The organism is Streptomyces sp. NPDC058650 (assembly GCF_042717315.1).
GTDB lineage: Bacteria > Actinomycetota > Actinomycetes > Streptomycetales > Streptomycetaceae > Streptomyces.
This window is the reverse complement of sequence record NZ_JBHXRL010000010.1, coordinates 223,718-281,064: the sequence shown is the minus strand read 5'-3', so window position 1 is coordinate 281,064 and position 57,347 is coordinate 223,718. Positions and strand designations below refer to the sequence as shown.

The window sequence follows — 57,347 nt, the reverse complement described above, 5'->3', positions numbered from 1 at the left end:
ACCAGGTTCGTTCCGGTGATGTAGGAGGCGTCGGCGGAGGCGAGGAAGGCGACGGCTGACGCCACCTCCTCGGGTCGGCCGAGCCGGGCGAGCGCGGTCGCGTCGGCGGAGATCCGCCGTCCCTCCTCGTCGACGTCGTTCCACACATCGGTGAGGATCGGGCCGGGCAGGACGGAGTTGAAGCGCACGTCCGGGCCGTACTCGACGGCGAACTGCCGTACCAGCGCGCACATTCCGCCCTTCGCGGCGGCGTAGGCGGGATAGCCCGGCAGGCCGAAGTCGGCGTGGACGCTGGACGTGGCGATGAGGCTGCCGCCCTCGGCGCGGAGGTCGTCGAGGAAAGTGCGGGTGGCGAGGTAGAGGGCCCGCAGGTTGACCGCCATCTCCCGGTCCCAGACGGCGACGGGGAGTTCGTGGGCGGCGGCCGTGGTGTGGGTGAAGGCGTTGCTGTGGAGGATGCCCACCGGCCCGAAATGGGCATGGGCCTCCTCGCGCAGTGCCGTCCAGTCCTCCTCGGAGGAGACGTCGCAGCGTACGTAGGCGGCTCGGCCGCCGTCGGCGCGGATCGCCGCGGCGACGGCCTCGCCGGCCTTGTCGGCGATGTCGGAGACGAGGACCGCGGCGCCCTCGGCGGCGAGTCGGGCGGCGCTCGCGGCGCCGATGCCCGAGGCCGCGCCGGTGACGACGGCGGTCCGTCCGGAAAAACGGTTCATGGAGGTCCTTGTGGTGCCGGCTCGAAGGTGGGGTGGTGCGGGAGGTGGGGAAGGTGCGGGAGGTGGGCTCAGCGGCTGATGTCCTGCGCGGCGAGCAGGCCGAGCTCGGCGCGGCGCGGGAGGCCCTCCCAGTCGCCGGGGACGGAGACGGCGAAGGCGCCGCAGAGCGCGGCGAGTCGGAGGCGTTCCGGGGCCGGGGCGCCGTCGAGGACGGCGGCGAGGTAGCCGGAGACGAAGGCGTCGCCCGCTCCGACGGGGTCGACCGCGGTGACGGGTACGGCCTGTCGGACGTGGAGCTCGTCGTCGGCGACCGCGAGCGCCCCGGCGGCGCCGAGCTTGAGGACGGCCTGCGCGGGGCCGAGCCGGGTGAGGGCGCGGGCCATCCGCTCCGGCTCGTCCTCGGGTACCTCGGGCACGAAGAGGGAGGCCTCCTCGGGTCCGGCGAAGACGATGTCGGCGTACGGGAGGAGGCGGGCGAGGACGTCGGCGGCCTCGGCACGGCTCCAGAGGCGCTCGCGGTGGTTGACGTCGAAGGAGACGGTGACGCCGGCGGCGCGGGCGAGCGCGACGGCGTGCTCGACGGCGGCACGGGCGGTGGGGCTCAACGCCGGTGTGATGCCGGTGACATGGAGGATCCGGGCGCCCGCGATCCGCGCCTCGTCCAGGTCCTCGGGGGCGAGCCGGGAACCGGCGAGTCCGGCGCGGTAGTAGGTGACGCGGAGCCGGTCGGCGGTGCGCCGTTCGCGGAGCATCAGGCCGGTGGGCGCCACCGGGTCCGTACGGGCGCCGGAGACGTCGACGCCCTCGGCGCGGAGTCCGGCGAGGACCATCGCGCCCGCCGCGTCCGCCCCGACGCGGCCGGTCCAGGCGGTGCTGTGGCCGAGGCGGCTGACGCCGATGGCGACGGTCGCCTCGGCGCCCGCCCAGCCGAGGCGCAGGGGCGCCCCCGTGGCGAGCGGCCCGGGTGAGGTGGCGGCGGCGACCGCCATGACCTCGCCGAGGGTGACGAGTTCGGGCCCCGGTCGCGTCATCGGCGTATCCCGTCGAGGAAGGCCGCCGCGCGCTCGGCGAGGGCCGCCAGGGAGCCGCCCTCGCAGGCGTCCCCGACGAGGGGGCCGCCGACACCGAGGGCGGCGGCGCCTGCGGCGAGGTAGGCGGGGGCGTCGGCGGCGCCGATGCCCCCGGTCGGGACGAGGGGGATGTCGGGCAGCGGGGCGCGTACGGCGCGGAGGTACTCCGGTCCCCCGGTCGCGGCGGGGAAGAGCTTCACCATGGTGGCTCCGGCCCGCCAGGCGGTGAGGATCTCGGTGGGGGTGTACGCGCCGGGGAGCACCGGGACGTCCAGGCGGACGGCTTCGGCGATGACCTCGGTGGAGGTGGTCGGGGTGATGAGGTAGGTGGCTCCGGCCTCGACGGCGGCATGGGCCTCGGCGGGCGTGGTCACCGTGCCCGCGCCGAGGGCGAGCCCGGGCGGGGCGTCGGCGGCGAACTCGCGCAGCGCGTCGAGGACTCCGGGCGTGGTGAGGGTGAACTCGGCGGCCCGGACCCCGGACGCCCGGAGCGTGTCGGTGACCTCGGCGAAGCGGGTGGCGGAGGTGGAGCGGAGGATCGCGATGACGGGGGCGGCGGCCAGCGCGACGCGCAGCGCTTCGTGGGCGGCGCTGGGGGCGGGCGGGGCGGCTGTCTCGTGTGGGGTGGGCATGGCGAGGTGCTTCCTTGTGGGTCGGATCGCGTTCGGGCCGGGGCGGCGGACGGGTCGGCGGGCGGCGTAGGGGTCGGCGGTGCCGTCCGGCGTCGGCGGACGTCGTACGGAGTCGGCCGTGCGGGGCCTGCCGGCGAAGGTCGTACGGAGTCGGCCGTACGGGGCCTGCCGACGAAGGTCGTACGAAGTCGGCCGTACGGGGCCTGCCGACGAAGGTCGTACGAAGTCGGCCGTACGGGGCCTGCCGACGAAGGTCGTACGAAGTCGGCCGTGCGGGGCCTGTTTGCGGAGGTCGTACGGAGTCGGCGTGCGGGGTCGGCGGGCGGCGGCGGAGGTCGTCGGCGTACAGGGGTGGCGTGCGCCGTCAGTGGTCGGCGTACGGGGTGGTGGGCAGGCCGGTGGCGCCGGGGCGGCAGACGAAGAGGCGGCCGGCGTCGGGCTCGGCGCGCAGCCGCTCCTCGTCGAGGCCCGCGGTGGCCGTGGTGATGACGAGGACGTCGCGTGCGGGTCCGACGAAGGCGCAGCTCGTCACGTGCGAGGCGGGCACCTCCACGCGCGCGTGGAGGGTGCCGTCGGCCGTGAAGGCGAGGACTTCGCCGCCTCCCCACACCGCCACCCAGACGCGTCCGGCGCTGTCGACGGTGAGTCCGTCGGGGACGCCCCGGTCGAGGACGGCGAAGGGGCGCCGGTCGCTCAGGGCGCCGCTCTCCGGGTCGTAGGCGAAGACGTCGACGCGGCCGGTGGGGCTGTCGGCGTAGTAGAGGCGGCTGCCGTCGGGGCTCCATCCGAGGCCGTTGGAGATGGTGACGGAGTCGAGCAGGGTGACGAGTCCGTCGCCGTCGAGGCGGTAGAGGGCGCCCGCGCCGGGGCTCTCGTCGTACGCCATGGTTCCGGCGAGGAGCCGGCCCGCGGGGTCGACGGCGGCGTCGTTCATGCGGCGCGGCAGGCCGTCGTCGGGGAGGACGGGCGCGGCGAGTTCGACGGCCTCGGAGACCGGGCGGTCCTCGTCCAGGCGGAGGACGGCGGTGCCCGCGGCGGCGAGGAGGGCTCCGGAGGCGCAGAGGGCGACGGCGCCGACGGGGCGGTCGAAGCGGAGGGTGGCGACGGGCGCGAGGTCCGGCCCTTCCTCTCCGTCGGTCAGGCCGGCCCGGTGGACCAGCCCTTCCGGGATGTCCACCCAGAGGACCTCTTGGCGCCGTTCGTCCCAGAGGGGACCTTCCGTCAGGCGTCCGGGCAGGGGGGAGCAGGGCACGGCCCTGAGGTGCAGCATCTGTCCTCCTCGGTTGGCTCCTCAAAAACTAGGGCTTCGTCTAACGGTTGTAAATAGCCCGGTCCCTGCTTCTTCCAACCCTTCGAATAACATCCTCGGGACAGCGCGGCCGATCGGAGGACAGCACAGATGATCAAGCGGACGTCGCAGGACATCCGACGTCTCAACCGCTTCGAGGTCCTGCGGCGCGTCTACGCGGGGCCGGGCGCGATGAGCCGTCAGGACATCGCGACCGCGACCGGGCTCTCGTTCGCCACCGTCGCCAACCTCACCGCCGAACTCCTGGAGGCCGGGGTGCTCGTCGAGGCGGGCCACGAGGACTCCAGCGGCGGCCGCCCGCGGGCACGCCTCGCCGTGAACTCCGAGCGGGGCGCGCTGATCGGCGTCGACATCGCCGAGACGTCGGTGCACGCCGAGCTCTTCGACCTGGCCCTGGAGGTCCGGCACTCCGTGGAGCGCCCGCTCCCGCCGGGTGACGTCCGCCCCTCCGACGTCGTCGACGTCCTCGCCGGCTGCGTGGAGGAGCTGCTGAGCGCCTCCGGGGTGCCTCGCGAGCGGGTGCTCGGGGCCGGGGTCAGCGTGCCGGGCATGGTGGAGCGCGAGGGCGGCGTCTCGTCGTTCTCGCCGTACTGGTCGTGGCACGAGGTGCCCCTGCGCGCCCTGCTCGACGAGCGCCTCGGACTGCCCCTGTGGCTCGACAACCCGCTACGGGCCAGCACGGTCGCCGAGCTGTGGTTCGGCGCCGGGCGCGAGGTCGACGACCTGGTGGTGCTGACGCTGCGGGCCGGTGTCGGCGCCGGGATCGCGATCGACGGGCAGCTGTACCGGGGCTTTACCAACAGCGCGGGCGAGTGGGGCCACACCTGCCTCGCCCTCGACGGCCGCCTGTGCACCTGCGGCAACCGGGGCTGCGTGGAGGCGTACGTGAGCACCCGGGGGATCGCGCGGACCTGGCGCGAGCTCGCGCCGGGCGACGAGCGGGCGACGGGCGCGGACGACGCCGCCACGGTCGCGGCCCTGGCGCGCGCGGCGGCGGAGCAGGACCCGACGGCCGCCGCCGTCATCGAGAGGACCGGGCGCTACCTGGGCGCGGCGGTGGCCAACCTCGTGAATCTGTTCAACCCCCGGGTGCTCGTCCTCGGCAATCAGGTCGTCGACCTGCTCGGCGAGCGCCTCCTGACCGCCACGTACGAGGCGGTGACGCGGCACGCCCTGCCGCTGCCGCACCGGGCCGCGACCTTGCGGCGCAGCGCGGTCGCGCACAACGCGGTCACGCGGGGGGCCGCCACCTTCGCTCTGGAGGGGTTCCTCAACGACCGTGAGGTCTTCGGGCCGGTCAGCCGGATGCGTCAGCCCCGGGAGCGCCGGGACGGCCGCCGGGTCGGATCCGCCGATGCGGAGGGCTGACGTTCACCGGCCCTCAGCGGCGCGCACCCCGGTGTCCGAGCCGTGCCGAGAGCTCGTCGGCGCCCTTCGCGGCGAGGGCGGTGAGTTCGTTCTCCCGCTCCTCGCTCCAGCGGTGGACCGGCACCGAGACGGACAGCGCCGCGACGACCCGGCCGGACCGGTCCCGCACGGGCGCGGCGACACAGCTGACGTCCGGGTTGGACTCCTGGAGTTCGACGGCGACGCCGAGGATCCGGATCTCGGCGAGCGCGGCCCGCAGCACCTCCGGGTCGCTGAGGCTGTTCGGCGTCATGGCCTCCAACGGCCCTTCGTCGAGCCGCTCTTCGAGGCGCGCTTCGAGCTCGTCCGCGGGGAGGGAGGCCAGGAGCATCTTGCCGACGGCGGTGCAGTGGGCGGGAAGGCGGCGGCCGGTCGCGGAGACCATCCGCACCGCGTGCGTCGAGTCGACCTTGGCGATGTAGATGACGTCCATGTCCTCCAGGAGGGCGACGTGGACGGTCTCGCCGCAGGTGTCGGCCACCTCGCGGGCGACCTGGTGGCCTTCGGCCGCGAGGTCGAGCTGTTCCGCGTACCGGCTGCCGAGCTGGTACGTGCGGACGCCGAGCCGGTAGCGGCCCGGCTGCTCCGGTACCGGGACGAGGTAGTTGCGGGCGGCCAGGGTGGCGACCAGCTCGTGCGTCGTCGTGCGTGGCAGCTGGAGCCTGCGGGTGATCTCGGGCGCGGACAGCGTCCCGTCGCCCTGGAGGAAGAGCTCCAGTATGTCGAATGCCCTGGTCACCGCCGGAACGAGTCGTCCCACGAGGCCCACCCCACCCTCTGTTCGTTCGAGATCCCCATGGGCATTCCCATCGGCGTTCCCGTCGGCATTCCCGTCGGCGTCACCGTGGACACGCTCCCGTTGACACGTCGACGGGCCGCTGCCTACGGTCTCGCCGATCCACCGAACATTATTCGATATCTCGAACATCACGCCAGCGCCCCGGGAGCAACCACCGTGCGCATCACGGGAATCACCACACATGTCGTCGGAACGCCCTGGCGCGATCTGACCTACGTCCTGGTCCACACCGACGAGGGCCTGACCGGTGTCGGCGAGACCCGGATGCTCGGGCACACCGACGCCCTGATCGGCTACCTCCGCGAGGCGGAGGCGAACCACATCGCCGGCTCCGACCCGTTCGCGGTCGAGGATCTCGTACGCCGCATGAAATACGGCGACTTCGGACGGGCCGGCGAGATCGTGATGTCCGGCATCGCCGTCGTGGAGATGGCCTGCTGGGACATCAAGGGCAAGGCGCTCGGCGTGCCCGTGTGGCAGCTCCTCGGCGGGCAGGTGACCGACCGCGTTCCGGCGTACGCGAACGGCTGGTACACCACCGAGCGCACTCCGGAGGCCTATCACGCGGCGGCCCGTACGGTCGTGGCCCGCGGCTACCGGGCGCTCAAGATCGACCCGTTCGGCAACGGCCGGTTCGAGCTGGACGCCGAGCGGTCGCGGGACGCGGTCGCGCTGATCGAGGCCGTACGGGACGCGATCGGTCCGGACACCGAGCTGATGGTGGAGATGCACGGCCGCTTCTCCCCCGCGACGGCGATCCGGCTCGCCCGCGAACTGGCCCCGTTCCGGCCCGCGTGGCTGGAGGAGCCGGTGCCGCCGGAGAACCTCAAGGCCCTGCGCAAGGTGGCCGACAAGGTCGACCTGCCGATCGCGACCGGGGAACGGATCCACGACCGGATCGAGTTCCGGGAGCTGTTCGAGTCACAGGCCGCCGACATCATCCAGCCGGACGTCGGGCACATCGGCGGCATCCTGGAGGCCAGGAAGCTCGCCGCCACCGCCGAGACCCACTACGTGCTCGTCGCCCCGCACAACGTGGGAGGGTCGGTCCTCACCGCCGCCTCCCTCCAACTCGCGGCCTGCACGCCGAACTTCAAGGTCCTGGAGCACTTCAACGACTTCGCGGACGCCGAGATCACGAAGGTGGTGCGCGGGGCCCCGGAGGTCGATCCCGAGACGGGCTGCTTCGCCGTCTCGCACGCGCCGGGCCTCGGTGTCGAGCTGGACGTGGACGCGGCGGCCGAATTCCCGCAGCGGCGCGCCCGGTTCGACCTGTGGGCCGAGGGCTGGGAGAAGAGGCGGCCTCGATGAGCGAAGGACCCGCCCATGGCTCCGTACGCCGGAGCCGTTCCATCGTCGTCGACGCTCCCGGTGAACACCGGCTCGTCGAGCGGGAGGTGCCCGGGCCGGGACCGGGCGAGGTCCGGGTACGGATCGCCGCCGCCGGGATCTGCCTGAGCGACCGCGAGCTGTACGACGGTCACCGCGCCCCGGGATACGTCCGCTACCCGGTGGTCCCCGGGCACGAGTGGTCCGGCACCGTGGAGGCCGTCGGCGTCGGCGTCGACCCCGCGCTCGTGGGCCGGGCGTGCGTCGCCGAGGGCTTCCGGTCCTGCGGCACGTGCGAGCGGTGCCGGTACGGGGAGACCAGCCTCTGCACGGCCGGGTACGCGGAGACCGGCTTCACGGAGCCGGGTGCCTTCGCCGACCACCTGGTGATCCCCGCACGGCTGTTGCACCCGCTCCCCCACGGCGTGGACCTGCGGGCCGCGGCGCTCCTCGAACCCGCCGCCGTCGTCGCGGCGGCGATACGGGCGGGGCGGCCGCGCCCGGGCGAGCGGATCGCCGTCGTCGGCGCCGGAACGCTCGGCCTGCTCGCCGTCCAGTGGCTCGCCGCCTCCTCTCCCGACGAGCTCGCCGTCGTCGACCCCCGTACGGAGCGGGCCTCGCGCGCCCTCTCCTTCGGCGCCGGCCGGACCCTCTCCCCGGCGGAGGCGGACGATGTGTCCGGGCGCTACGACCTGGTCGTGGAGACCGCCGGGGCCCCCACGACGGCCGCCGCCGCCTGCCTCCTCGCGCGACGGGGCGGCCGGGTGGTGCTGACCGGCATGTTCGCGGCGGGCGCCACCGGCATCGACCCGGTCCATCTCTCGGTGAACCAGCTGGAACTCCGCTCCGTCTTCGGCGCCTCCTCCGCCGCCTGGGCGGACGCGGTGCGCGCCTTCTCGGCCGGAGTGCTCGACCCGGCACCGCTCGTCACCCACGCGTTCCCGCTGGAGCGGTTCGGCGAGGCGCTCGCCCTGGTGGGCGGCGGCGCCCCCGGGACCGGCAAGGTCCTCCTGCGCCCCTGAGCGCACCTCCCTCGTACGCACCTCGTCCGACCTCCCGAACAGAGGATCCCGATGACCACGCGACCGGCACCCCGACGTCCCGGCGGCGAAGCGCTCCGCCGCATCGGCCACCCCGTACCGGCGGACGACCTCGCCGACGCGTCCCCGCACGCCTTTCCCGACGGCGGCCTCTGGCGCACCGAACTCCCCTCCGTCGAGGGCCCCGAGGCGCTCGCCGTCGTGCTCGCCGAGAGCGCGCGGCTCGACGTCCCCGTGCACCGGGTCAGCCAGGGCAGCGGCGTCTGGATGCTCACCGACACCGAGATCTCGGAGATGGTCGACGCCTGCGCCGAACGCTCCGTCGAGCTGTGCCTGTTCACCGGGCCGCGCGGCACCTGGGACACCGGGGCGGCCACGCGGACCGACTCCGGCGGGGCCGGGCTCCGCGCCCGGGGGCACGACGCGCTCGCCGGATGCGTCGAAGACGCCCTGCGCGCCGCCGCCTTGGGCGTGCGGTGTCTGCTCGTCGCCGACGAGGGCGTCCTGTGGACCCTGCACCGGCTGCGTACCGAAGGGGTGTTGCCGAGCGACACCACCTTCAAGGTGTCCGCGCTGATCGGCCCGGTCAACCCGGCGGCCTTCGCCGTCCACGAGCGGCTCGGTGCCGACTCGCTCAACGTGCCCTCCGACCTGACCCTCGCGCACCTCAGCGAGATCCGGCGGGTCAGCCGGGCGCCGATGGACCTGTACGTCGAGGCCCCGGACGACCTCGGTGGATACGTCCGGATGTACGAGGCGGCCGAGTTGATCCGGCGGGGCGCGCCGCTGTACCTGAAGTTCGGGCTGAGCCGGGCCGCCGGGATCTACCCCTACGGCGCACACCTGCGGGACCAGGCCCTCGCCACCGCCCGTGAGCGGGTCCGGCGTGGACGACTCGTCCTCGACCTGCTCGCCCGCCTGGGGGCGGACGGCGGGATGTCCCCGCTGGGCTCCCGGCACCCCGGCGAGCTCCGTCGCTTCCCGGTCACCGACGAGGCCCACCTTCGCCCGCCCGCCATCGAAGCGCTTCGATCTTCCTGATCCTCCACTCTGGACACGTCAGCACGGTCACGTTACGGTCTCGCTGGGTCGCCGAAGCGATCACGGCGGTCTCCGTCGAAGCGTTTCACCACTGTCACGGCCCGCGGGGAGAACGGATGGTCACCCTTGGCGAGGTCGCCCGGCACGCCAGTGTGTCGGCGAGCACGGTCAGCTACGTGCTCAGCGGCAAGCGTCCCATCTCCGACCCGACCCGGCGGCGGGTGCGGGCCAGCATCGAGCAGCTCGGCTACCAACCCCACGCGGACGCGCGGGCGTTGGCGAGCAGCCGGTCGCGGATCATCGCGCTGATGGTGCCGCTGCGGACCGACATGTACGTGCCGGTGATGCTGGAGATCGCGGTCGCCGTCGCCACCACCGCCCGGGCGCACGGCTACGACGTGCTGCTGCTCACCGGCGAGGAGGGCCCCTCGGCGCTGCGCCGGGTCACCGGCAGCGGTCTGGCCGAGGCGGTGATCCTCATGGACGTCCAGCTCGACGACGAGCGGCTGCCGGTGCTGCGGGCGGCGGGCCCGCCCGCCGTCCTGGTCGGGCTGCCGGCCGATCCGGCGGGACTGAGCTGCGTCGACCTGGACTTCACGGCGGCGGGGGCGTTGTGCGTGGAGCATCTGGCGGGCCTCGGGCACCGGGAGATCGCCGTGATCGGGGAGGCCCCCGGCGTCTACGCCCGGCACACCGGCTTCGCCGAGCGGACCCTGCGCGGTCTGCGCGACCGGGCCGCCGAGCTCGGCGTCGGGCTCCTGCACCGGCCCTGCGAGGGCGGTCACGACGCGGTCGCGGGGGTCCTGGCCCGGATCGTCGACGAGCGGCCCGGGGTCAGCGCCTTCGTCGTGCAGAACGAGACGGCCGTCGAACCGCTGCTCGCGCTGCTGCGGCGTACGGGCCGGGCCGTGCCCGAGGACGTGTCGGTGGTCGCCGTCTGCCCCGATCCGGTCGCCGCCCAGGCCTCGGTGGCGCTCACCTCCGTGGCGATCCCCGCGCAGGAGCTGGGCCGCCGTGCCGTGGAGCGGCTGATCGCGGGCCTCTCCTCCCGACCCGACGGCTCCGGAACGGAAGACGAACGGACGGTGGGCGGCACCGCCCCGACGGCGGGCGTCGAGCTCCTCACCCCGGTCCTGACGGCGCGGGACAGCTCCGGCCCCCCGCCGGCGCGCGGGGTCGGGAGCTGACGACCCGCTCCTCGCCCGCGCGCAGGACGAGTCGGGTCGCGCCCGCCGGGCTCCGGAGCTCGACCTTCGCGTCCCGGTCCGGCCGGACGACCGCGCGGTACTCCCCCGGCGCCCACGTCAGGTCGACGCGCGCGCCGAACCGGGTCCGCACGCCGGTGAGCCGGCCGCGCGGGCAGCGGGCCAGCGGCGCGGGCAGGAGCACGAGCCGGTCGGGCGTCGACTGCACGAGGGCCTCGATCAGGAGCGCGGGCAGGCTGTGCGCGGCATCGGCGTTGTAGACGTCGCGGGCCGGATAGTGCGCGCTCATGAGGGAGTCGTGGAAGTAGTCCCCGGTGAGCACGCGGGCGAGGGCGTCCTCGGTGCGGGCGGCGTCCCCGAGCCGGGCGGCGACCAGGCCGTGGTGGAGGTGGCCGTGGGCGGAGTCGTTCTCGCTGCCCCGGAGTGCGAGGGCGCGCCGGGCGGCCCCGGCGAGGTCCGGGGTGTCGTACGGGTTGATCTCGTCCAGCGGCCAGACCGGGTAGAGGTGGCTGAGGTGCCGGTGGTCGTAGCGGTCGCCGAGCCCGGGGCGGGCCCATTCGGCGAGCGCGCCGTCGTCGTTGACCCGGTACGGCGGCAGCCGGTCGGCGAGCGCCCGGAGCCGGGCGGCGTCCTGGTCCGGGGCGCGGTCGGCGGCGGCGCGCAGGGCGTGCCGGGCGGCGGCGATGTCCATGGTGGCGTCGACCGCGCCCCAGCTTCCGCCGTGGGGGCGGTTCTCCGGGGAGTAGGAGGGGACGATCACGATCCGGCCGTCGGGTCCGGTGCGGGTGAGGAAGTCCTCGTAGAACGCGGCGAGTTCGCGGAGGATCCCGGTGACGCGCGGGTCGCGCCGTCCGCTCGCCTCCTCGTGGGCGAGGAGCGGGACGAGCAGCCAGTCGGCTCCGGCGGTCCACAGGTGGAGGGGGTAGTCGCGGCTGAAGTGGTACGTGTGCCCGGAGGCGCCGTCCGTGTGGGTGGGGGCGACGATGCCGCCGGCGCCGAAGATCTCCCGGGCGTTGTCCCGCCAGTGCGCCAACTGTCCGCGGATGAGCCGGGTATGAGCCTCGGTCACCTCGGGGAGGTCGGCGGCGACGGCCGAGGCGGTCTGGAGGTTGAGGTTGGCGTTCGTGGTGAACGCCCCTGACCAGGCGGTGTTCCAGTCGCCGGTCCACAGTCCGGTGAGCCGGGGAGGCAGGAGGCCCGAGGAGGAGAGCAGGTGGTAGCGGCCGGCGGCGAAGAGGCGTTCCAGGAGGGCGGCGCTGTCGGGCCGGCCGAGCAGGGCGGATCCGGGGAGGGCCCGCTCGGTCGGGTCCGCGCCGAGGTCGAGGGCGACGCGCCCGTAGGCGGGGCCGTGCAGCGCGGTGTGCCGGGCGAGGAGCCGGGCGTGGAGGGCGGCGAGGTCCGGGAGGGAACCATCGGTGTCGACCAGGGCGCGCAGCCCTTCGGTCTCCCCGTCCATGGCCGTGCTGACGTCGGCCTCGTGCCGCCGTACGCGGGTGAGGAGCAGCAGCTGCCGGGCGCCCTCGATGCGTATGCCGGAGGCGGTGATCGTGGTCCGCCCGGCGTCGCTGAGCAGGAGGGTGAGGCCCGTGTAGCCGAGCGGGCTGTCCGGGTAGCGGGCCCGCAGGGTGAGGACGCTCTCGCGGCCGGCGATGGCGATGCCGCGCCCGGTCCCGAGTTCCGCGGGGACGCCCGGCAGCCGGTGGTCGAGGTCGACCTCGACCACCGGGCCGGGCTCGGAGACGTACTGGACGAGGACGTCGTCGGCGCGGGAGACGAAGACCTCGCTGCGCCGCTCCCCGCACTCGGCGGCGACCACCCCGGTGGTGAAGTCGACGGACCGGTGCGTCGCCGCGCCGGTACTGCCGGGTGCGCGCCGGACCCGGGTCTGGAACGCGGGGTGGAAGGGCCGGACCCAGCGCAGCGGGCGGCCGTCCGTGAAGCGTTCGGCGGCGGTCGTGTCGCCGGCGAGCAGGGCGTCCTGAAGGGCCGGAAGCGCGTCGGCGAGCCGGGGCGGCGCGGTGTCGGCGGGGTCGTTGTTCGGCCGTACGAGGGTGTGGTGGGTGACGACCACCCGGTCGTCCTCGGGGTCGCCGAAGACCAGGGCACCGTGCCGGCCGTTCCCCGTGAGGAAGGCGTCCTCCCAGCGGGCGGCGGGTGCGGGCTCCCAGGTGCCGTGGGTCACGGCCTGCCCTCCCCGGGCGTGGGGCGGTGATCCTCCGGTACGACGACGCCGAACCGGGCCGGCTTCACCGTCCCCTCCGTCACGGTGCCGGTGAGGAGGTCGCGGTGGCGGCCGGGCAGCCGCGCCGTGTTGCGGAGGATCGCGTGCAGTCCGTCGAGTTCGCCGCCCCGGTGGGCGCCGTCCTCGTCGCGGGGCAGCGTCTCGGGGTGGCGGTGCCCCAGCCACGGCGGGGGCGAGCAGCGGGTCGGGTCGTCGAGGCTGGGAGGCATCGGGCGGTCTCTCCGTATGAGGGTGGGGCGGGGGGCGGGTCGGCCCTTGCCTGCGCGGGCGGGGTCGGCCTTCGCCTGCGCAGGCGGGGCGCCTTCGCCTGCGCGGGGAGGTGTCAGCCCTTGACTGCGCCGGTCAGCATGCCCTTCCTGAAGTGCTTCTGGACGAAGGGCGAGAGGACTGCGACCGGCAGCAGGGCGAGGACCATGACGGCCATCTGGACGGCGAGTCCGGAGAGGTCGCCGGCCCTGACCGCCTGGCCGAGGCCGACCGGGATCTCCTGTTTCTGCACGAGCTGGATGAGGACGTTCTGCAGCGGCATCATGTTCTGGTCGCTGAGGTAGATGGAGGCGTTGAACCAGGCGCTCCAGTAGCCGACCGCGTAGAAGAGGGTGATGACGGCGATCACCGCCCGGGAGAGCGGCATGACGATCTGCCAGAGGATCCGCAGGTCTCCGGCGCCGTCGATCCGCGCGCTGTCGACGAGTTCGGGCGAGATGCCCATGAAGAAGCCACGCAGGACGAGGATGTTGAAGACGCTGACGGCGCTCGGCAGGATCAGCGCGAGGTAGGTGTCGGTGAGTCCGAGGGTCTGGACGAGCAGGTACGTGGGGATGAGTCCGGCGCCGAAGAACATGGTGGCCATGAGGGCGAGCAGGATGAAGCGGTGGCCGAGCGAGCCGGGCCGGGAGAGCCCGTACGCGCAGAGGACCGACACGGTCATGGAGAACAGGGTGCCGGCCAGGGTGACGAGGACGCTGACGACCGCCGCCCGGGTGACCTGGCCGCCGCCCAGGAGCTCCTGGTAGGCGATGAAGGTGAGGTCCCTCGGGACGACCACCAGACCGCCGACCTCCGTGATCGTCTTCTTCGACGAGAGGCTGGTGACCACGACGATCCACAGCGGTACGAGGACCGCGAGGCAGGCGCCGGCGAGGAGCAGGCCCTTGGCCGCGAGGCCCGCCCGGCCGGGCGGCTCCTCCCAGACGGGCCGGGCGGGCGCCGCCCACCACGAGGTGCGGCGCCGGGACGTCTTCGGTTGGCCCGCGGTCATTTCCGGTACACCCCCTGCTCGCCCATGAGGTGGGCGACCTTGTTCGCGGAGAGCACCAGCACCAGGCCGACGACTCCCTTGATCAGTCCGGCGGCGGCCGCGTAGCTGAAGTCCTGGCTGCGCAGGCCCGTCCACCACACGAAGGTGTCGAGGACCTCGGCCGCCCCGGGTCCGACGGCGTCGCGCTGGAGCAGCAGCTGCTCGAAACCGACGGTGAGCGCGTCGCCGACGCGCAGCACGAGCAGCAGCGCGATCACGGGCCGGAGCGCGGGCAGGGTGACGTGCCACATGCGGCGCCACCGCCCGGCCCCGTCCATGGCGGCGGCCTCGTACAGGTCCTGGTTGACTGCGGCGAGCGCGGCGAGGAAGACGATGACCCCCCAGCCGGCGTCCTTCCAGATGCCCTCGGCGGTGACGAGGAACTTGAAGACCCCCGGGTCGGTCATGAGGTCGAAGCCCTCGTGGCCGTACTGCCGGAGGGTCTGGGCGATGATGCCGGCGCCGCCGAGGATCTGCTGGAAGACCGTGATGACGAGGACCCAGGAGAAGAAGTGCGGCAGGTACAGGACGGCCTGGACGACCGCCCGGACCCGGGGCCGCAGCACGCTGTTGACGAGCAGGGCGAGCGCGATGGGCACCGGGAAGAAGAGCACCAGCTGGAGCAGGAAGAGGACGAAGGTGTTCTCGACGGCGTGCCAGAACGACGGGTCGGAGAAGACCCGTTCGAACTGGGCGAGGCCGACCCAGGGGCTTTCGAGCATGGCGGTGACGCCGTTGGTGGAGACGTACGGGTCGTAGTCCTGGAAGGCGACGACGTTCCCCAGGATCGGGACGTAGTGGAAGACCAGGACGAGCACGAGCGCCGGAACGGTCATGAGGAGGAGGGTCCGGTCGCGCCGGAACCGCCGTGCGAACGGGACGTGCCCGTCGGCGCGGGGACGGCCCCGGCGCCGGCCGCCTCGGGCACGCGGGGTGGGGCCGTCGGGAGCCCGCGCGGCCGGGTCCGCGGTCTTCGTGTCGAGCGTGCTCACCGTCAGCTCGCCGCGGATCCGGTGGTGTCGAGGAGCTTCCTGTACCAGTCGCGCAGCTGGTCCCCGCCCTTGGTCTTCCACTCGGAGACGGCCTGCTGCATGTCGGAGACCTTCTTGCGGCCCCGGACGATGTCCTTCTCCAGCTGCTCGAAGTCGTTCATGAGACCGGTCCACTGGGACGGCTCGGTGATCGTCATCCCGTAGAACGAGGACTTGGAGGTCACGGCGCCCATGCGCTGCTGCCACTCGACCATGGCCCGGGTGACGTCGGGAGTGTCGGGGTGTGCCACGTAGGGGGCGGGGCTGGCGACGAACAGCCAGGAGCTGCTGACCTCCTGGTTGCCCTTGTCGGTCTTGACCGGCAGGCCGTCCTTGATGGTGTGGTGGACGCCCTCGACCCCGTAGTCGGTGAGCATCCGCTCCTTGGTGCCGTAGGGCGCGGCGGTGAAGTCGGCGATGGCGAGGGCGTCCTCGACGACCGCCTTGGAGCTGCCCTTCCTCACGAAGGCCCAGATGTTGGCGGGGTTGGTCGCCCACAGCTTCGGTGCGCCGCCCGCGTGGCCGGGGATGTCCATCGCGGCCATGGCGAACGTCGGGTTCTGCGCGGCCTGTTCGGAGGACTTGGCGTACCAGTGGGAGAGGTCGTTGTTGTAGACGAGGCACTGGCCCGCGGTGAAGCGGAGGCTGGTGTCGCCCTGGTTCTGGGTCTTCTCGTCGGGGTGGACGACTCCGGCGTCGTAGAGCTTGCGGGTCCACTCCAGGGCTTCGAGGTACTCGGGGGTCTCGATGCGGTTGATCAGCTTGCCGTCGACGAGGTGCCAGCCGAGCGCCTTGTCGCTGCCGGGGAGCACGCCGAACATGTTGTAGGCGGTCCAGGTCATGTCCCCGCAGGCCCAGACCTTGGCCTTGGCGCTGGTGATCTCCTTGGCGAGGGCGAGGAACTCGTCGGCGCTCTTGGGGAGTTGCCAGCCCTTCGCGTCGAAGAGGTCCTTGCGGTAGAAGGGCGCGATGTTCGTGACGTACGAGGCGGGCATGGGCAGGCCGCGCAGCTTGCCGCCGAAGAGCGAGCGCTGCCAGGCGTCGGTGGGGATGGCCGCCAGGTTCGGGTAGGCCTTGACCTTGTCGCCGGAGAGGTACGGGCCGAGGTCCTCGAACTTGGCGTTGATCGCGCTGGGGATCTTGCCGCCGAGGTTCCAGCCGGGGACGACGACCACGTCGGGTATCTCGCTGGAGGCGAGGACGGCGCCGAGCTTCTGGTCGTAGACGTTGCCGTCCTGGTTCTGCCAGGCGGCCTGGACGCCGATGGCCTCGTTCATGGCCTTGTAGTACGGGTTGTCGGAGGCGGGCGGCGGCCCCCAGAACGGGGCCATGACGGTCAGGGCGCTGCCCTTGCCCTTCTTGGTGGTGACCGACGCCTTGAGCTCGGCGCTCGCGATGGCCCGGGTGAAGCCGGCGGCGGAGCCGTTCTTCGGCGCGATGTCGGGGGTGACGACGGTGCCGGCCACGAAGGCGGGGAGGAGCTTGGCCGCGTCCTTGCCGGTGGTGGTGCCGTCCTTCTTCCCGGTGCCGGAGTCACCGCCACCGCAGGCCGCGAGCAGCGGGACGCCGCCGGCCACCGCCGCGGCGGCGACGGCGGTGGAGGCGAGGAAGCCCCGCCGGCTCTGCCCGGTGTCGCTCCGGCTCGGGGTGGATCTCCGGGAGCCCGTGGAGACGGCGTTCGGCGTCATTGCGTCAACCCTTCGTGGCACGCGCCAGGACATACGGCGACCGAGGGGTCGCCGACCGGCTGCGGGGGTGGAGGTGGAGGTGGAACGGGCGGGGCGGAACCCCGGGGCGCCGTCGACCATCGAGTCGAAGCGCTTCGATATTGCTGCGAGGTTAAGTGAACGTCACAGGCGCGGCAAGAGCCGTTCCCGAGATTCTCGGGCTTCTCTTCGGTACACCCGTATACCAAGGAGCCCTCCAAACACGGGAAGTGGGTCGCCGTGACTCCTTGACACCCACTCCTCACGCGCGGAGCATCGAAGCGCTTCGAAATCTGCCGCAACAGCCTCCCGCTCCTCCTCTGCCAAGGGACTCGCACGTGACCGCACACCGGCCGCCCTTCCGTGACCCGGCCCTTCCCGTCGCCCGGCGCGTCGACGACCTCCTCGACCGGCTCACCGCCGACGAACGCCTGGCCCTGCTCCACCAGTTCACGCCCGGCGTCGACCGCCTGGGCCTCGCCGCGTTCCGTACCGGGCAGGAGGCCTTGCACGGCGTCGCCTGGATGGGTCCCGCGACCGTGTTCCCGCAGGCCGTCGGGCTCGGCGCGAGCTGGCACCCGGAGCTGGTGCGCCGGGTCGGCGAGGCGGTGTCCCGCGAGGCGCGCGCGATGCGCGCCAAGGACGGGCGGGTCGGCCTCAACATCTGGGCGCCGACGGTCAATCTGCTGCGGAACCCGCTGTGGGGCCGCGGCGAGGAGGGGTACGCGGAGGACCCCGCCCTGACCTCCGCGATCGCGACCGCGTTCACCCGCGGGCTGCGCGGCGACCATCCGCTGTACTGGCGTACCGCCCCCGTCCTCAAGCACTGGCTCGCCCACAACAACGAGGCGGCGCGCGACACCTCCTCCGCTTCCGTACGCCCCCGCGTCCTGCACGAGTACGACCTGCGGGCGTTCCGCGGCGCCGTCGAGGCGGGCGCGGTGGCCGGGGTGATGCCCGCGTACAACCTGGTCAACGGTCGCCCGAACCACCTCTCCCCCTACCTGGAGGAGGAGTTGCGGAGCTGGACGGACCAGGAGCTGCTCGTCTGCTCCGACGCGGGTGCCCCGTCCAACCTGGCCGACTCCCAGGCGTACTTCGCCACGCACGAGGAGGCGGTGGCGGCCGCGCTGCGCGCCGGGGTCGACTCCTTCACCGACCACGGGACGGACGCCTCGCCGATCCTGGGGCGGCTGCGCGGGGCCCTGGAGCGCGGTCTGATCGACCGGTCGGACGTGGACCGTGCGGTGCGGCGGCAGTTGACCGTGCGGTGTCTCCTCGGCGAGTTCGACCCGGAGCTCGATCCGTACGCGGACGAGAGCCGGTTCGACACCCCCGAACACCGGGAACTGGCCCGTGAGACGGCCGAGGCGGCGGTCGTTCTCCTCAAAAACGAGCCGTCGGGCGGCGAGGGACGCCCGTTCCTGCCGATCGCGGCGACGGAAGGCGTGCGGATCGCCGTCGTCGGGCTCCTCGCCGACGCCTGCAAGCTGGACTGGTACAGCGGTTCGCTGCTCCACCGCTCCACCCCGCTCGCCGGGCTGCGGGAGCGGTTCGGGCCGGAGCGGGTGACCTTCGCCGAGGGGGTGGACCGGATCCGGCTGCGGACCGCGTCGGGCACGTGGCTGCGGGTGCCGGAAGGCGATGCGGAGGTCGGGGCAAGGGACATGGAGGTCTCGCTCGACCCGGCCCTGCTCGCCGGCCGCACCGACCTGCCGCCGCTGACCGCCGACGCGGAGGGCTCCGAGCTGGCCCTGATCGACTGGGGCGACGGGGTGCTGACGCTGCGCGCGCCCGACGGCCGGTACCTCTCGGTCGCCGAGGACGGGTTCGTCCGCGCCTCGGCTGACGAGCCCGGCGGCTGGGTCGTCCAGGAGACCTTCCGGCTCGAAGCCCATGGGGACGGGCACCTCCTTGTGCACCTCGGGACGGGTGGCTACGTCTCTGTCGCCGCCGACGGCGTGAAGGTTGCCGCCGCCCGCGAATCCGACCGCGAATCCGGCCGGGCGTCCGCCGAGGTGTTCTCGATCGAGACGGTCGAGCGGGGCGAGGAGACGGTCGCCAGGGCCGCCGCCGACGCGGACGTGGTGATCGTCGTCGCGGGGAACGACCCGCACGTCAACGGCCGGGAGACCGAGGACCGCACGACGCTCGCGCTGCCCGCGCAGCAGGACCGGCTGTGGCGGGCCGCGCACGCCGCGAACCCCCGGACCGCGCTCGTCCTCGTCTCCTCCTACCCGTACGCGGTGCCGGAGGCGGCCGGGACGCTCCCGGCCCTGCTCTGGACGGCGCACGGGGGCCAGGCCGCGGGCACGGCACTCGCCCGGATCCTGGCCGGTGACGTCTCCCCGGCGGGCCGGCTCCCCCAGACCTGGTACGCGGCGGACGCCGACCTGCCCGGGATGCTCGACTACGACGTGATCGGCGGCCGCCAGACGTACCTGTACTTCGACGGCACCCCGCTCTACCCCTTCGGGCACGGCCTCTCCTACACGACCTTCGAGTACGAGGAGCTGACGGCGGCGGTCGACGGCGAGGAGGTACGGATCTCCTGCACCGTCACCAACACCGGCGCCGTCGCCTCGGACGAGGTCGTCCAGGTGTACGGGCGGGCCGTGGCGCCCTCCGTGCCGCGGCCGCACCGCGAACTCCTCGCCCACGAACGGGTCCACCTCACGCCCGGCGCGTCCACCGCGCTCTCCTTCACCGTGCCGGTGGCGGCGCTCGGCTTCTGGGACGTGGCCCACGGCCGATGGGCCGTGGACCCGGGGCCGTACGAGTTCCTCGCGGCCACGTCCAGCGCCGACGTGCGCCGTACGGTCCGCGTCGAGGTGCCGGGCACGGCACCCGGGCCGCGTCCGGTCCTGGAGACGGGTCTGGAGGCCGTCGACTACGACGAGCAGACCGCGACCGTGATCGTCGACCGCTCCCGGGTCTCCGGCGACGCGGTGACCCCGGCCGATCCGGACGTGCCCGGCACGCTCCTCTACCGGGCCTGCGACTTCGGCGACGGCGTCACGGAACTGGCCGTGACGGCCGCAGGGTCGGGCGAGGTGACGTTCTTCGCCGGTACGGGGACGGCCGAGCTGGCCCGCGTGACGGTGGAGCCCACGGACGGCCCGTACGACCACACCACCGTGGGGGCGCCCTGTCACGTCCGCGACGTGACGGACTTCCGCGTCGAACTGCGCGGGCCGCTGCGCCTCGCGCACGTCGCCTTCTCCGGCTGAGGGACCGGGAAGCGCGACGCAAGGGGTGTCCCGCCGGTCTCCTCCGGGCCCGGCGGGACGCCCCCCTCTGCCTGCGGGAGGCGGGTAGGCTCCCGTGACCGTCTACCCGGGGGCCCACCATGACCAGCACGTCATCCGTACGCCGCGTCGCCCTGCTGGCGGCGGCGCTCGCCGCGCTCGCCGTCTCCTGCGGCACGACGCCGGAGCCCGACCGCCCGGCGGCGGGCCCTGGCACGGTGGCGACGGCATCGGCCACCACCGGTGCGCCGGAGGCGACCGCTGCCGACCCCACGACCGCGCCCTCGGAGCCCGACGGCACCCCCACCGCGTCAGGCGCGCCGGCGCCGTCCTCCGGCGAGAAGGTCCGTGACGCCTTCGCCACCCTCCAGGCCACGCTCAACGACTCCTGCGCGGCGGACTGCGCCTACTTCCTCGGCCGCGTCCACAAGGAACTCCAGGAGCTGGACGGGGCGATGAAGGCCGACCCCAAGGGGCCCGGACACTTCCCCGAGCCGATCCGGAAGATCGCCGAGCTCAACAAGACGCTGGCCGGGGACAGTTCCTCCGAGAACCTGAAGAAGCACGAGAAGCTGCTCATCGGCACCCGCGACTTCATCAACACGTGGATGCAGGGTCACCCGGACGACTACCGCTGACCACGGCGAACGACAGCGCGGCGACGCCGAGCCCCACGCTCAGGCGCCGAGCTGCCGCACCTTGACCGAGTCGACGAGGACCGCGAAGCCGCCGTCGCGCTGGTGACCACCGAGGCCGCGGGCGAGGAAGGCGGAGGCTGACAACGGCCGCCGACGCCACCCCGCCGATCACCGCTCCACCCCAGGCTGCGTCAGTCGTCCTCCGGCAGGTGGTAGTAGACCGTTCCCGATCGCCAGGAGCCGTGCTCGGTCATCTCCTCATGGAGCACCACGTCCTGGATCTCGACGGGCCCGAGAGCCTCGATGGTGTCGGCGAGGCGCCGCAGGAGCGCCGGGACGCTGTCGCAGCCCGGACCCGACGGGTTGGCCTGGAGGAAGTGGCGGACGGTCCAGTGCTCAGGGGTATCGATCACGGGACGAGCGTAGGCCCTCCCCCGCACTGCGGAGGAGGGCCCTTCCGCGTCACCCGGTAGCCGCCGCCGGGGCGCCCCGGCGGTCCGGGACGGTCACCGTACTCGTCGTGCCGAGGCCGGCGCCCCGGGCCTCCGTCACGGCCGGACGCTCGTCAGGAGAGGACCCGGGGGGCAGCCGCGAGCACCGTCCGGCAGGCGAGGGCGGCGCCGGTGTCGAGCGCGGGTCCCGTAGAAAGCGTTTGCGCGAAGCATTGACGAAACACGAACGCCCCCATAGCTTCATGCCCGTTGCACTTCGTACGTCATATATGAGACGCGATACACGAGATCTGAGAGTGCTCCATGGCCTTCGCCCCCAGCCCCATCCCGTCCCGCACCCAGTACGTCCTGGAGGCGATCAAGCACGACATCCTCACCGGAGGGCTCAGACCCGGCCAGGCGCTCGTGGAGACCGAACTCGCCGCGCGCTTCGGGGTGTCGAAGACCCCGGTGCGCGAGGCGCTCAAGACCCTCGCGGGCAGCGGGCTCGTGGTGATGAGCCAGTACAAGGGCGTCACGGTCCGGATGGTCGACGCGGACATGGCCCGCTCGGTCTACGACGTGCGCCTGCTCCTGGAGCCCGAGGCGGTCCGCCGCGCGGTGGCCTCCGCCGCCCCGCTCGACGATGCGCACGAGGCGCTGCGGCGGGCCGCCGGGGCCGAGGACCCGGCCGAACGGTCCCTGGCGAACCGGGACTTCCACCGCGCGCTCTACCTGCCCTGCGGCAATCCGCTGCTCGGCCGGATGCTCGACGAGGTCCGCGACCAGGCCGCCCTGGTCTCCACGGTCGCCTGGGCCGCCGTCCCCTCCTGGGAGCGCGAGGCCGCGGAGCACGAGGAGATCCTGCGGCTCGCCGCCGCGGGCGATGTCGAGGGTGCCGGCCTGGCCGTACACGACCACATCGCCTCGTTCGTCGAGCGCGCCTTCCCCCACTCCCCCCTGAACAGCGAGTGAGCATGGATTTCGAGACCCTGAGGGCCGCCCTCGCCGATGTGGTGGCCATCCCCGTCACCCCGTTCGCCGAGGACGGCTCGGTCGACACCGTCGCGCACCGGACGCTGCTGCGCCGGCTGCTCGACGGCGGCGTCCGCACCCTCACGCCGAACGGCAACACCGGCGAGTTCTACGCCCTCACCCCCGAGGAGCGCCGCTCCCTCACCGAGGCGACCGTCGAGGAGGCCGGGGACCGCGCCGTGATCCTGGTCGGCGTCGGCCACGACGTGCCGACGGCCGTCGAGGCCGCCCGGCACGCCCGCGCCACCGGGGCCCACATGCTGATGGTGCACCAGCCCGTGCACCCGTACGTCTCCGAGAGCGGCTGGGTCGACTACCACCGGGCCATCGCCGAGGCCGTGCCGGAGCTCGGCGTCGTCCCGTACCTCCGCAACCCGCTCCTGAGCGGTGCCCGGCTCGCCGAACTCGGCGCCGCCTGCCCCAACGTGATCGGGGTGAAGTACGCCGTCCCGGACGCCTCCCGATTCGCCGGCTTCGCCCGGGACGCGGGCCTCGACCGCTTCGTGTGGGTGGCGGGGCTCGCCGAACCGTACGCCCCCTCCTACTTCGCGAGCGGCGCGAGCGGCTTCACCTCCGGCCTCGTCAACGTCTCCCCCGCGCTCTCCCTGGAGATGCTGCACGCGCTGCGGGCCGGCGACTACCCGACGGCGATGAAGGTGTGGGAGCGGATCCGCCGCTTCGAGGAGCTGCGCGCGGCGAACGGCAGCGCCGACAACGTGACGGTGGTCAAGGAGGCCCTCGCCTCGCTCGGCCTGTGCCGCCGCGACATCCGCCCGCCGAGCCGGGAGCTCCCGGAGAGCGAGCGGGCCGAGGTCGCCGCGATAGCCGCCGGGTGGCCGATGTGACGAGGAAGCCCGAGGACCTGCGCAGTCACCAGTGGTACGGCACGGACGGGCTGCGCTCGTTCAGCCACCGCGCCCGCACCCGCCAGCTCGGCTATCTGCCCGAGGAGCACCTCGGCAAGCCGGTGATCGCGATCCTCAACACCTGGTCCGACATCAACCCCTGCCACGTCCACCTCCGCGACCGCGCACAGGCGGTGAAGCGGGGGGTGTGGCAGGCGGGCGGCTTCCCCCTGGAGTTCCCGGTCTCCACCCTCTCGGAGACCTTCCAGAAGCCGACGCCGATGCTCTACCGCAATCTCCTCGCCCTGGAGACCGAGGAGTTGCTCCGCTCGTACCCGGTGGACGGGGCGGTCCTCATGGGCGGCTGCGACAAGACGACCCCGGCGCTGCTCATGGGCGCCGCCTCCGTCGACCTGCCGACCGTCTTCGTCCCGGCCGGTCCGATGCTGCCCGGCCACTGGCGCGGCGAGACCCTCGGCTCCGGTACGGACATGTGGAAGTACTGGGACGAGAAGCGGGCCGGGCGGATCGGCGACTGCGAGATGGCCGAGCTGGAGAGCGGTCTGGCCCGCTCGCCCGGCCACTGCATGACCATGGGGACGGCCTCCACGCTCACCGCCGCCGCGGAGACCCTGGGCGTGACCGTGCCGGGCGCCTCCTCGGTGCCGGCGGTGGACTCGGGCCACGACCGGATGGCCGCGGCCTCGGGGCTGCGGATCGTGGAGCTCGTACGGGAGGACCTGCGGCTGTCACGGCTGCTGACCCGGGAGGCGTACGAGGACGCCGTCGCCGCCGTCCTGGCGCTCGGCGGCTCGACCAACGCGGTGATCCACCTGATCGCGATGGCCGGGCGCTCCGGGGTGACGCTCACGCTCGACGACTTCGACCGGATCGCGCGGACCGTCCCGGTCCTCGCGAACCTCCGGCCGGGCGGCCGGTACCTCATGGAGGACTTCCACTTCGCGGGCGGGATGCCCGGCTTCCTCTCGCGGCTCACGGACGTGCTGCACCTGGACCGGCCGACGGTCTCGCACGCCACGCTGCGCGAGCAGCTCGCCGGCGCCCTCGTCCACGACGACGACGTGATCCGGGACCGGTCCAGGCCGCTGGCGGCCGAGGGCGGGGTCGCGGTGCTGCGGGGCAACCTCTGTCCGGACGGCGCGGTCATCAAGCACATCGCGGCCGAGCCGCGGCTGATGAAGCACACCGGTCCCGCGGTCGTCTTCGACGACTACCGGACCATGCAGCGGACCATCGACGATCCGGCGCTGGGCATCACCGCCGACCACGTCCTCGTGCTGCGCGGCGCGGGTCCCAAGGGCGGGCCCGGCATGCCGGAGTACGGGATGCTGCCGATCCCCGCGTACCTCCTGGAGCAGGGGGTGAAGGACATGGTCCGGATCTCCGACGCCCGGATGAGCGGGACGAGTTACGGGGCCTGTGTGCTGCACGTGGCACCCGAGTCCCATGTCGGCGGACCCCTTGCCCTCGTCCGTACGGGCGATACGATCACCCTCGACGTCGCGGCACGCTCCCTCCACCTGCACGCCACGGACGAGGAGCTGGACCGCCGCAGGGCCGCGTGGACGCCTCCTCCGGCCCGGTACGAGCGCGGCTACGGCGCGCTCTACATGGAGCAGATCTCCCAGGCCGACACCGGCTGCGACTTCGCGTTCCTGGCCAGGCCGGGAACCACCCCCGATCCGTACGCGGGCTGACCCCGCCACCCGGAGCACCGCCCCGAGCGCACCTCCGGGGTCCCACCCGAAACTCCTCCTCGCCCCACCTGTCCGAAATCTCGAACGTCGTTCGCGAAGCGCTTCACCGAGAACGGAGCCGCCGTCATGGCCTCAGCTGTGACCTCACCGCCCCAGGCCGAAACGGCACGGAGGCGCCGCCGCACGGGAGCGGCCCCCCGCCGACTGCCGTATCTCCTGATCGCCCCGGCCGGACTGCTGATGCTGGGCTTCATCGCCTACCCGGTGCTCAGCGTCTTCTACTACAGCCTCCAGCACTACAACCCCACCAAGCCCTGGCGGAACGGCTTCGCCGGCCTGGAGAACTTCACCCGGATCTTCACCGACGACCCGCACTTCTGGGGGACGCTGTCCTTCAGCCTGAAGTGGGTCGTGGTCGAGGTGACCCTCCAGCTCCTCTTCGGCCTCGCCCTCGCCCTGATCGTGAACCAGACGTTCGTGGGCCGCGCCCTGGGCCGGGCCCTCGTCTTCTCGCCGTGGGCCGTCTCGGGCGTGCTCACCTCCGCGATCTGGGTGCTGCTCTACAACTCCCAGACCGGCATCACGCGTTACCTCGCGGACCTGGGCCTCGGCGAGTACGGCACGTCGCTGCTCTCCGACACCGCGACCGTCTTCCCCGCGGCGATCGTCGCCGACCTCTGGCGCGGGGTGCCCTTCTTCGCCATCCTCATCCTGGCCGACCTCCAGTCCGTACCGAAGGACCTGTACGAGGCGGCCGAGGTCGACGGGGCGGGCCGGATCCGCCAGTTCCTGCACATCACGCTGCCCCACATCCGGGACGCGATCGTGCTGTCCACGCTGCTGCGCGCGGTGTGGGAGTTCAACAACGTCGACCTGCTCTACACGCTGACCGGCGGCGGCCCCGCGGGCGAGACGACCACCCTCCCGCTGTACATCGCCCACACCAGCGTCGAAGCCCACAACTTCGGATACGCCTCCGCCCTCACCACGGTGGCGTTCGTGATCCTTCTCTTCTGCTCGATGGTCTATCTGCGCCTGAGCAAGTTCGGAGGCGACGGCAAGTGACAGCCGAGTCCACCCTGACCGCCGCCCCCGCCCCCGGGGCCGCGCAGGCACCCCCGCCCCCCGACCGGACCCCGCCGGCCGCCGGCCGCAAGCGCCGCCCGGCCTGGGACGAGGTCCCCCGCTGGCAGATCTACCTGCCCCTCGGGATCTACCTCGTCTTCACCCTGGTCCCCTTCTACTGGATCCTGCTGTTCGCGGTGCGGCCGGCCGGTTCCACCTCGCTCCTGCCGTGGCCGATGACCACCGCGCACTTCGAGAAGGTGTGGACGGAGCGCAGCTTCGGCGTCTTCTTCCAGAACAGCCTGCTCATCGGCGTCGCGGTGCTCGTCATGACCACCGTCGTCGCGCTGGCCGGGGGTTACGCGCTCGCCCGCTTCGACTTCCGGATCAAGAAGGGCTTCATGCTGGCCCTGCTCTGCTCGCAGTTCGTGCCGGGCGCCCTGCTGCTCGTCCCGCTCTTCCAGATCTTCGCCGAGCTGCGGATGATCAACTCCCTCGGCTCGGTGATCATCGCCGAGACCGTCTTCCAGCTCCCGCTGTCGATGATCCTCATCAGCGGCTTCATCAGGAACGTGCCGTACTCCCTGGAGGAGGCCGCCTGGGTCGACGGCTGCAACCGCTTCAGCGCCTTCCGGATCGTCGTGCTCCCCCTGCTGCGGCCCGGCCTGGTCGCCGTCGGCTCCTTCGCCTTCGTCCACGCCTGGAACCACTTCCTCTTCGCCCTGATGTTCCTGAGCAGCCAGGACAAGCAGACGATCCCGGTCGGTCTCAACACCCTCATGGGCGCCGACAGCGTCGACCTCGGCGCGCTCGCGGCGGGCGGGGTCATCGCCGCCGTCCCCGTCGTCATCGTCTTCGCCTTCATCCAGAAGTGGCTGGTCACCGGCTTCAGCGCCGGGGCGGTGAAGGGATGAACGGCCACCACACGACCAAGGAAGACATGAACACCGCACCTGCCCGCACACCCCTGCCGGTCGTCCTCGCCGGCGCCCGCGGCCACGGCCGCAGCCACCTCCTCAACATCCGGCGCCTCGAAGAGCGCGGGCTCGTCCGCCTCGCCGGGGTCTGCGAGCTGCGCCCGCTGGACGCGGCCGAGCTCGACGGCATCGGGGACCCGGAGCAGTCCGCCGACTTCGAGGCGCTGCTCGCCTCCACCGGAGCCCGGATCGCCGTGCTCAGCACGCCGATCCAGACCCACACCGACATGACGCTCGCCGCCGCCCGGCACGGCGCGCACATCCTCCTGGAGAAGCCGCCCGCCCCGTCGTTCGCGGAGTTCCGCAGGATGGCCGACGGGGTCGCGGCGGCCGGGGTGGCCTGTCAGATCGGCTTCCAGTCGCTCGGCTCGCACGCGGTGCCCGCGATCCGCCGGATGGTCGGGGAGGGCGCGATCGGCGAACTCCTCGGCGTCGGCGCCGCCGGTGCCTGGGTCCGCGACGAGGCCTACTTCCGGCGTGCGCCGTGGGCGGGCCACCGGCGCCTCGGCGGCGTCGACGTCGTCGACGGGGCGCTCACCAACCCCCTGGCGCACGCGGTCGCCACGGCGCTCGCGCTCTCCGGCTCCACCCGGGCCGAGGACGTCGAGCACATCGAGGCGGAACTGCTCCACGCCCACGCCATCGAGTCCGACGACACCTCCTGCGTACGGGTCCTGACGGCGGCCGGCACCCCGGTGACGGTCGCGGCGACGCTCTGCGCCGAGAAGTCCTCGGAGCCGTACGTCGTCGTCCACGGCAGCCAGGGCCGCGTCACCTTCTGGTACCGGCAGGACCGGGTCCTCGTACAGCGGGCGGGGCACGGACCGGTCGAGACCGAGTACGGGCGGACCGACCTCCTGGAGAACCTCGTCGCCCATGTGACGGACGGCGAGCCGCTGTGGGTGCCCCCGGCGGAGACCGGCGCCTTCATGCGGGTCGTCGAGGCGGTCCGTACGGCTCCGGATCCGCGCGGGATACCCGCCGCGCACTGGCACACCGAGCCCGGCGAGAGCGCGCCGCGCCGGGTCGTCGACGGGATCGACGCCCTGGTCGACGCGAGCGCCGCCGAGCTGCGGCTCTTCTCCGAACTCGGCGCCGTCTGGGCGCCGTCCACCCGGGCGGAGGCCCGATGACCACCGAGCCGCCGACCCTCCTGCGCTGCGCGGGCCGCACCGTCGCCCGCTACACCACCCGGCCCCCGCTGGCCCTCGACCACGCGCCCCGGCCGTATCTGCACCCCGTGACGACCCTCGCCGGGCGGGTGGTGACCGAGACCGTGCCCCAGGACCATCCGCACCACCTGGGGGCGGGCGTCGCCGTCGCCGACGTCGCGGGCCACAATTTCTGGGGCGGGCGCACCTTCGTCCGCGACCGCGGTTCGGTCGAGCTCGACAACCACGGCGTGCAGCGGCACGACGGGTTCAAGCTGTGCGACCCGGACGGCTTCGTCGAGGAGCTGACCTGGTGGGCGGCGGGTGAGCGGCTCCTTCGCGAGCACCGGACCGTGGCGGCCACCGCCCTCACGGACTCCGCCTGGGCGCTCGACCTCACCTTCTCCCTCGCCAACGTGTCGGGGCGGGACCTGTCGATCGGCAGCCCCGCGACGAACGGCCGGCCGGGCGCGGCGTACGGCGGGTTCTTCTGGCGCGCGCCCAAGGAGGCGGCCGCGCCCGAGGTCTTCGGGGCGGGCTCCGACGCCGACGGCGAGGATTCGGTGCACGGCGCCCGCTCCGACTGGGTGGCGCTCGCGGGCGACGGCTGGACCCTGATCTTCGCCGGGGCGACGGAGACGACCCGTCGCGACCCGTGGTTCGTGCGGGCCGCCGAGTACCCGGGCGTGGGTTCGTCCCTCGCCCACGACGGCCGGCTGCCCGTGCCCGCCGGAGAGACGTTCGTACGGCGGGTGGTCACCGTCGTCGCCGACGGCCGGCTCGACCGGCCCGGCGCCGCCGCCCTGGTCCGCAAGGCGGTGGCCTCGTGAGCGGGGCGGCCGCCGCCGGCGCCCCCACGGGCGACCTGGGCGACGGCACGTACCGCAATCCGGTCCTCGCGGCCGACTGGTCGGACCCCGATGTCGTCCGGGTCGGCGAGGACTACTACCTGACGGCGTCCAGCTTCGGCCGCGCCCCCGGGCTGCCGCTGCTGCACTCCCGGGACCTGGTCAACTGGACCATCGTGGGCCACGCCCTGGAGCGGCTCGAACCGGCCGCCGCGTTCACGGCGCCCGGGCACGACCGCGGGGTCTGGGCGCCTTCCCTGCGCCACCACGACGGCCGGTTCTGGATCTTCTGGGGCGATCCCGACCACGGGATCTTCCAGGTCAACGCCCCTTCGGTGCGCGGGCCGTGGACGGCCCCGCACCTGGTGAAGTCGGGGCTGGGGCTGATCGACGCCTGTCCGCTGTGGGACGAGGAGTCCGGCGAGGCGTACCTCGTCCACGGGTGGGCGAAGTCCCGTGCCGGGTTCAACAACCGGCTCACCGGGCACCGGATGAGCCCCGACGGCACGAAGGTCCTCGACGAGGGCCGGGTCCTCGTCGACGCCGACCTGATCCCGGGCTGGTTCACCCTGGAGGGCCCGAAGCTGTACCGGCACGACGGCTGGTTCTGGATCCTCGCCCCGGCCGGGGGCGTGGCCACCGGCTGGCAGGGCGCCTTCCGGTCACGGTCGTTCCACGGCCCGTACGAGGAGCGGACCGTCCTCGCGCAGGGCGACACCGACGTCAACGGCCCCCACCAGGGCGGCTGGGTGCGCACCCAGCGCGGTGAGGACTGGTTCCTGCACTTCCAGCAGTCCGGCGCACACGGGCGGCTCGTCCACCTCCAGCCGATGCGCTGGGGCGCGGACGGCTGGCCGGTGCTCGGCGACGGCGGCGCGCCGGTCCGCGTCCACCGCAAGCCGGACCTGCCGGATCAGCCGCCCTCGCGCCCCGCGGTCGACGACACCTTCCCCGGCGGGCGGTTCGGCCGCCAGTGGCAGTGGACCGCCAACCCGGACGAGGGCTGGGCGACCCAGCACGCGGGCGACGGCCTGCGCCTCGACTGTGTCCGTACGGAGCGGCTCGACGATCTGCGGAGCGTGCCGCACGTGCTCACCCAGCGGCTGCCGGCCGGGGCGTGCACGGTCGAGGTCGGGCTGCGGCTCGACAGCGAGGCGGCCGGGGCCCGCGCGGGGCTCGTGGTCCTCGGCGACGCCTACGCCTGGATCGGTCTGGAGCGGGCCCCGGACGGCACGGTCCGGCTGACGCACCGCTTCGCCCCGGCCAACGCCGACCGCGAGCGGGACGCCGCCCACTCCCGGCCGGTGGCCGGGGACCGGGTCCTGCTGCGGATCGACGTCACGGCGGACGCGCGCTGCCGCTTCTCGTACACCACCGGCGACACCGGCGACACCGAAGGCACCGAAGGCACCGAAGGCACCGAAGGCACCGGCGACGCCGAGGGCGCCCGGGGCGCCGGAGGTCCGGTCCCGCTGGGCCCGGAGTTCGCCGCCACCCCCTGGCGCTGGGTCGGTGCGCTGCTCGGCCTGTTCGCGGGTGCGCCGGAGGGCGCGGGACACGCCGGGACGGCCGTGTTCTCCGCGTTCCGCGTCACCGCCTGAACACCACTGTCCCCCCTGAGCTCCCCCACATCCCCATCCCCGCAAGACCCCGAGAGAAGAGAGCCGACGATGACCATCTTCCCCGGCGGACGGCGCAGAGCCGCCCTCGCCCTCGCCCTGTCCGGCGTCCTCGCCCTGACCGCCACCGCCTGCGGTGACGACGGCAGCGGAGGCGGCGACAAGGGTACGGAGGGATCGGGCACAGGCAAGATCACCTTCTGGGACAACAACGGCGGCGTCCGCACCGATGTCTGGAAGGAGATCATCGCGGACTTCGAGAAGGCGAACCCGGACATCGACGTCGAGTACGTCGGCGTGGCCTCCAAGGAGGTCCAGTCCAAGTACGACACCGCCATCCAGGGCGGCGGTCTGCCGGACGTCGGCGGTGTCGGCGCCGCCATGCTCGCCGGGATCGCCGCGCAGAACGCCCTGGAGCCGCTGGACGCCCGGGTCGAGGACAGCGCGCTCAAGGGCAAGCTGAACACCGGGATGGTCGACAGCGTCAAGGCCGCCGGCGGCCAGGACAAGCTGTTCACGGTCCCCACCTCCGCCAGCAACGGCGTCCTCTACTACCGCACCGACCTGTTCAAGGCGGCCGGCCTGGCCGAGCCCACCACCTGGTCGGCGTTCTACGCGGCGGCCGAGAAGCTCACCGCCAAGGACAAGAACCGTTTCGGCTACACGATCCGCGGCGGCGCCGGCTCCGTCGCGCAGGCCCTCGACGCGATGTACGGCCAGAGCGGCATCACCGACTTCTGGAACGGCGACAAGACCACCGTCAACGACCCCAAGAACGTGGCGGCCCTGGAGAAGTACGCCGGCCTGTTCAAGAAGACCACCCCGGCCGCCGACGTCAACAACGACTTCACCAAGATGGTCGCCCAGTGGGACAGCGGCGAGATCGGCATGCTGAACCACAACCTGGGCTCGTACCAGGACCACGTGAAGGCGCTCGGCACGGAGAAGTTCCGGGGCATCCCGAACCCGACCCTCGACGACGGCACCCGTGTGCAGGTCTCCAACCCGGTCGACGGCCTCGGCCTCTTCTCGTCGAGCAAGAACAAGGCCGCCGCCTGGAAGTTCATCGAGTTCGCGGCCTCCCACGAGTCCAACAGCAAGTGGAACAAGTCGGCCGGCGCCATTCCCGCCAACACGGAGGCCGCGAAGGACGCGTGGATCCAGGAGGCCGAGCCGACCAAGCTCGCCGCCGACGTCCTCTTCAGCGGCAAGGCCTCGATCGTGCAGCTGCCGTACTACCTGCCCGACTGGAACACCATCTCCAAGGCCGACAACGAGGCCGCCTTCCAGAAGGTCCTGCTCGGGAAGGCCACGGCCAAGGAGTTCCTCGACACCCTCGCCGAGCAGCTGAACGCGGCCCAGGCCGAGTGGAAGCAGCAGAAGCAGTGAGCGTCGGCCGCCGCGCGGTGGTCACGGCCGGGGCGGGCCTCGCGCTCGCCCTGGCCGGGGCGCCCGCCGCCCGCGCCCAGAGAGGACAGCCCCGTATGCGCACCGTCTTCCTCGCGGGCGACTCCACGGCCGCCCAGAAGTACGCCGACGCCGCGCCCGAGACCGGCTGGGGCATGGCGCTCCCCTTGTTCCTGCACAAGGGGCTGACCGTCGCCAACCACGCGGTCAACGGACGCAGCACCAAGAGCTTCCTCGACGAGGGCCGGCTCGACACGATCCTGACGGCGATACGCCCCGGCGACCTGCTCCTCGTCCAGTTCGGCCACAACGACCAGAAGACCGCCGACCCCACCCGCTACACCGAACCGTGGACCACCTACCAGGACAATCTGCGGGTCTTCGTCGAGGGAGCCCGGGCCCGGGGCGCTCTCCCGGTGCTCGCCACCTCCGTCGAGCGGCGGAAGTTCGCCGCCGACGGCACGGCCCTGCGCACCCACGGCGCGTACCCGGCGGCCATGCGGGAGACCGCCCTGGAGGCGGACGTCCCGCTGCTCGACATCGAGGCGCTGTCCCTGGCCCTGTGGCAGAAGCTCGGCCCCGAGGCCACGAAGACGTACTTCAACTGGACCGCGACCGAGCAGGACAACACCCACTTCAACCCGCCCGGCGCGATCGAGGTGGCCCGCCTCGTCGCCGCCGAGCTGCTCCGCACGCACGTCCTCGCGCCGCGCGAGACGCGCCGCCTGGACGACGGCATCGACGAGATCCCCACCGACCTGATCACCTGGCCCGTTTCCGAGGAGAGCAGACCGTGAACCGACGCAAGCAGCTGGGAGTGGTGGCCGCGACCGCCCTCGCCCTGACGGTCACCGCGCCCGCGGCCGGTGCCCACTCGGGCCACCACTCCGGCCACCGCCCCGCCGCCGACCCGGCCAGGGCGATCCTGCCGGCCGGGGACGGCTGGGCGTCCGAGGGCGCCGGCACCACCGGCGGATCCGCCGCCGACGCCTCCCGGGTCTTCACCGTCACCACCTGGGAGGAGTTCCGGGCCGCGCTCGAAGCGCCGGGCACCGAGCCCCGGATCGTCAGGGTCGTGGGCACGCTGAACGCCACGGCCGACGGCTGCGCCGCCTTCGAGGCCCCCGGCTACGACTTCGCCCGCTACCTCGCCGACTACGACCCGGCCGTCTGGGGGTACGAGAACGGGGTCAGCGGCCCCCAGGAGGAGCTGCGGGCCGCCTCCGCCACGGCGCAGGGGCGGGCCATCAAGGTGAAGGTGCCCGCCCACACGACGATCGTGGGCGTCGGGAGGCACGCGGGGATCACCGGCGGCAGCCTCCAGGTCCAGGGCGTCGACAACGTCATCGTCCGGAACCTGACCCTGGAGAGCCCCCTCGACTGCTTCCCTCAGTGGGACCCGACGGACGGCGCGACCGGGGCGTGGAACTCCGAGTACGACAGCCTCGTCGTGTACGGCTCCACCCACGTCTGGATCGACCACAACACCTTCACCGACGGGGCCCACCCGGACAGTTCGCTGCCCTCGTACTACGGGGAGGTCTACCAGCAGCACGACGGCGAGCTGGACGTCGTGCGCGGCGCGGACCTCGTCACGGCCTCCTGGAACGTCTTCACCGACCACGACAAGACCCTGATGATCGGCAACAGCGACAGCGCGGGCGCCACCGACCGGGGCAAACTGCGCGTCACCCTCCACCACAACCTCTTCGACAAGGTCGTGGAGCGGGCGCCCCGGGTGCGCTTCGGACAGGTCGACGCGTACAACAACCACTTCGTGGTCGCGGGTCCGTCCTACGTGTACAGCCTGGGCATCGGCCAGGAGTCCCAGCTCGTCGCCGAGAAGAACGCGTTCACGCTCGCCGCCGACGTGCCCGCCGGGCAGATCCTGAAGAAGTGGAAGGACGCGCCGGTCACGACCTCCGGCAACTACGTCAACGGCCGCCCGGTCGACCTGCTCGCCGTCCACAACGCGCAGTACCCCGGGGAGGTCCTGCGCGCGGACGCGGGCTGGACGCCGGTCCTGCGCACCCGCGTCGACCACCCGAGGGCCGTTCCGGCCCTCGTCGACCACCGCGCGGGCGCCGGCCGCCTGCGCTGAGCCCCTCCCGGCAGGAGGCCGGGCGACACCCCGCCCGGCCTCCTGCCCGTCTCTCACCCAGCAGCGAAGGAGCACCCGCATGCCCTCGCACCACCCCGGCGCCGACGTCCTCGGCCGCCGCACCCTTCTCACCGCCGGTGTCGGCGCGGCCCTCGCGCTCGCGCTGCCCGCCGGCACGGCGACGGCATCACCGCACGACCGCGACGACCGCGACGGCCCCTTCGGCCGCTTCGGTTCGCCCGCCGCCCGGCTCACCGGGCGGACGCTGTACGTGCACCCCGGCGGCCTCGGCGACCACACCACCGTCCAGGCCGCGGTCACCGCCGCGAGCGGCACCGGCTGGACGCTGGTGCTCGCCCCCGGGACGTACCGGGAGACGGTCGCGGTGAGCGCCGCCCGTACCGGCATGACCTGGATCGGCGCGAGCGGCGACCCCCGGGACGTGGTCGTGGTGTACGACAACGCGGCCGGCACGCCCCGCCCCGAGGGCGGTACCTACGGCACGAGCGGATCGGCGACCACGACGGTCCAGGCGGACGGATTCACCGCCCAGGGGGTCACCTTCGCCAACGACTTCCTCCGCACCGACCTCCCCGGGAACCCCGGCACGCAGGCCGTCGCGCTGAAGGCGCAGGGCGACCGTTCGGCGTTCTTCCACTGCCGGTTCCTCGGCCACCAGGACACCCTGTACGCGGACTCGATGTCCCTGCCGTCCTTCGCCCGCCAGTACTTCGCGCACTGCTACGTCGAGGGTGACGTCGACTTCGTCTTCGGCCGCGCGACGGCGGTGTTCGAGCACTGCCACTTCCGTACGCTGGTCCGCACCGATCTGGCGGGCGCCCCGTACGGCTTCGTCTTCGCTCCGTCGACGGCGGGCGCCAACCCGTACGGCTTCCTGGCCTCCCGCTGCCGGATCACCAGCGAGGCGCCCGACGGCCACTACAAGCTGGCCAGGCCCTGGGTGCCGAGCTCGGACCTGACCGCCTGGCCGTCGCTCGTGGTCCGGGAGAGCGTCCTCGGCCCCGGGATCGACGCCGTCGCCCCGTACGCGAACATGCGCGACGCCTACCCGTGGCAGGCACAGCGCTTCGCCGAGTACCGCAACACCGGCCGGGGCGCGGCGGTCACCGTCCCGGAGAACCGTCCCCAGCTCGCGGCGGCCGGGGCCGCGACCGCGACCCGGGCGACGTATCTCGGCGACTGGATCCCGCGGCGGCCCCGCGCCTGACGGGGCGCGGCCGGTTCACGGGCGCAGGACGGGAAATTCCGCCTCGGCCCACGGAGCACGGACGGCGGGGGGCCTGCCGTCGGCGGGATCGTCGCCGGTGCTCCAGGTGTGGACCTGAGCGGCGGGGTCGTCGCCCGACGGCCATCCCGGATTCCCGGTGGTGGCGAAGTCGGCCCACGCGCGCACCATGCGGCGCGCCAGTCCGTGGTCCGCGGGGGTGGGGGCGCCGCCGATGAGGAAGGCCACGCAGTCGCTGTCGATGTTGCCGAAGGCGAAGGGGATGTCCGCGCAGTGCCAGGCCCGTACGACGCCGTGCGGGCCGGTGCGCCGGTCGAAGCGCGACAGGTACGCCCGGCCGCCCGCTCGGGCGTGCAGCTCGGCGAGTCGGTTGCTGTACTCCCCGAACAGAAGGTCGCCGAAGACGGCGAGGTAGACGTCGAGCACCGGGGCCTGGGGCATCGCGGCGCGATATCCGGCCACCAGGCCGTCGGGAAGCCCGAAGTCCTCGGCGAAGCGGGCCAACTGCTCCTCGGTGGTGACCTTCGCGCTGCTGCCGACGGCGTCGAACAGCCAGTACTCCTCCGTGGTGTGGCACACCAGCAGGTCCACGTCCCGGGCCGCGCCGGCGGCCATCCCCGTGAGGGGGTCGGTGGGCAGGACGTCGCCGTCGAGGACGGGGGCGTAGAGCGAGGGGTCGTAGTGGCGGGACCCGGAGTCGGGGTCCCGCCGGTAGTCGTCGACCACCTGGTCGGTGGCGGTGACCAGGTCCTGCGGGGTCGCGGAGGCGAGGCCTTCCGCCGTGGCGGGGCAGCCCGCCGCCGCGGCGACCTCACGGGTGGTCGCGGCGGCGATGTCGAGGGTGTACATCGGGCTGGCGGCGCTGTGCGCGATGGCGCGGTGGAACAGGCCGCGGGCGCGGTCCATCACCATCAGGCAGGCGACCGAAGCGGCTCCGGAGGACTGCCCGGCGAGCGTGACGTTGCCGGGATCGCCGCCGAACGCGGCGATGTTCTCCCGGACCCAGCGCAGGGCGGCGACCTGGTCGAGCAGGCCCCGGTTGTCCGGGTGGGCCGTCGCTCCGGCGGCGGGTACGTGGCCGAACCCCTCGAAACCGAGCCGGTAGTTGAGGGTGACCACGACCAGACCGGCACGGGCCGGCGCGGTGCCGTCGAAGTCGGGCTGGGCCGAGGATCCGAAGGTGTAGGCACCGCCGTGGATCCAGACCAGGACGGGCAGGCGGCCACCGTCCGGGACCGGGGTCCATATGTTGACGGTGAGGATGTCCTCGTCGCCGGGCGACCACACGGGCGAGCCGGGCAGCTCCGCCGACTGCGGGGCGATGGGGCCGAACTCCGTACAGTCCCGCACTCCCGTCCACGCGGGAACCGGCGCGGGCTCCCGGAACCGGTGGACGCCGAACGGCGGTGCGGCGTACGGGATGCCGAGAACGGCGACGACGTCGGCGGAGGCCCGGAAGCCCCGCACCGCGCCGGACGACGTGGTGAAGATGTCCATGGACCCAGCTTGGCATCACGGCCCTCGGCGGCACCAACACCAAGATCATGACGATTCACACACCGGTGATGTCAATGCGTGGGCGCCCGGGCGGACTTCGGCTCCCACCCCGCGCACCCGTGGTCAGGGCAGCAGGTCGACGCAGTCGATCGCGGTGCCCGGGCTCAGGAAGCCCGTGCCGGAGGAGCCGCTGACGACGTTCAGCCGGAGCACGTTGTACTGGCTCGGGTCGGTCTTCCAGGCGCTCGCCGGGACGACGTACGTGAAGGTGTGGTTGTTGCCGCGGTAGGAGCCGTTCGTGAGGGAGCGGGTCGCGGGCTGCGCCGGCGGCGAGGGGATCGCGGAGACCCAGTCGTTGACGGTGACCTGGGGCCTGCCGTTGAGGAAGGCGGTGGTGACCCCGATCCGGAGGGTGTGCGCGGCGGCGGCCTGGGCGGCGGTGAGCCTGAAGTACACGAGGACGCCGTCGTTGACGTCCTTCCACAGGTAGCAGGGGAAGGAGGCGGAGACGTCGCCGCCGCCGAGCACGACGTTCCCCGTCCAGGACGCGGCCCGGACGTCGGCGGGGTGGGCGTACGTCATGAGGGCGGCGTTCTTGAACGCGCCGGGCGTGCCGTCCCAGTCGCCGATCCGCCAGATGGCGGGGGCGGTGGCCGGGTCGTTGGTGAGGGTGAGGGTGTGGAGGGCGGTGGCGGCGCCGGCCGTGACGGTCACCGAGCCGGTGTGGACGGCCAGTTCGCCCTTGTAGACGGTGAGGGTGTACGTGCCGGGGAGCATCCCCCGGCAGGAGAAGGCGCCGGTGCCGGCGGTGGCACGGGTCCAGTACTGGGCGCCGGCGTTGGCGAAGCCGACGGTGTACGGGTGGTCCGCGTCCATGCCCGCGAGACCGACGCCCGCGACCCGGCCGCGGCCCGCCGCGCCGACCCAGCCGGGGATGCCGAGGCCGTCGACCCAGGACGTGTCGTGGTTCGCGGCGAAGAGCGCCGGGGCGGGCGTCCCGCCGTCGGTGAAGGCGAGCAGGTAGGGGCCCTGGAGGCCGAAGCGCATCGCCTCCGTCTGGGACTGGTTGTAGTGGAGGATCTCGTACAGGCCGACGCCGAGTTCGTTGGAGTGGCGGAGGAGCGAGCGGTAGAACGGGCCGCCCGAGGCCTTCTCGTGGTTGGAGCGGATCATCCAGAGGCCGACCGAGCCGGTGGTGTAGCCGATGTGGTCGTAGTCCATGACGCGGACGCCGGAGTAGTGCTTGGAGCGGGTGTGTCCGTCGGCACGCCGCCAGACGTCCCCGGCCTCGATGACGGTGTCCGCCCCCTCGACCCAGGAGTCGGGGCCCGCGTTCGGGAAGATCCCGGGCTTGAGGCGGGCGATGAAGCGGGTGGCGGTGAAGGACGTGTCGGCCTTGTCGGTCCACAGGTAGACGTTGTTCAGGCCGGAGCGGGCCGCGATGTAGTGGCGGAGCGTGCCGTGGACGACGGTGACGAGGACGGTGGAGCCGGTCTGGGCGAGGGTGACGGTGGAGGCGCCGAGGCCGGACTCGACGTGCGAGTGCTTGCCGCCGTACCCCTCGTACTCCGTGCCCTTGTAGACGAGGGACGTGAGGTCCCCGGTCGCCTTCGCGACCTTGAACACGAGTCCGGCGCCGGTGTCGACGACGTACTGCGTGCCGTCGTCGCTCCAGCCGAAGCCGGCCGCGGCGGCGGTGCCGGGCGCGAGGCCCGCGGTGGCGGCGGCGGCCGTGCCGGCGACGGCGGCGCCGAGGAGCGTGCGGCGGCGGAGCGGGTGCTGGGCGGTGGTGTCGTCGTACGAGCGCATCGGCGTGCGGCTCCTTCGGTACGGGGGGGGTACGGGGCGGCTCCCGGTTGCTCCTAGGTCGCCGCCGACCGCGGAAGGGTTGCCCCCGTACGAGGCCCGACGCCGGGTGTCAGCCGAGCCGCGCCGTCCTGGTCACCGGCAGGCGGGCGCAGCGGCGGCAGGCCCGGGCCGAGGTCGCCACGACCGCGTGCGAGGCGGCGGCGAGGGATCCCGCGAGGGCGAGCAGCGGCCAGTTCGTGGCGAGCACCGAGGCGACGGCGAGCGCGAGCGTCGTGACGGCCATGGCGACCCCGGCGGTGGTCCCGGTCCAGGCGACGAAGAGCGGCAGCCGGGGCGGCGTGGGCAGTCGGCGGGCGAGGGTGCCGGTGACGGCCAGCGCCGCGGCGGAGAGGAGCGTGGCGACGATCGCGACACCGGCCAGGTGCGCGGCGAGCAGCTGAGCGCCGCCCTGGTCGGGGGCGGAGGTCCCGGCCAGGTACCAGCAGGCGATGAGAAAGGGGGCGGTGAGCGCGACGGCCCGGGCGGTGTGCCGGGCCTGGGCGAGGGTCAGCTCCCGCTGGCAGCTCGGTACGAGCTCCTCGACGGTCCCGAACTCCCGCACCGCCGCGCGGATCGCGTCCGGATACGGGCTGCCCCGCTCGGCATGGACGTCCGCGGTGTCGGCGAGTCCGTCGCGGATCTCCTCGATCAGCCGGGCCTTGGCGCGGGACGGGCCGTGCAGGGCGGCGGCCAGTTCGGCGGCGTACGCCTCCAGGGGATCGGCCGTGGGGGCGGTCACGTGGCGAGCCCGGGCGGCTGCGTGGCCGGATTCAGGACCGAGCCGATCGCGGCGGTGAACTCGCTCCACGCCGTCCGCTCGCCCGCCAGGGTGTGCCGGCCCTCCTCGGTGAGCTCGTAGCAGCGTCGGCGCCGCTCGCCGGAGGACTGCCAGCTGCTGCTCAGGAGTCCGAGCCGCTCCAGCCGTTGCAGCGCCGGATAGATCGTGCCCGTCCGCAGTTCGAGCGCGCCGCCGCTGCGGTGCTGGACCGCGGCGATGATCGCGTACCCGTGCAGCGGGCCCTGTTCGAGCACCGCGAGCAGCAGTCCGTCCAGGTGCCCTCGTACCGCATCCGCCTTCATAGGTAGGCAGCCTACCCAAAGGAGCGGTAGGCAGTGTATGTATTGGCAGCCAACATATTGGCAGTCAATGGACCGAGTACTGACGCGGAGGCATGCGCCGTGACCGAATTCCTGTTGTCCGTCCACGTCCTGGTGGCGATCGTCACGGTCGGATCGATCACCGTGGCCGCCTCGATGTTCCCCCGCGTCGCGCTACGGGCCTGCGGCGGCGGGGAGCAGGACGGCCCGTCCGGGGAGAGCGGCGGGATCGGGGAGGCCAGGGGAATAGGAGAGGCCGGGGACGACAAGGGGAGAGGAGAGGCCGAGGAAGCCAGGGGGACAGGAGAGGCCGGGGAGGCCAGGGGGACGGGAGAGGCCGGGGGGACCCGGGAGACCGGGACCGCCGTGCTGCTCCACCGCGTCTGCGCCGGGTACGCCGTCGCCGGTGTCGTCGTCCCGGTCTTCGGGATCGCGACCGGCGCCCAGCTCGGTGTCCTGACCGACGCCTGGCTGATCGTGTCGCTCGTGCTGACCACGATCGCCGCGGCCCTTCTCGGCATGGCCGTCCTGCCCGGTCAGCGACGGCTGCTCGCCCTGGCCGAGGGCGCGGCCTCCGAGGCGGAGGCGCGGCCCGTGGCGTCCCGACTGACCATGCTCACCGGGGTGTTCAATGTCCTCTGGGCGGTGGTCGTCGTCCTGATGATCGTCCGCCCCGGCTCCACGACGGGCGTTTGACGCCCGGCGGCGGACGTCATCCGCGGGCCCGCAGGCGCCGCTTCCCTTACGCGACGGCGAGCAGCGGGGCGTAGCAGGCGCAGGATCAGCCGGCCTCCCAGGGCCCGCCCTCGCTCGGGAAGTCGACCGAAAGGGCGTCGCCCCGGATCGTGGTGCCCCTGACCTCGGTGACGATGCCGAGAACGGTCCGGAGGAGGCGCAGGAGGAGGAGCGCCCAGGCCACCCGGCTGCCCGGACACCAGGTCGCCCGGACACCAGGTCGCCCGGGCCCGTCACTTCGCGGGGGCCGCCGCTCCGAAGCCGCCCCGGAGGGTGGCCCGACCGCCGTCGCCGCCCGTCAGGACGACGGTGTACGTGTCGGCCGAGGCGTCCCGCACCCCTTCGGCGTGGTTGTACTGGACCGCGAAGACGTGGCGGCCCGGCGGGACCGTGCGGCCCGGTTTGAGGATCCAGCGGTAGACCAGGGTGCCCGGCTCCTCGGTGACCGTGACGGTGAAGTCCTCCGCGGGGCGCGTGCGCCAGTGGCCCGTGCTCACGACGCCGGCCGTGCGGGCGACCCGCACGTCGACGACGAGGCCCGACACCGGCGTCTCCGTCGTGACGGCGAGATCACCCTGGGCCCACCAGCGGTTACTGCCGGGGTCCATGGTGCCGGCCGCCGCGGCCACCGGCCCCGGCGCGGGCAGCTCCGACGCGGGTGCGGCGGGCCCCCGGTCCAGCGTGGTCACGGCGAGTCCGCCGACGCCGACCACCCCGGCGACGGCCACCGCCACGGCCGCGGCCACCGTCCAGCGCCTACCGGTCCACGGGACGGTCCGCGGGCCGCCCGCGCGGGGCAGCCGGGACGCCTGCGGCGGGGCGGCGAGGCCCCGTTCCACCCGGGCGAGCATGCGGGCGTGGTCGGGCTGGTGGGCGAGCCCGGCCTCCCGCAGCTCGCGCCGCAGCTGTTCCTCGTCCATCAACGCCTCCCCGCGACGAGTTCGGTGGCGGCCCGATCGCCCAGGAGGCGCTGGAGCTCGGCCATCCCCTTGGCGGTCTGGCTCTTGACCGTACCGACCGAGATCCCCAGGGCGAGTGCGGTGTCGCGCTCGGAGAGGTCGAAGGCGTGGCGCAGCACGACGCAGGCGCGCTTGCGGAAGGGCAGGGCGCGCAGCGCCGTCCGGACGTCGACGACGGCCGGGACGTCGGGGTCCTCGACGTGGTCGGGGCGCCGGTCCCAGAAGGCGGCGATCCGGCGCCGCTCACGCACGGTGCCCCGGATGCGGGTGCGGACGAGGTTGGCGACGACGCCCCGGGCGTAGGCGGCGGGGTGGTCGGCGGCACGGACCCGGTCCCAGCGGCGCCAGAGCGCGAGCATGGCGTCGGCGGCCAGGTCGTCGGCGGCGTCGGTCTCGCCGGTCAGCAGGTGCGCGAGGCGGGCGAGTTCGGCGTAGTGGCGCGCGAAGAAGACCCGGAACTCCGTCGCGCTGTCGTCGGCGTCAGCGTCCACCGCGACCACGACGGCCCTCGGTTGACCCGATCGACGAACCGCTCCCGGCCGGTGCGGCGCCTGCCGCCGGATCCGTACCCGGACCCATATCCGTATCCGTACCCGCCCGGCCCGTGCTCGCGCGCTCGGTCAGCCGGGGCGCGATCAGTTCCGTACCGCGCGCGGGCTCTCCCTCGAGGCGGGCGACGAGCCGTTCCACCGCGAGCCGCCCCATCTCCTGGGCGGGCACGGAGACGGCGGTGAGCGGGACCGAGGCGTGGACCGCGACCTGGTCGGGGCAGATGGCGACGACGGAGACGTCCTCGGGGACCGCGCGGCCCTGGTGGCGCAGCACCGCGAGCAGCGGTTCGACGGCGGCCTCGTTCTGGACGACGAGGGCCGTGGTGCCGGGGCGTTCCTCGAAGACGCGGGTCACGGCGGCGGCGACGGCCGCGTAGGTGCCCTCGACCGGCCGGTGGAGCAGGCCGACTCCGTGCGTGTCGGCGGCGGCGCGCAGCCCGGTGAGCGTGCGCGCGGCGAAGCCGGTGCCCCGCGCGTAGACGGCGGGCGGCGCGCCGAGGACGGCGATCCGGGTGTGGCCGAGGCCCGCGAGGTGCTGGACACAGCGCGCGCCGGCCGCCTCGAAGTCGAGGTCGACGCAGTCGAGGACGCCTGAGTCGGCCGCATCGGCCGCATCGGCCGCATCGGCCGCATCGGCGGCATCGGCGGCATCGGCGGCATCGGCGGCATCGGCGGTGCCATCGACCGAGGCAGAGGTCGCGCTGGTCTCGGCCGGGAGCCCGATGAGGACCGCGGGCCGTTCGGCCGCGAGGAGGCAGGGCAGTCGGGGGTCGTCGAGCTCGACGTCCATGACGATCATGGCGTCGGCGATGGCGCTGCCCTCCACGCGGCGGACGGCCTCGGGGCCCTCCTCGCCGGTGAGGAGCAGCACGTCGTAGCCGTGGGAGCGGGCCGTCGTGGTGACGGCCATCGCGATCTCCATCATCACCGGCACGTAGAGCCCGGTGCGGAGCGGCATCATCAGGGCGAGGATGCCGGTCCGGCTGCTGGCGAGCGCGCGGGCGCCGGCGTGCGGCCGGTAGCCGAGGGCGTCGATGCTGTGCTGGATCCGCTCGCGCGTGGGGGCGGATATGGAACGTTTGCCGCTGAGCACGTAGCTGACGGTGCTGGCCGACACCCCGGCGTGGCGGGCGACATCGGCGAGGGTGACCACGTACGCGCTCCTGGGCAGTCTTGAGGGGGACCCCGACCCTAAGCGGCCGCTCGTCGAGCTGTCCAGGTCGGCGTGGAAGAGTCCAAGCGTCCGCCGGTCGCGCGGGGTTGTGCGCGGACCACCGGCGCGATGGGATGAACTCCGAACAGAAAGCGCTTTCTGCATCACTGGGCTCTTCTTCCCCTCCCTCACTCCGTCAGGAGGACCATGTCCGCCCTGCCCTGGTACGAAGACGTCTCCCCCGGTCGCGGCACGCTGCCGCCCCGCGCCTGGTACGCCGACTCCGACGCCGCCGCCCTTTCCCTGAACGGTTCCTGGGGCTTCCGCCTCTCCCCCACCGCCGACACCGAGGACGACTCCTTCGCCGCCCCCGGCTTCGACGCGAGCGCCTGGGACGCGATCACGGTGCCGGGCCACTGGGTGCTCCAGGGCAAGGAGCGGGAGTACGGCGGCCCCGTCTACACCAACGTCCAGTACCCCTTCCCCGTCGACCCGCCCCGCGTCCCCACCGAGAACCCGACCGGCGACCATCTGCGCCGCTTCGACCTGCCCGACGCCTGGCCGGCGGACGGCGGGGCCGTCCTCCGCTTCGACGGGGTCGAGTCCTGTGCCCGGGTCTGGCTCAACGGCACGGAGCTCGGCGACTTCAAGGGTTCGCGCCTGGCCCACGAGTTCGCCGTAGGGCACCTCCTGAAGGCGCGGGACAACGTTCTCGCGCTCCGCGTCCACCAGTGGTCCTCCGGCTCCTACCTGGAGGACCAGGACCAGTGGTGGCTGCCGGGCGTGTTCCGTGACGTGACGCTGCTGCACCGGCCGGCCGGCGCCCCCGGCGACTTCTTCACGCACGCCTCGTACGACCACACCACCGGCACCGGCACCCTGCGCGTCGCGTGCGACGTCCCCGGCCGGGTCACCGTGCCCGAGCTCGGCCTCGACCTCGCCACCGGGGAGCCGGCGACGCTGCCGGTCGAGCCGTGGAGCGCCGAGACGCCCCGGCTGTACGAGGGCGAGCTCACCGCCGGCGGCGAACGGATCCCGCTGCGGATCGGCTTCCGGACCGTCGCCGTGGAGAACGGGGTCATGACGGTGAACGGCCGCCGGATCCTCTTCCGTGGGGTGAACCGCCACGAGTTCCACCCGGAGCACGGCCGGACCCTGGACCTCGCGACCATGCGCGAGGACGTGGAGCTGATGAAGCGGCACAACATCAACGCCGTCCGCACCTCCCACTACCCGCCGCACCCGGCCTTCCTCGACCTGTGCGACACGTACGGGCTGTGGGTGATCGACGAGGGCGACCTGGAGACCCACGGTTTCGAGGACCTGGCCTGGCGGGGCAACCCGGTCGACGACGAGCGCTGGACCCCGGCCCTGCTCGACCGGGCGGCCCGGCTCGTCGAGCGGGACAAGAACCACCCCTCGGTGGTCATCTGGTCGCTCGGCAACGAATGCGGCACCGGCGCCGGCCTCACCGCGATGGCCCGGTGGATCCGCGACCGCGACCCGTCCCGGCTCGTCCACTACGAGGGCGACCGCTCCTGCGCGGACACCGACGTCTACTCGCGGATGTACCCGCCGCACGCCGAGGTCGACGCGATCGGCCGCCGGGCCGACGAGGGCCCGGAGGCCAGGCGTCGACTCCCCTTCATCCTCTGCGAGTACGCGCACGCCATGGGCAACGGACCCGGCGGGCTCTCCGAGTACCAGCGGCTCTTCGAGACGCACGAGCGCTGCCAGGGCGGCTTCGTCTGGGAATGGATCGACCACGGCCTCGTCCACCCGGTGTACGGCCACGGCTACGGCGGCGACTTCGGAGAGGAGGTACACGACGGGAACTTCGTCTGCGACGGGCTGCTCTTCCCCGACCGGACGCCGTCGCCGGGGCTCCTGGAGTACAAGAAGGTGATCGAGCCGGTCAGGATCACCCCCGCCCCCGGGAACTTTGTGCTCGTGACCAACGGCCACGACGTCGTCGATCTCGCGCATCTCGTCTTCACCTGGTCCTTCCTGGCCGACGGCGAGATCCTCGCCACCGGTCCGCTCGACGTCCCGCCGCTCGCCGCCGGCGAGAGCGCGCGGGTGACGCTGCCGACCGCGCCCGCGCACCCGGCGGGGTCCGAAACCCTGTGGACCGTACGGGCGTTGCTCGCGCGCGACACGGCCTGGGCACCCGCGGGACACGAGGTGGCCTGGGGACAGATCCCGGCATCCGCCCCTGCCCCCACGCCTCGCGGGGCGACCGGCGCGCGCCCCGTCCGCGCGGCCGACCGGATCACCCTCGGTCCCGCGGTCTTCGATGCCCGCACCGGCCGCCCCCTCACCCTCGGCTCCCTCCCCGTCACCGGCCTGCGCCTCGACGTCTGGCGGGCACCGACGGACAACGACGAGGGCGCGCCCTGGCAGCCCGACGAGCGCCACGGACCGCTCTGGCGCGAGCTGGGGCTGCACCGCATGCGCCACCGCGTCGACGAAGTCGCCCTGGAGGACGACTCCTTGACCGTACGGACACGGGTGGCGCCGGCCGCCCGGGACATCGGCCTGCGCACGACGTACCGCTGGACCTCGGACGGCACCGCGCTGCGGCTCGGCGTCGAGGTCGTCCCCGAGGGCGAGTGGCGGGTCCCGCTCCCCCGGCTCGGGGTCCGGCTCGGTCTGCCGGCCGCCCTGGACCGGGCCGTCTGGTACGGCGCCGGGCCCGGCGAGGCGTACCCCGACACCCGGGCCGCGGCGCGGCTCGGCCGCTGGGAGGCCGCGGTGGACGCCCTCCGGACCCCGTACCTGCGACCGCAGGAGAACGGGGCCCGGATCGACACCCGGTGGCTGGAGCTGACCTCCGACGCGGAGGGCGTACGGGTGGAGGGCGAGCCGGCCTTCTCGTTCACGGCCCGCCCCTGGACCACCGAGCGGCTGGACGCCGCCGCCCACCGCACCGATCTGGTGCCGGGCGACACGCTCTGGCTGCACCTGGACCACGCCCAGCACGGCATCGGCTCCCAGTCCTGCGGACCGGGTGTCCTGCCCGCGTACCGGCTGGACGCGGCCCCCGCCGCGTTCGCCCTGACGTTCACGCCGGTGGACGTCCTCTAACGGAGCAGCCGGTCCGGGACGATGTCCCGGGCCCGCAGCTCCTGGGCGACGAGGGCCGCGTACTCCGTGGCCCCGCGCACCGAGGTGTGGGTGTTGTCCCGCTTCTCGGTCGTCAGGTAGAGCGCCTTGGAGGCCTCGGGCCCCAGCTGTTCGACCCGCGCCTTCGTGAGGGCGGTGAGGTCGATCAGCGGGGTGCCGAGGGAGGCCGCGAGGGCGCGGATCTCGGCCGGGTGGTCCACGCCGAGGCCGTTGACGAGCAGGGCGATGCCGTTGTCCAGGGTGCCGTCGGCGTTGAACCAGCGGCGGACGATCGGGGTGACCAGGACGGGTTCACCGCCCTGGGCCCGGGTCCGCTCGACGAGGCTCGTCAGGTTGGCGCGGTAGGTGGCCGCGTCCGTCTGCTTGTCGTTGTGGGCGAGCTGGATCAGGACGGGGTCGCCGGGACGGATCGCGGCCTCGACCGTGTCGAAGAGCGCCGGGTTCGCCAGGAAGGTGACGGTGCTCTCGCCGGAGTCGGCGTGGTTGGCGACCGCGATCCCGCGCGCCAGGTGGGCGGGCAGCCGCTGTCCCCAGCCGGTGTACGGGTCGCCCGGCTGGTCGCAGACGGTGGAGTCGCCGACGAGGAAGAGCCGGCGGGCCGCCGGGGCGGGGGTCACCCGAAGCTCGGTGACGCGGGGCGCGGAGCCGCCGAGCACCAGGTCGAGGCCGGGGCTGCCGGCCGGTCCCGTGGGTTCGCCCTCCGGGTCGCGCACATCCACGGTGAACGAGCGCCGGACCCGCTCTCCGGCCTCGGTGGCGGTCTCGGCGAGCAACGCCCGCCTGGTCTCACCCGTGACGGCGGTGGATCCGGCCTCGTCGCCGCCGAGGGTGACGGTGACGTGGTACGTGCCGGGGGCGACGTCGAAGTGGCAGGCGAGACCGCCGGTGGCGGTGGCGGCGCAGTGGTCGAGGCCCTGGCCGTACGGGCCGTCGGCGTGGGCGGCGGGGGCCGCGGCGAGCGACCCGAGGAGGGTCGCGGCGGCGGCGAGGAGTGCGGTCCTTCGCATGGTCCTGTTCCTCTCGGTTCTCACGCGGGGAGGTGGTCGCCGACCAGGGCGAGGTTCTGGATGGCGGCCAGGCCGTACAGGGCGGTCGTGTTGGTGCTGATCCACAGGTGCTCGTAGCCGGGTTCGAGGGCGGCGGCGCCCTGGACGGGGGTCTTGTCCCAGACCATGGCCGCCGTGTATCCGTCGCTCTTGTCGAACCTGGCCCAGGCGCGCTGGGCGAGCTTGGCGTCGTTCAACTGGGCGGCGGCGTAGGCGTCCTGGCGCGAGTGGCCCTGGAAGAGGAGGAGCGTGCCGAAGTTCTTGCCGTAGCGGGCGGCCTGTTCGGTCTTCGAGGCGTTGAAGTAGCGGCAGTAGTCGAGCCAGGCCGCCTTGAACCGGGGCATGTCGACGAGGTCGATGAGCTCGGCGCACATCTCGACCAGGCCGAACATGGCGGAGAGGTGGGAGACGCCGACGACGGGTTCGGTGGCGACGGCGAAGCGGCCGGTGTCGAGGTCGTAGAGGCCGGTGCCCTGGACGAAGCCGTTCGGCTGGGCGGCGATGGTCTCCATGGTGGAGCGCAGCCGGGCCTCGGCCTTCGCCGCCTTGGGGCCGCCGCGCTCCCACTCGGTGAGCCAGGCGGCGGCGAGGCCGCTCCAGTCGGTGCCGAAGCCGATGGAGAGTGCGTGGCGGTCCGGTGTGTACGGCTCGGTGCGGATCTTGCGGATGGGGTCGAGGACGAGGAAGGTCTCGTCGGAGTCGACGAGGTCGTGCATGAGGTCGCCGACGCGTTCGTCCGCGGTGAGGAAGTAGTAGGGACGCCGGTAGACGGCGGTGGAGATGCGCTGCTGCTTGGCGCTGTCGGCGAAGTGCTGGACACCGTGGCGGGTGCCGAGTCCGGCCCAGGTGCCGAGGTGGTAGACGTCGACCTCGCCGGTGTGGCGGGTCATGGCCTCGGCGAAGCGGAAGACGTCGGAGCGGCCGGAGCGCAGGTAGGCGTACCAGAGCCACAGGTCGGGCGAGAGCTCGGAGTTGTCCCAGGCGTAGCCGCCGACGTCGTACCGCCACTGGTGCCGGTCCTCGTCATAGGTGTGCATGATGTCGCCGTAGTCCCAGAAGCCGTACCAACGGCGCTGTTCCACCTGGTCCTTGTAGTACGTGAAGAGGTAGTCGAGGTGGTCCTCGATCTTCGCCTTCGCGGGGGTGGAGCGGTCGACGGGCGAGAAGAGTCCGCCGAACACCCGGGCGCGGACGAGGTCTTCGGGGCCGACGGCGAGCTGCGGTGGGGTGCGGACGGCGGCGGCCTGGGCGACGAGGGTGTCGGCGGCCGGGGTGGCGGCGTTGGCCCAGAACATCAGCTCGCTGGTGCGGGCGATGCCGTAGGGGGTGCCGAAGCCGGGCTCGTGGTCCTCGTACGTGATGTTGAGGCCTTCGAGCTGCTCGGGGAAGGTGTCCTGGCCCAAGCCGTCGTGGTAGAGGCGCAGGTCCATGGGCTGGGCCTCGGGCGACCACAGCCAGAGGGTGACCTCGGCCTCGTCGCCGGCGGCGCCCCGGATGTCGAGCTGGGCGGGGTGCTTCTGCCAGAAGTCCCGCAGGCCGAAGGAGAGTCCGCCGGTCACGCCGCCGACATAACCGAAGCCGCTCGCGCGCCGGCCGCCGCCTGCCGGGATCCAGCCGTGGCCGGGCTTGGTGCGCTTGCGCAGGGCGAAGCCGTCGGCGGAGAGCTGGGAGAGCGTGTAGTCGCCCCAGGTGGGGACGTACTGCATGCGGGTCGTGACCCGCTGGTCCCAGGTGGCGGGATCGGGCAGCTTCTCGCCCTTGACCTGCGCCGTGCGGACGGCCGCGCCGGGGTCGCGGCGCAGGCCCGTGATGCCCTGGACGGCCTCGGTGAGGAAGCCCGCGCCCTCGCCGGCGATCCGGACGTGCCGGTCGTAGGCGGCGTCCCGCATCGGGACGGTGAAGCGGACGCCGAGGCCGCGGATGAAGTCCTTGGCCTGGTCGCCGTCGTAGGTGATGGTGTGGACCATGCGGAAGGACTCGGAGCCCGCGTAGAAGTAGAGGCGTACGGAGAACGGAAGCCAACTGCGGCTGCCCTTGCGGTGCTTTCCGTCGATCCGGACCACGGCCCGGACGGGGCCGCGCTGTTCGACGGTGACACCGGAGATCTCGCCGTCGAACCGCTCCCACTTGGCATTGCCCTGGTCGCCGTCGTCGAGGTCGCTCTGCCGGAGCAGGACGAGCCGACCGTCGGTGGCGATCTTCACGCCGTCGCGGGTGACGGACTCGACGAGCTTCCCGCCGTCCTTCCGGATCACGGCGTGGATCGTGCCGGTGTCGACGGTGATCCGGCGGCCGGTCTCGGTGACGGAGACCGTCGTCGCGGCGGTGGCGGGGGCCCCGGGGGCGAGGCTGAACCGCTCGGCACCGGCGGCCTCGGGTCCCACGGCGTGCGCGGTCCACTTGAGGGAGCCGTCGGGCCAGCGGGCGGTGGTCCAGGTCTGTACGGGGACGTTCGCGCCGTCGGCGGTGGTCAGCGCGAAGGCCTGGTCGCCGGGGTGGACGCCCTGGGGCCAGGCGGCGCCGAAGGTCGATCCCGCGGCGGCCCCGAGCCCTCCGGGCTCCAGCCAGGTGACGGTGGAGGGCCCGTCGGCCGCCGGGGTCTCGGCGGGCGCGGCGGCCTGGGCGTCCCCGCGCCCGAGGACCCAGCTGAACTGTGCGGCGGCACCGGCGACGGCGGCGGCCTTGAGGAGGGAGCGGCGAGGTATCGCGGACATCGGAATCCCTTCATGCGCATGACGGAGAGCGCTGTCACGGCGGAGCGCGGGGACAGCGGAGGAACGGAAGACAGGGGTGGGGGCGCGTGGCCCGGCGGCTGCGCGCTCGCCGGAACCGTGGCCCGGCGGCTACACGGTCGCCGGAACCGTGGCCCGGCGACTACGCGGTCGCCGGACCGTTGCCCCGCGGCTACGGAGTCGCCGGAGCGCGTGGCCCGGCGGCTGCGCGCTCACCGGAGTCGCGCCCCGGCGACTCCGCGGTCGCCGACGCCGTGGCCCGGCGCTCGACCGCCAGCGCGGCGGCGACCGTGATGCCGAGCGCGGGGACGGCGAGCGGGGCCGAGAACCAGGCCGAGGCCGCGATCACGGCGAAACCGCAGACGACGAGCAGGGAACCGGCCGGGTCCCGCAGGGTCCGGCGGCCCGCCGGGGCGAGGAGCTCGCGCCAGCGGGCATCCGGGTGCCAGGCCGCGCACGCCCGCAGCAGGGCGACGGCGAGCCCGAGGGCCACGAGGACCCCGGCAGCGCCGACGAACCGGGCGCCGGGCAGCACCCCCGCCCGTACGACGGCGAGGTCCGCCCACAGCAGGGCGAGGGTCGCCCAGACGGCGATCCCCACGAGCCAGCCCCGGCGGACGGCGGCGCGCAGGTCGGCGGCGAAGAACCGCAGACCGGCCTCCTCGTCGCCCGTCCAGCGCCGCAGGTGGGCGGCGCCCGCCGCGAGCGCGGCCGGCAGGGTGACCAGCGGGAGCGCGGCGACGGCGATCCACACCCCCACGAGGAGGCACTCCGCGAAGATCCCGAAGCGGGCCATGAAGCGTGCTCTCATCTCGCCTGCCACCCCCTCAGCCCTTGAGGCCCGAGGTGGCCATGCCGTCGATGAGGTACCGCTGGAAGGCGAGGAAGAAGGCGACCACCGGGAGCAGTGCCACGAGCGACATCGCGATCATCCCGCCGTAGTTGGCGACGCCGTCCTGGTCGACGAACATCTTCAGGCCCAGCGAGACCGTGTACTTCTCGGGTTCGTTGAGGTAGATCAGCGGGCCCATGAAGTCGTTCCACGCGTTGATGAACGTGAAGATCGCGCTGGTGATGAGGGCCGGCCGGCAGAGCGGCAGGACGATCGACCAGTACGTCCGCAGGTGCCCGCAGCCGTCGAGGCGGGCGGCCTCGTCGAGTTCCTTCGGCAGCCCGCGCATGAACTGGAGCATGAGGAAGACGAAGAAGGCGTCCGTGGCCAGGTACTTGCCGAGGAGCAACGGCGTGTAGGTGTTGATCAGTTCGAGCTTCTGGAAGAGCACGTACTGCGGGATGAGCAGCACGTGGTACGGCAGGAGCAGCGTGCCGATCATCAGGGTGAAGAGCACTCCGCGCCCGGCGAAGCCGATCTTGGCGAAGGCGTACGCGGAGAGCGAGCTGGAGATCAGCACGCCCACCACCGAACCGACGGCCAGGAAGAGGGAGTTGCCGAAGAAGGTGGAGATGGGGATGTCGGCGATGCCGTCGGCGAGCCGCCGGTAGTTGTCGGTGATGGGGTCGGCGGGGAAGAGGGTCAGGCTGCCGACGATCTCGTCGTTCGGCTTGAAGGAGCCGCCGATCACCCACACCACGGGATAGAGGATGACGGCGAGGACGGCCAGGGACCCGAGGTGCCAGGCGATCGAGCCCCAGCCGGTGCGTGCGGGCCTCGTCGAGCCCTTGCCGCCGCGCGCGAGGCTCGTCGGGCCTTTACCGGTGCGTGCGAGGCTCATCGGGCCCCCTCCTCGTAGTGCACCCAGCGCCGCTGGGACCAGAACAGCACCGCCGTGACCAGGCCGACGGCGAGCAGCAGCATCCAGGCCATCGCCGAGGCGAGACCCATCCGGCTGTTCTCGAAGCCCTGGATGTAGAGGTAGCAGGTGTAGACGAGCGTGCCGTCGGCCGGCCCGCAGGCGTTGCCCTGGCTGCCGATGATGTAGGCGGAGCCGAAGATCTGGAAGGAGTGGATGGTCTCCAGGAGCACGTTGAAGAAGAGCACCGGGGAGATCATCGGCAGGGTGATGTGCCAGAACCGCCGCCAGGGGCTCGCGCCGTCGACCTGTGCCGCCTCGTACAACTCCCGTGGCACCTGCTTGAGTCCGGCCAGGAAGATGACCATCGGGGCGCCGAACTGCCAGACGGTGAGCGCGACCAGGGCGTAGATGATGCGGTCGGGGTCGCCGATCCAGCCTCCGGCGTCCATCCCGAAGACCTGCTGGGCGCGGTCGACGGCGGCCCCGTCGGAGAAGATGGCGCGCCAGACGATGGCGATGGAGACGCTGGCCCCGATGAGCGAGGGCGCGTAGAACGCGGCCCGGTAGAAGCCCTGTCCGCGCCGGCTCTGGTTGAGCAGCAGGGCGACGCCGAGCGCGGCGGCCAGCTTCAGCGGGGTGCCGATCACCACGTACCAGCCGGTGATCTCGACCGAGGTGCGCCAGCGGGCGTCGCCGAACATCTCGGTGAAGTTGTCGAGGCCGATCCACTTCGGGGCGTCGAACAGGTTGTAGTCGGTGAAGGCGAAGTACAGGGAGGCCACCATGGGCCCCGCAGTGAGCAGGAGGAAGCCCGCTATCCAGGGGGACATGAAGAGGTAGCCGGCGAGGTTCTCGCGGCGGGCCCTGTGGGGGCGAACGGCGCGGCCCGGCGCCCCGGGCGGGCGCCCGCCGGACGGGGAGCCCGCGGGTGCGGGCCCCTCGTCCGGGCGGGGCGCCCGCCCGGGCTGCGGTGCGGGAGTCGGTGCGGAGGTCACGGCGGCGTCCATCAGGCGGAGAGCGCCGTCTTCGCCTCGGTGAAGTACTGCTTCACCGCGTCCCCGACCGGTCGCTCGCCCAGGGACATCTCCTCGGCGAGCCGCATGAAGGCGGCCTCGCAGACGTCGGCGCCGGCCGGGTGCGGGGTGATCGGCTCCAGGACGCGGGACTCGACGAGCTGCTTCTCGTACGCGGCGATCTGCTTGCCGACCTCGTCGGAGGGCACGTACGCGTCGTTCTGGGCGGTGGTGGCCGGGACGCCCCGGTCGTAGCCCATGATCTTCCCGACCTCGGGGTCGTGGACCATGAAGTCGATGAACTGGGCGGCCTCCTTGGGGTGCTTGGTGCGCTTGGAGGCGCTGAGCATGAGGGAGCCGAGGTACTGGCCGGTCTTGCGGCCGTCGGTGGTCGGGATGGGGGCCAGGCCGTACTGGCTCTTGCCCTCGGAGGTGTAGCGGACGGCGAAGTTGTCCCAGGTGAACTCGCAGCCCGCGAGCTCGGCGGTCACCGCCGACTTGGGCTTGACCGGGATGGTCTTCTTCGGGTTGGCGTAGACGCCTGACTTCACCCGCGTGACGGCCTTGCTCCACCAGTCCGTCAGGTCCGCCTCGGTGAAGCCGAGGCCGGAGGTGGTGAAGAAGGCCTTGCCCTGCTGGCGCAGGTAGAGGTCGTACAGGTACATGATCCCGTACGGGCCCGCGTCGCCGGCCCGGCCCTGGGTCTCCTTGATCTTGGCGAGGGCCGCGTGGTACTCGTCCCAGGTCCAGCCGGGCTTCGGGGTGACCCCGGCCTTGGTGAAGACGGCCTGGTCGACGACGAGGGCCATCGAGTTGCTGCCGACGGGGACGCCGAGCAGCTTGCCGTCGACCTCGCCGAACTTCTCCAGTCCGGCCCGGAAGCCGTCGAGGCGGAGGTTCCCCGCCGCGGCCTGCTCGCGCAGGTCGAGGAGGACGTTCTTCGCGTCGTACTTGCGCAGGAAGCCGATGGCGTTCTGGAAGACGTCCGGCGCGTTGCCGCCGGACGCCTGGGTGTTGAACTTCTTCCAGAAGTCGGCGTAGGGCTGGAAGTCGGTCTTGATCTTGATCTTCGGGAACTTCTTCTCGAAGAGCGCGATCGACTGATTGATCCGCTTGGCCCGGTCCTCCGAGCCCCACCAGCTGTACCGAATGGTGACGGTGCCGTCTCCGGAGCCCGAGCCGGTGCCGCAGCCCGCCGCGGTCAGGCCGAGAGCCGCAAGGGAGCCGCCGGCGACCTTCAGCATGCTCCGACGGTCAACAGTGCTTTGAGTACGCACAGTTCGTCCTCCGCGCGTTAATGGAACGTTTCAGGAAAGCGCTTGCTGGGCCAAAGTAGGGTCGTCCGCCAGCCACGTCAACGCTTCGGACGGGATCTTTCGAAGCGCTTCGAAGCTCGCGACGGGTGGACCCCTGTGAAAGGATTCAATATGGGGCCGGTCAGGCAGGCCGGTCAGGCCAGCCGGATGACGTTCCAGGACATCGGCTCCAGGACCGCCCGCAGCAGCCCGTCGTCGAGCGTCGAGCCGTCCACCGGGTGCGGCACGACCCGCTCCGGATCGTCGAGCGTGTTCCGGGCCTCCGGGTCCGCGTCGGCGAGCGCGCTGTGCTCGACGACCCGGTCGAGACCGAGGCCGCGCAGGGTCACCTCCAGCGGCAGGGGCGCGTCCCGGTCGCGGTTGACGGCGAAGACGGTCACGGTGCCGTCCTCGGCACGTACGGCCGTGGCGTGCAGCAGGGGCACCTCCCCGTACCGCGCCGTGGGGTACGCGGGCGAGTCCACCCGCACGTCGAGGACCGTGCCGCGGCCGTGCCGGGAGGCCTGGGCGAAGGGGAAGAAGGTGGTCTGCCGCCAGGCGGGGCCGCCGGGCTCGGTCATGATCGGGGCGATCACGTTGACGAGCTGGGCGAGACAGGCCACCGCGATCCGGTCGGCATGGCGCAGCAGCGTGATCACGAGGGTGCCGAAGACGACCGCGTCGGTGACGGTGTAGACGTCCTCCAGGAGGCGCGGGGCCTCCTGCCAGTCCTCCACCGCGTGCGGGTTGGGCCGGCGCTGGTACCAGACGTTCCACTCGTCGAAGGAGAGCGTCAGCTTCTTCGCGGACTTCAGCCGGGCGCCGACGTGGTCGCAGGTCGCGACGACCTCCTCGATGAAGGCGTCCATCTCGACGGCGGAGGCGAGGAAGGAGTCGCGGTCGCCGTCCACCTCCTCGTAGTAGGCGTGCAGCGAGACGTGGTCGACGACCTCGTACGTCTCCGCGAGGACCGTGGCCTCCCAGGCGGCGAAGGTCGGCAGGCCGCGCGCGGAGCTGCCGCAGGCGACGAGTTCGAGGTCCGGGTCGATGCTCCGCAGGGCGCGCGCGGTCTGGGCGGCGAGCCTGCCGTACTCCTCGGCGGTCTTCTGGCCGGTCTGCCAGGTGCCGTCCATCTCGTTGCCCAGACACCACAGGCGGATGCCGAAGGGGTCCTTGTCACCGTGGGCGACGCGGCGGTCGGAGAGCTCGGTGCCGCCGGGGTGGTTGGCGTACTCGACGAGGTCCATGGCCTCGGTGATGCCACGGGTGCCGAGGTTGAGCGCCATCATCGGCTCGGCCTCGGGACCGGCCTTCCGCAGGAAGGTCATGAACTCGCTAAGGCCGAAGCGGTTGGTCTCGGTGGACCGCCAGGCGACGTCGAGCCGGCGCGGCCGGTCCCCGACCGGGCCGACGCCGTCCTCCCAGCGGTAGCCGGAGACGAAGTTGCCGCCGGGGTAGCGGATCGCGGTGACGCCCAGCTCGCGGACGAGCTCCAGGACGTCGGTGCGCAGGCCGTCCTCGTCGGCGGCCGGGTGGCCGGGCTCGTGGATGCCGGTGTAGACGCAGCGCCCGAGGTGCTCGACGAAGGAGCCGAAGAGGCGGGGGTCGACGGCGGCCACGGTGAAGTCGGGGTCGAGGGTGAAGCGGGCGGTGCGCTCGGCGTCGAGGATGGGGCGGGCGGTGCCCTCGGGGTCGAGGATGGGGCGGGCGGTGTGCTCGGGAAGTGACACGCGAATCCCTTTCGTTCGAAATATCGACCACTGGTCGTGTGTCCGAACGAGAAGGTAGGATCCGGAACTTCGGGCGTCAATGGATCACCGCCGGGCCGGGTCCCGGGAACACGTGAAGCCCGGGCGGGCCCCTTTCGGGGTCCGCCCGGGCTCGTCGTACGCGGAGTCGGCTCCATGCGGGGCGGGCTGTTATTCGAGCAGCTCCGCGTACGAGCCCATGGCCAGGGCGATGTCCGCCTGGGCCCAGAACCGGTGGTAGGTGAAGACGGGGGCGGCGCCGCCCGCCAGATAGGCCTCGATCTTCGGCCAGGCCGGGTCGTCCTGGTAGAAGCTGCGGATCGAGGCGAAGGTGGAGGAGCTGTTCACCGTGTCGCCGTTCGGCATGGTGCCGGTCCAGGTGCTCGGTACCGAGACCGGGTCGTCGAAGCGGTTGTAGTCGGCGCGGGTCTCCTCGACGGCGATGCCCAGCGGGTCCTGGTGGTGGTCCCACATGCCGTCGAGCAGGGCCTTGGCGACCCGCTTGGCCTCGGCGTGGCCGGACTTGGCCGCGTAGTAGGTCAGGGTCTTGGCGTAGGCGGCGGCGACACCGACGTCGTTCGTGTAGTCGGCGACGGTGACGTGCAGGCCGGCGTTGGCGCCGGGGTTCGCCGCGTTCCAGGTGTCGGGTGCGCCGGACCACTTGAGAGTGGAGGGAACGCGGTAGGTACCGTCCGGGTTGATCGTGGTCTCGGACAGCGCCCAGGAGACCCACTTGTCGAGGACGGTCTTCGCCCCGGCGTCACCGGTCTGCTGGTAGTACTCGGCGACCCGCTCCATCGACCAGGCCTGGAAGCCGAACCACTGGTTCGACGCCGGGTCGTGGTAGACGGGCTTCTCGTCGTAGAACAGGCCGTGGAAGGTGGGGGTACCGGCCGGCGGGGTGGCGTAGCGGCCCTGCCAGCTGTTGGTGGCGCCGCCCGCGATGGCTCCCTCGTCGGACTGGAGCCAGCGGTAGAACTCCAGCTGCCGGTCGAGGCTGGTCGCCCAGTCCGCCGCGCCCGTCGTCGACTTGGGCTTGAGCGGGGCGTACTCGCTGAGCGCGTACGCGGCGAGCGGGTTCTGGTAGCCGCCGTGGGCGTGGCTGGAGCCGATGCGCCAGGACCAGCCGGCCGAGGCGTCGGTGGCGCCGCCCCAGGCGTAGTACCAGGACATCAGGTAGTGCGCGCTGTCCTTGCCGGTGCCGGCCGGGCAGGTGGTCGGGCCGACGCAGTTCCCGGACTTCTTGAAGTACTTGTCGAACATCGAGTACCGCAGGTAGTCACCCATCTTGGCGGCCTTGCCGACGGTGGCGGAGACCTGGGTGCCCTTGCCCTGCTCCTTGGCCCAGAGGTCGGCCCAGTAGGCGGCCTGGACGGCGCGGGCGTCGGCGTCGGGGGCGTTGGTGAACTTCCACTGCTTGGCGTAGGAGGCGTCCCCGGTGAAGAGGTCGAGGTAGCCGTTCTTCCCGCCGTAGGTGAAGTTGTCGCAGGTGGGGTGGGTGACGGTCTCCCAGACGGACTCCTGCGGGCCGCGCTGGAAGGTGTTGATGTACGAGGGGCCGGTCGCCGTCGGTCCGGCGGAGCACTTCCCGGGCTCGTTGCCGAAGCCGTAGACGTTGTCGACGTCCTGGATCCAGTGC

General features: G+C 72.9%; 48 protein-coding genes (2 of these 48 running past the window's edge). 21 read left to right on the top strand and 27 right to left on the bottom strand.

Features of this window, described 5'->3' with window-relative positions; translation table 11 throughout:
- The 4 genes from ACFWWU_RS20545 to ACFWWU_RS20530 all read right to left on the bottom strand — a co-directional run.
- Nucleotides 1-713, bottom strand: the 5' portion of a protein-coding gene (locus tag ACFWWU_RS20545; protein WP_384147237.1) for an SDR family NAD(P)-dependent oxidoreductase. 40 nt of this gene lie to the left of the window's left edge; only the first 713 of its 753 coding nucleotides appear in the window; it begins with the start codon at nt 711-713; its stop codon lies beyond the left edge, outside the window.
- A gap of 68 nt (nt 714-781) precedes the next feature.
- Nucleotides 782-1,744 (bottom strand): sugar kinase, encoded by a 963-nt coding sequence (locus ACFWWU_RS20540; protein ID WP_384147236.1) that lies wholly within the window; start codon nt 1,742-1,744, stop codon nt 782-784.
- Complete coding sequence (locus ACFWWU_RS20535) at nt 1,741-2,415, bottom strand: bifunctional 4-hydroxy-2-oxoglutarate aldolase/2-dehydro-3-deoxy-phosphogluconate aldolase (protein ID WP_384147235.1); 675 nt, start codon at nt 2,413-2,415, stop codon at nt 1,741-1,743. Before ACFWWU_RS20535 ends, ACFWWU_RS20540 begins: the two co-directional genes overlap by 4 nt.
- A 364-nt stretch (nt 2,416-2,779) precedes the next feature.
- Nucleotides 2,780-3,685 carry an SMP-30/gluconolactonase/LRE family protein gene (locus tag ACFWWU_RS20530; protein ID WP_384147234.1) on the bottom strand — a complete coding sequence of 302 codons (906 nt, stop codon included), beginning with the start codon at nt 3,683-3,685 and terminating at the stop codon, nt 2,780-2,782.
- Between the two features lie 129 nt (nt 3,686-3,814).
- Here ACFWWU_RS20530 and ACFWWU_RS20525 point away from each other — a divergent pair, with 129 nt between their 5' ends.
- Nucleotides 3,815-5,092, top strand: a complete 1,278-nt coding sequence (locus ACFWWU_RS20525; protein WP_384147233.1) for an ROK family protein — start codon at nt 3,815-3,817, stop codon at nt 5,090-5,092.
- Between the two features lie 13 nt (nt 5,093-5,105).
- On the opposite strand, the gene ACFWWU_RS20520 is transcribed toward ACFWWU_RS20525, so the two are convergent.
- Nucleotides 5,106-5,891: an IclR family transcriptional regulator gene (locus tag ACFWWU_RS20520; RefSeq protein WP_384147232.1), complete on the bottom strand. Its 786-nt coding sequence runs from the start codon at nt 5,889-5,891 to the stop codon at nt 5,106-5,108.
- A gap of 195 nt (nt 5,892-6,086) precedes the next feature.
- Here ACFWWU_RS20520 and ACFWWU_RS20515 point away from each other — a divergent pair, with 195 nt between their 5' ends.
- The 4 genes from ACFWWU_RS20515 (at nt 6,087) to ACFWWU_RS20500 (ending at nt 10,527) form a co-directional block, all read left to right on the top strand.
- Nucleotides 6,087-7,241, top strand: coding sequence for a mandelate racemase/muconate lactonizing enzyme family protein (locus ACFWWU_RS20515; protein ID WP_384147231.1), 1,155 nt, complete (start codon nt 6,087-6,089; stop codon nt 7,239-7,241).
- Nucleotides 7,238-8,281 (top strand): zinc-binding dehydrogenase, encoded by a 1,044-nt coding sequence (locus ACFWWU_RS20510; protein ID WP_384147230.1) that lies wholly within the window; start codon nt 7,238-7,240, stop codon nt 8,279-8,281. Before ACFWWU_RS20515 ends, ACFWWU_RS20510 begins: the two co-directional genes overlap by 4 nt.
- Before the next feature lie 51 nt (nt 8,282-8,332).
- Nucleotides 8,333-9,340 (top strand): hypothetical protein, encoded by a 1,008-nt coding sequence (locus ACFWWU_RS20505; protein ID WP_384147229.1) that lies wholly within the window; start codon nt 8,333-8,335, stop codon nt 9,338-9,340.
- 116 nt (nt 9,341-9,456) lie between these two features.
- Nucleotides 9,457-10,527 (top strand): LacI family DNA-binding transcriptional regulator, encoded by a 1,071-nt coding sequence (locus tag ACFWWU_RS20500; RefSeq protein WP_384147228.1) that lies wholly within the window; start codon nt 9,457-9,459, stop codon nt 10,525-10,527.
- Here ACFWWU_RS20500 and ACFWWU_RS20495 read toward each other — a convergent pair.
- From ACFWWU_RS20495 to ACFWWU_RS20475, 5 genes are all read right to left on the bottom strand, one after another.
- Complete coding sequence (locus tag ACFWWU_RS20495) at nt 10,463-12,727, bottom strand: glycoside hydrolase N-terminal domain-containing protein (protein ID WP_384147227.1); 2,265 nt, start codon at nt 12,725-12,727, stop codon at nt 10,463-10,465. The genes ACFWWU_RS20500 and ACFWWU_RS20495 overlap by 65 nt on opposite strands.
- Nucleotides 12,724-12,996 carry a hypothetical protein gene (locus tag ACFWWU_RS20490; RefSeq protein ID WP_384147226.1) on the bottom strand — a complete coding sequence of 91 codons (273 nt, stop codon included), beginning with the start codon at nt 12,994-12,996 and terminating at the stop codon, nt 12,724-12,726. The genes ACFWWU_RS20495 and ACFWWU_RS20490 overlap by 4 nt, the downstream gene beginning before the upstream one ends.
- A gap of 113 nt (nt 12,997-13,109) precedes the next feature.
- Complete coding sequence (locus ACFWWU_RS20485; protein WP_384147225.1) at nt 13,110-14,048, bottom strand: carbohydrate ABC transporter permease; 939 nt, start codon at nt 14,046-14,048, stop codon at nt 13,110-13,112.
- Nucleotides 14,045-15,079: an ABC transporter permease gene (locus ACFWWU_RS20480; RefSeq protein ID WP_384147224.1), complete on the bottom strand. Its 1,035-nt coding sequence runs from the start codon at nt 15,077-15,079 to the stop codon at nt 14,045-14,047. The genes ACFWWU_RS20485 and ACFWWU_RS20480 overlap by 4 nt, the downstream gene beginning before the upstream one ends.
- Nucleotides 15,080-15,081: 2 nt before the next feature.
- Complete coding sequence (locus ACFWWU_RS20475) at nt 15,082-16,806, bottom strand: Tat pathway signal sequence domain protein (RefSeq protein ID WP_384147223.1); 1,725 nt, start codon at nt 16,804-16,806, stop codon at nt 15,082-15,084.
- 356 nt (nt 16,807-17,162) lie between these two features.
- On the opposite strand from ACFWWU_RS20475, the gene ACFWWU_RS20470 reads away from it, so the two are divergent.
- The gene (locus ACFWWU_RS20470) at nt 17,163-20,054 is read left to right on the top strand and encodes a glycoside hydrolase family 3 C-terminal domain-containing protein (protein ID WP_384147222.1); all 2,892 of its coding nucleotides are present in this window, start codon (nt 17,163-17,165) and stop codon (nt 20,052-20,054) included.
- Nucleotides 20,055-20,173: 119 nt separating this feature from the next.
- Nucleotides 20,174-20,710, top strand: coding sequence for a hypothetical protein (locus ACFWWU_RS20465; protein WP_384147221.1), 537 nt, complete (start codon nt 20,174-20,176; stop codon nt 20,708-20,710).
- Nucleotides 20,711-20,901: 191 nt separating this feature from the next.
- On the opposite strand, the gene ACFWWU_RS20460 is transcribed toward ACFWWU_RS20465, so the two are convergent.
- Entirely contained in the window at nt 20,902-21,123 is a 222-nt protein-coding gene (locus ACFWWU_RS20460; protein WP_384147220.1) for a hypothetical protein, read from the bottom strand.
- A 342-nt stretch (nt 21,124-21,465) separates the two neighbouring features.
- Here ACFWWU_RS20460 and ACFWWU_RS20455 point away from each other — a divergent pair, with 342 nt between their 5' ends.
- The 12 genes from ACFWWU_RS20455 (at nt 21,466) to ACFWWU_RS20400 (ending at nt 35,135) form a co-directional block, all read left to right on the top strand.
- Nucleotides 21,466-22,116 (top strand): GntR family transcriptional regulator, encoded by a 651-nt coding sequence (locus ACFWWU_RS20455; RefSeq protein WP_384147219.1) that lies wholly within the window; start codon nt 21,466-21,468, stop codon nt 22,114-22,116.
- A 2-nt stretch (nt 22,117-22,118) separates the two neighbouring features.
- Complete coding sequence (locus ACFWWU_RS20450) at nt 22,119-23,021, top strand: dihydrodipicolinate synthase family protein (RefSeq protein ID WP_384147218.1); 903 nt, start codon at nt 22,119-22,121, stop codon at nt 23,019-23,021.
- Complete coding sequence (gene araD / locus ACFWWU_RS20445; protein WP_384147217.1) at nt 23,009-24,739, top strand: L-arabinonate dehydratase; 1,731 nt, start codon at nt 23,009-23,011, stop codon at nt 24,737-24,739. Before ACFWWU_RS20450 ends, araD begins: the two co-directional genes overlap by 13 nt.
- A 126-nt stretch (nt 24,740-24,865) precedes the next feature.
- Nucleotides 24,866-25,804, top strand: coding sequence for a carbohydrate ABC transporter permease (locus ACFWWU_RS20440; RefSeq protein WP_384147216.1), 939 nt, complete (start codon nt 24,866-24,868; stop codon nt 25,802-25,804).
- A gap of 14 nt (nt 25,805-25,818) precedes the next feature.
- Nucleotides 25,819-26,718, top strand: coding sequence for a carbohydrate ABC transporter permease (locus tag ACFWWU_RS20435; RefSeq protein ID WP_384147249.1), 900 nt, complete (start codon nt 25,819-25,821; stop codon nt 26,716-26,718).
- Nucleotides 26,719-26,744: 26 nt separating this feature from the next.
- The gene (locus tag ACFWWU_RS20430; protein WP_384147215.1) at nt 26,745-27,914 is read left to right on the top strand and encodes a Gfo/Idh/MocA family protein; all 1,170 of its coding nucleotides are present in this window, start codon (nt 26,745-26,747) and stop codon (nt 27,912-27,914) included.
- Nucleotides 27,911-28,762: a PmoA family protein gene (locus tag ACFWWU_RS20425; RefSeq protein WP_384147214.1), complete on the top strand. Its 852-nt coding sequence runs from the start codon at nt 27,911-27,913 to the stop codon at nt 28,760-28,762. The genes ACFWWU_RS20430 and ACFWWU_RS20425 overlap by 4 nt, the downstream gene beginning before the upstream one ends.
- A complete protein-coding gene (locus ACFWWU_RS20420; RefSeq protein ID WP_384147213.1) occupies nt 28,759-30,381 on the top strand; it encodes a family 43 glycosylhydrolase in 1,623 nt (540 codons plus the stop codon). Before ACFWWU_RS20425 ends, ACFWWU_RS20420 begins: the two co-directional genes overlap by 4 nt.
- A 69-nt stretch (nt 30,382-30,450) precedes the next feature.
- The gene (locus ACFWWU_RS20415; protein ID WP_384147212.1) at nt 30,451-31,788 is read left to right on the top strand and encodes an ABC transporter substrate-binding protein; all 1,338 of its coding nucleotides are present in this window, start codon (nt 30,451-30,453) and stop codon (nt 31,786-31,788) included.
- Nucleotides 31,785-32,603: a rhamnogalacturonan acetylesterase gene (locus ACFWWU_RS20410; protein ID WP_384147211.1), complete on the top strand. Its 819-nt coding sequence runs from the start codon at nt 31,785-31,787 to the stop codon at nt 32,601-32,603. The genes ACFWWU_RS20415 and ACFWWU_RS20410 overlap by 4 nt, the downstream gene beginning before the upstream one ends.
- A complete protein-coding gene (locus ACFWWU_RS20405) occupies nt 32,600-33,907 on the top strand; it encodes a polysaccharide lyase family 1 protein (RefSeq protein ID WP_384147210.1) in 1,308 nt (435 codons plus the stop codon). Before ACFWWU_RS20410 ends, ACFWWU_RS20405 begins: the two co-directional genes overlap by 4 nt.
- Before the next feature lie 79 nt (nt 33,908-33,986).
- Entirely contained in the window at nt 33,987-35,135 is a 1,149-nt protein-coding gene (locus ACFWWU_RS20400) for a pectinesterase family protein (protein WP_384147209.1), read from the top strand.
- A 15-nt stretch (nt 35,136-35,150) separates the two neighbouring features.
- Here ACFWWU_RS20400 and ACFWWU_RS20395 read toward each other — a convergent pair whose 3' ends face one another.
- The 4 genes from ACFWWU_RS20395 to ACFWWU_RS20380 form a co-directional block, all read right to left on the bottom strand.
- Nucleotides 35,151-36,650: a carboxylesterase/lipase family protein gene (locus ACFWWU_RS20395; protein ID WP_384147208.1), complete on the bottom strand. Its 1,500-nt coding sequence runs from the start codon at nt 36,648-36,650 to the stop codon at nt 35,151-35,153.
- 123 nt (nt 36,651-36,773) lie between these two features.
- Nucleotides 36,774-38,459, bottom strand: coding sequence for a rhamnogalacturonan lyase B N-terminal domain-containing protein (locus ACFWWU_RS20390; RefSeq protein ID WP_384147207.1), 1,686 nt, complete (start codon nt 38,457-38,459; stop codon nt 36,774-36,776).
- Between the two features lie 109 nt (nt 38,460-38,568).
- Nucleotides 38,569-39,237, bottom strand: a complete 669-nt coding sequence (locus tag ACFWWU_RS20385; protein ID WP_384147206.1) for a permease prefix domain 1-containing protein — start codon at nt 39,235-39,237, stop codon at nt 38,569-38,571.
- Nucleotides 39,234-39,578: a PadR family transcriptional regulator gene (locus tag ACFWWU_RS20380; RefSeq protein ID WP_384147205.1), complete on the bottom strand. Its 345-nt coding sequence runs from the start codon at nt 39,576-39,578 to the stop codon at nt 39,234-39,236. Before ACFWWU_RS20380 ends, ACFWWU_RS20385 begins: the two co-directional genes overlap by 4 nt.
- Before the next feature lie 99 nt (nt 39,579-39,677).
- On the opposite strand from ACFWWU_RS20380, the gene ACFWWU_RS20375 reads away from it, so the two are divergent.
- On the top strand, nt 39,678-40,292 hold the full coding sequence (locus ACFWWU_RS20375) for a hypothetical protein (RefSeq protein ID WP_384147204.1): 615 nt from the start codon (nt 39,678-39,680) through the stop codon (nt 40,290-40,292).
- An 85-nt stretch (nt 40,293-40,377) separates the two neighbouring features.
- Here ACFWWU_RS20375 and ACFWWU_RS20370 read toward each other — a convergent pair whose 3' ends face one another.
- From ACFWWU_RS20370 to ACFWWU_RS20355, 4 genes are read right to left on the bottom strand one after another with little or no spacing between them, the layout of a single operon-like run.
- Entirely contained in the window at nt 40,378-40,515 is a 138-nt protein-coding gene (locus ACFWWU_RS20370; protein ID WP_384147203.1) for a hypothetical protein, read from the bottom strand.
- Between the two features lie 49 nt (nt 40,516-40,564).
- Entirely contained in the window at nt 40,565-41,251 is a 687-nt protein-coding gene (locus ACFWWU_RS20365; RefSeq protein ID WP_384147202.1) for a hypothetical protein, read from the bottom strand.
- Nucleotides 41,251-41,790, bottom strand: a complete 540-nt coding sequence (locus ACFWWU_RS20360) for a SigE family RNA polymerase sigma factor (RefSeq protein ID WP_384147201.1) — start codon at nt 41,788-41,790, stop codon at nt 41,251-41,253. The genes ACFWWU_RS20365 and ACFWWU_RS20360 overlap by 1 nt, the downstream gene beginning before the upstream one ends.
- The gene (locus ACFWWU_RS20355; RefSeq protein WP_384147199.1) at nt 41,771-42,994 is read right to left on the bottom strand and encodes a LacI family DNA-binding transcriptional regulator; all 1,224 of its coding nucleotides are present in this window, start codon (nt 42,992-42,994) and stop codon (nt 41,771-41,773) included. The genes ACFWWU_RS20360 and ACFWWU_RS20355 overlap by 20 nt, the downstream gene beginning before the upstream one ends.
- A 207-nt stretch (nt 42,995-43,201) precedes the next feature.
- Between ACFWWU_RS20355 and ACFWWU_RS20350 the strand changes: the two genes are divergently transcribed.
- Nucleotides 43,202-46,081, top strand: coding sequence for a glycoside hydrolase family 2 TIM barrel-domain containing protein (locus ACFWWU_RS20350; RefSeq protein WP_384147197.1), 2,880 nt, complete (start codon nt 43,202-43,204; stop codon nt 46,079-46,081).
- Here ACFWWU_RS20350 and ACFWWU_RS20345 read toward each other — a convergent pair.
- The 8 genes from ACFWWU_RS20345 to ACFWWU_RS20310 all read right to left on the bottom strand — a co-directional run.
- Nucleotides 46,078-47,127: a rhamnogalacturonan acetylesterase gene (locus ACFWWU_RS20345; protein WP_384147195.1), complete on the bottom strand. Its 1,050-nt coding sequence runs from the start codon at nt 47,125-47,127 to the stop codon at nt 46,078-46,080. The two genes, ACFWWU_RS20350 and ACFWWU_RS20345, sit on opposite strands and share 4 nt — an antisense overlap.
- A gap of 20 nt (nt 47,128-47,147) precedes the next feature.
- Entirely contained in the window at nt 47,148-49,880 is a 2,733-nt protein-coding gene (locus ACFWWU_RS20340) for a Tat pathway signal sequence domain protein (RefSeq protein ID WP_384147193.1), read from the bottom strand.
- 190 nt (nt 49,881-50,070) lie between these two features.
- The gene (locus tag ACFWWU_RS20335) at nt 50,071-50,709 is read right to left on the bottom strand and encodes a hypothetical protein (RefSeq protein WP_384147191.1); all 639 of its coding nucleotides are present in this window, start codon (nt 50,707-50,709) and stop codon (nt 50,071-50,073) included.
- A gap of 16 nt (nt 50,710-50,725) precedes the next feature.
- Nucleotides 50,726-51,631: a carbohydrate ABC transporter permease gene (locus ACFWWU_RS20330; protein ID WP_384147189.1), complete on the bottom strand. Its 906-nt coding sequence runs from the start codon at nt 51,629-51,631 to the stop codon at nt 50,726-50,728.
- Nucleotides 51,628-52,659, bottom strand: a complete 1,032-nt coding sequence (locus ACFWWU_RS20325) for an ABC transporter permease subunit (RefSeq protein ID WP_384147187.1) — start codon at nt 52,657-52,659, stop codon at nt 51,628-51,630. The genes ACFWWU_RS20330 and ACFWWU_RS20325 overlap by 4 nt, the downstream gene beginning before the upstream one ends.
- Entirely contained in the window at nt 52,659-53,909 is a 1,251-nt protein-coding gene (locus tag ACFWWU_RS20320; protein WP_384147185.1) for an ABC transporter substrate-binding protein, read from the bottom strand. The genes ACFWWU_RS20325 and ACFWWU_RS20320 overlap by 1 nt, the downstream gene beginning before the upstream one ends.
- A 206-nt stretch (nt 53,910-54,115) precedes the next feature.
- Complete coding sequence (locus ACFWWU_RS20315) at nt 54,116-55,630, bottom strand: alpha-N-arabinofuranosidase (protein ID WP_384147248.1); 1,515 nt, start codon at nt 55,628-55,630, stop codon at nt 54,116-54,118.
- Between the two features lie 249 nt (nt 55,631-55,879).
- Nucleotides 55,880-57,347: the 3' portion of a glycoside hydrolase family 48 protein gene (locus ACFWWU_RS20310; protein ID WP_384147183.1), read on the bottom strand. It continues 1,445 nt past the right edge of the window; the window shows 1,468 of its 2,913 coding nt (coding positions 1,446-2,913); its start codon lies off the right edge, out of view — the gene reads right to left on this strand; it ends in the stop codon at nt 55,880-55,882.

Bases quoted from the DNA above. Each gene is read 5' to 3' on its own strand.
- ACFWWU_RS20325 (WP_384147187.1), bottom strand. From the start codon at position 52,659: ATGGACGCCGCCGTGACCTCCGCACCGACTCCCGCACCGCAGCCCGGG.
- ACFWWU_RS20320 (WP_384147185.1), bottom strand. From the start codon at position 53,909: ATGCTGAAGGTCGCCGGCGGCTCCCTTGCGGCTCTCGGCCTGACCGCG.
- ACFWWU_RS20350 (WP_384147197.1), top strand. From the start codon at position 43,202: ATGTCCGCCCTGCCCTGGTACGAAGACGTCTCCCCCGGTCGCGGCACG.
- ACFWWU_RS20335 (WP_384147191.1), bottom strand. From the start codon at position 50,709: ATGAGAGCACGCTTCATGGCCCGCTTCGGGATCTTCGCGGAGTGCCTC.
- ACFWWU_RS20330 (WP_384147189.1), bottom strand. From the start codon at position 51,631: ATGAGCCTCGCACGCACCGGTAAAGGCCCGACGAGCCTCGCGCGCGGC.
- ACFWWU_RS20525 (WP_384147233.1), top strand. From the start codon at position 3,815: ATGATCAAGCGGACGTCGCAGGACATCCGACGTCTCAACCGCTTCGAG.
- ACFWWU_RS20400 (WP_384147209.1), top strand. From the start codon at position 33,987: ATGCCCTCGCACCACCCCGGCGCCGACGTCCTCGGCCGCCGCACCCTT.
- ACFWWU_RS20340 (WP_384147193.1), bottom strand. From the start codon at position 49,880: ATGTCCGCGATACCTCGCCGCTCCCTCCTCAAGGCCGCCGCCGTCGCC.
- ACFWWU_RS20465 (WP_384147221.1), top strand. From the start codon at position 20,174: ATGACCAGCACGTCATCCGTACGCCGCGTCGCCCTGCTGGCGGCGGCG.
- ACFWWU_RS20505 (WP_384147229.1), top strand. From the start codon at position 8,333: ATGACCACGCGACCGGCACCCCGACGTCCCGGCGGCGAAGCGCTCCGC.
- ACFWWU_RS20390 (WP_384147207.1), bottom strand. From the start codon at position 38,459: ATGCGCTCGTACGACGACACCACCGCCCAGCACCCGCTCCGCCGCCGC.
- ACFWWU_RS20365 (WP_384147202.1), bottom strand. From the start codon at position 41,251: ATGGACGAGGAACAGCTGCGGCGCGAGCTGCGGGAGGCCGGGCTCGCC.
- ACFWWU_RS20345 (WP_384147195.1), bottom strand. From the start codon at position 47,127: ATGCGAAGGACCGCACTCCTCGCCGCCGCCGCGACCCTCCTCGGGTCG.
- ACFWWU_RS20395 (WP_384147208.1), bottom strand. From the start codon at position 36,650: ATGGACATCTTCACCACGTCGTCCGGCGCGGTGCGGGGCTTCCGGGCC.
- ACFWWU_RS20540 (WP_384147236.1), bottom strand. From the start codon at position 1,744: ATGACGCGACCGGGGCCCGAACTCGTCACCCTCGGCGAGGTCATGGCG.
- ACFWWU_RS20440 (WP_384147216.1), top strand. From the start codon at position 24,866: ATGGCCTCAGCTGTGACCTCACCGCCCCAGGCCGAAACGGCACGGAGG.
- ACFWWU_RS20490 (WP_384147226.1), bottom strand. From the start codon at position 12,996: ATGCCTCCCAGCCTCGACGACCCGACCCGCTGCTCGCCCCCGCCGTGG.
- ACFWWU_RS20530 (WP_384147234.1), bottom strand. From the start codon at position 3,685: ATGCTGCACCTCAGGGCCGTGCCCTGCTCCCCCCTGCCCGGACGCCTG.
- ACFWWU_RS20500 (WP_384147228.1), top strand. From the start codon at position 9,457: ATGGTCACCCTTGGCGAGGTCGCCCGGCACGCCAGTGTGTCGGCGAGC.
- ACFWWU_RS20430 (WP_384147215.1), top strand. From the start codon at position 26,745: ATGAACACCGCACCTGCCCGCACACCCCTGCCGGTCGTCCTCGCCGGC.
- ACFWWU_RS20475 (WP_384147223.1), bottom strand. From the start codon at position 16,806: ATGACGCCGAACGCCGTCTCCACGGGCTCCCGGAGATCCACCCCGAGC.
- ACFWWU_RS20415 (WP_384147212.1), top strand. From the start codon at position 30,451: ATGACCATCTTCCCCGGCGGACGGCGCAGAGCCGCCCTCGCCCTCGCC.
- ACFWWU_RS20455 (WP_384147219.1), top strand. From the start codon at position 21,466: ATGGCCTTCGCCCCCAGCCCCATCCCGTCCCGCACCCAGTACGTCCTG.
- ACFWWU_RS20380 (WP_384147205.1), bottom strand. From the start codon at position 39,578: ATGAAGGCGGATGCGGTACGAGGGCACCTGGACGGACTGCTGCTCGCG.
- ACFWWU_RS20535 (WP_384147235.1), bottom strand. From the start codon at position 2,415: ATGCCCACCCCACACGAGACAGCCGCCCCGCCCGCCCCCAGCGCCGCC.
- ACFWWU_RS20450 (WP_384147218.1), top strand. From the start codon at position 22,119: ATGGATTTCGAGACCCTGAGGGCCGCCCTCGCCGATGTGGTGGCCATC.
- ACFWWU_RS20485 (WP_384147225.1), bottom strand. From the start codon at position 14,048: ATGACCGCGGGCCAACCGAAGACGTCCCGGCGCCGCACCTCGTGGTGG.
- ACFWWU_RS20425 (WP_384147214.1), top strand. From the start codon at position 27,911: ATGACCACCGAGCCGCCGACCCTCCTGCGCTGCGCGGGCCGCACCGTC.
- ACFWWU_RS20510 (WP_384147230.1), top strand. From the start codon at position 7,238: ATGAGCGAAGGACCCGCCCATGGCTCCGTACGCCGGAGCCGTTCCATC.